The 55,345-nt window shown below is 63.0% G+C and carries 55 protein-coding genes, 4 tRNA genes and 2 pseudogenes (2 of these 61 running past the window's edge); 26 read left to right on the top strand and 35 right to left on the bottom strand.

Annotated elements, in window-relative coordinates:
* Nucleotides 1–483, bottom strand: partial view of a bacteriohopanetetrol glucosamine biosynthesis glycosyltransferase HpnI gene (gene hpnI / locus AC5LXK_RS05915; protein ID WP_493390732.1) — the 5' portion only. The gene continues 693 nt to the left of window position 1, outside the view; 483 of the gene's 1,176 nt are visible here — the first part of the coding sequence; the start codon lies at nt 481–483; its stop codon lies beyond the left edge, outside the window.
* 632 nt (nt 484–1,115) lie between these two features.
* On the opposite strand from hpnI, the gene AC5LXK_RS05910 reads away from it, so the two are divergent.
* Nucleotides 1,116–2,114, top strand: a complete 999-nt coding sequence (locus AC5LXK_RS05910; protein WP_493390731.1) for an LLM class flavin-dependent oxidoreductase — start codon at nt 1,116–1,118, stop codon at nt 2,112–2,114.
* A gap of 34 nt (nt 2,115–2,148) precedes the next feature.
* On the opposite strand, the gene AC5LXK_RS05905 is transcribed toward AC5LXK_RS05910, so the two are convergent.
* On the bottom strand, nt 2,149–3,210 hold the full coding sequence (locus tag AC5LXK_RS05905; protein ID WP_493390730.1) for an alpha/beta fold hydrolase: 1,062 nt from the start codon (nt 3,208–3,210) through the stop codon (nt 2,149–2,151).
* Between the two features lie 173 nt (nt 3,211–3,383).
* On the opposite strand from AC5LXK_RS05905, the gene pdxY reads away from it, so the two are divergent.
* The 3 genes from pdxY (at nt 3,384) to AC5LXK_RS05890 (ending at nt 8,178) form a co-directional block, all read left to right on the top strand.
* Nucleotides 3,384–4,244: a pyridoxal kinase PdxY gene (gene pdxY, locus AC5LXK_RS05900; RefSeq protein ID WP_493390729.1), complete on the top strand. Its 861-nt coding sequence runs from the start codon at nt 3,384–3,386 to the stop codon at nt 4,242–4,244.
* Between the two features lie 269 nt (nt 4,245–4,513).
* Nucleotides 4,514–6,658, top strand: a complete 2,145-nt coding sequence (locus AC5LXK_RS05895; RefSeq protein WP_493390728.1) for a phosphocholine-specific phospholipase C — start codon at nt 4,514–4,516, stop codon at nt 6,656–6,658.
* A gap of 371 nt (nt 6,659–7,029) precedes the next feature.
* Entirely contained in the window at nt 7,030–8,178 is a 1,149-nt protein-coding gene (locus AC5LXK_RS05890; RefSeq protein WP_493390727.1) for a branched-chain amino acid ABC transporter substrate-binding protein, read from the top strand.
* A gap of 137 nt (nt 8,179–8,315) precedes the next feature.
* Here the strand turns inward: AC5LXK_RS05890 and AC5LXK_RS05885 are convergent, their stop codons facing one another.
* On the bottom strand, nt 8,316–9,065 hold the full coding sequence (locus AC5LXK_RS05885; protein WP_493390726.1) for a FadR/GntR family transcriptional regulator: 750 nt from the start codon (nt 9,063–9,065) through the stop codon (nt 8,316–8,318).
* Nucleotides 9,066–9,423: 358 nt separating this feature from the next.
* On the opposite strand from AC5LXK_RS05885, the gene gudD reads away from it, so the two are divergent.
* Nucleotides 9,424–10,776: a glucarate dehydratase gene (gene gudD, locus AC5LXK_RS05880; RefSeq protein WP_493390725.1), complete on the top strand. Its 1,353-nt coding sequence runs from the start codon at nt 9,424–9,426 to the stop codon at nt 10,774–10,776.
* Between the two features lie 79 nt (nt 10,777–10,855).
* Here gudD and AC5LXK_RS05875 read toward each other — a convergent pair whose 3' ends face one another.
* The 3 genes from AC5LXK_RS05875 to AC5LXK_RS05865 form a co-directional block, all read right to left on the bottom strand.
* Nucleotides 10,856–11,320 carry a DUF2214 family protein gene (locus tag AC5LXK_RS05875; RefSeq protein WP_493390724.1) on the bottom strand — a complete coding sequence of 155 codons (465 nt, stop codon included), beginning with the start codon at nt 11,318–11,320 and terminating at the stop codon, nt 10,856–10,858.
* Nucleotides 11,321–11,359: 39 nt separating this feature from the next.
* The gene (locus AC5LXK_RS05870; protein ID WP_493390723.1) at nt 11,360–12,184 is read right to left on the bottom strand and encodes a hypothetical protein; all 825 of its coding nucleotides are present in this window, start codon (nt 12,182–12,184) and stop codon (nt 11,360–11,362) included.
* A gap of 237 nt (nt 12,185–12,421) precedes the next feature.
* Nucleotides 12,422–13,486 carry a glycosyltransferase family 4 protein gene (locus tag AC5LXK_RS05865; protein WP_493390722.1) on the bottom strand — a complete coding sequence of 355 codons (1,065 nt, stop codon included), beginning with the start codon at nt 13,484–13,486 and terminating at the stop codon, nt 12,422–12,424.
* Nucleotides 13,487–14,051: 565 nt separating this feature from the next.
* On the opposite strand from AC5LXK_RS05865, the gene AC5LXK_RS05860 reads away from it, so the two are divergent.
* Nucleotides 14,052–15,884: an ABC transporter ATP-binding protein gene (locus AC5LXK_RS05860; RefSeq protein WP_493390721.1), complete on the top strand. Its 1,833-nt coding sequence runs from the start codon at nt 14,052–14,054 to the stop codon at nt 15,882–15,884.
* 78 nt (nt 15,885–15,962) lie between these two features.
* Here the strand turns inward: AC5LXK_RS05860 and otsA are convergent, their stop codons facing one another.
* Both otsA and otsB read right to left on the bottom strand, forming a co-directional pair.
* Nucleotides 15,963–17,348 carry an alpha,alpha-trehalose-phosphate synthase (UDP-forming) gene (gene otsA, locus AC5LXK_RS05855; RefSeq protein ID WP_493390720.1) on the bottom strand — a complete coding sequence of 462 codons (1,386 nt, stop codon included), beginning with the start codon at nt 17,346–17,348 and terminating at the stop codon, nt 15,963–15,965.
* Nucleotides 17,345–18,097: a trehalose-phosphatase gene (gene otsB, locus AC5LXK_RS05850; protein WP_493390719.1), complete on the bottom strand. Its 753-nt coding sequence runs from the start codon at nt 18,095–18,097 to the stop codon at nt 17,345–17,347. The genes otsA and otsB overlap by 4 nt, the downstream gene beginning before the upstream one ends.
* A 281-nt stretch (nt 18,098–18,378) precedes the next feature.
* Here otsB and AC5LXK_RS05845 point away from each other — a divergent pair, with 281 nt between their 5' ends.
* The 3 genes from AC5LXK_RS05845 to AC5LXK_RS05835 are packed head-to-tail and all read left to right on the top strand — an operon-like array spanning nt 18,379 to nt 20,349.
* Nucleotides 18,379–19,014 carry an SCO family protein gene (locus AC5LXK_RS05845; RefSeq protein ID WP_493390718.1) on the top strand — a complete coding sequence of 212 codons (636 nt, stop codon included), beginning with the start codon at nt 18,379–18,381 and terminating at the stop codon, nt 19,012–19,014.
* Between the two features lie 8 nt (nt 19,015–19,022).
* Nucleotides 19,023–19,469: a copper chaperone PCu(A)C gene (locus AC5LXK_RS05840; protein WP_493390717.1), complete on the top strand. Its 447-nt coding sequence runs from the start codon at nt 19,023–19,025 to the stop codon at nt 19,467–19,469.
* A gap of 10 nt (nt 19,470–19,479) precedes the next feature.
* Complete coding sequence (locus tag AC5LXK_RS05835) at nt 19,480–20,349, top strand: cytochrome c oxidase assembly protein (protein ID WP_493390716.1); 870 nt, start codon at nt 19,480–19,482, stop codon at nt 20,347–20,349.
* A gap of 22 nt (nt 20,350–20,371) precedes the next feature.
* Here the strand turns inward: AC5LXK_RS05835 and AC5LXK_RS05830 are convergent, their stop codons facing one another.
* Nucleotides 20,372–20,863: a GNAT family N-acetyltransferase gene (locus AC5LXK_RS05830; protein ID WP_493390715.1), complete on the bottom strand. Its 492-nt coding sequence runs from the start codon at nt 20,861–20,863 to the stop codon at nt 20,372–20,374.
* A 150-nt stretch (nt 20,864–21,013) separates the two neighbouring features.
* The gene (locus AC5LXK_RS05825) at nt 21,014–21,880 is read right to left on the bottom strand and encodes a pirin family protein (protein ID WP_493390714.1); all 867 of its coding nucleotides are present in this window, start codon (nt 21,878–21,880) and stop codon (nt 21,014–21,016) included.
* 111 nt (nt 21,881–21,991) lie between these two features.
* Between AC5LXK_RS05825 and AC5LXK_RS05820 the strand changes: the two genes are divergently transcribed.
* Both AC5LXK_RS05820 and AC5LXK_RS05815 read left to right on the top strand, forming a co-directional pair.
* Nucleotides 21,992–22,909 (top strand): LysR family transcriptional regulator, encoded by a 918-nt coding sequence (locus AC5LXK_RS05820; protein ID WP_493390713.1) that lies wholly within the window; start codon nt 21,992–21,994, stop codon nt 22,907–22,909.
* Nucleotides 22,910–23,012: 103 nt separating this feature from the next.
* Nucleotides 23,013–23,516, top strand: coding sequence for a GAF domain-containing protein (locus AC5LXK_RS05815; protein WP_493390712.1), 504 nt, complete (start codon nt 23,013–23,015; stop codon nt 23,514–23,516).
* Nucleotides 23,517–23,618: 102 nt separating this feature from the next.
* Here AC5LXK_RS05815 and map read toward each other — a convergent pair whose 3' ends face one another.
* On the bottom strand, nt 23,619–24,425 hold the full coding sequence (map, locus tag AC5LXK_RS05810) for a type I methionyl aminopeptidase (RefSeq protein WP_493390711.1): 807 nt from the start codon (nt 24,423–24,425) through the stop codon (nt 23,619–23,621).
* Nucleotides 24,425–24,661, bottom strand: a complete 237-nt coding sequence (locus tag AC5LXK_RS05805; protein WP_493390710.1) for a ParD-like family protein — start codon at nt 24,659–24,661, stop codon at nt 24,425–24,427. The genes map and AC5LXK_RS05805 overlap by 1 nt, the downstream gene beginning before the upstream one ends.
* Nucleotides 24,662–24,808: 147 nt before the next feature.
* Between AC5LXK_RS05805 and AC5LXK_RS05800 the strand changes: the two genes are divergently transcribed.
* Both AC5LXK_RS05800 and AC5LXK_RS05795 read left to right on the top strand, forming a co-directional pair.
* Nucleotides 24,809–25,432 carry a helix-turn-helix domain-containing protein gene (locus AC5LXK_RS05800; RefSeq protein ID WP_493390709.1) on the top strand — a complete coding sequence of 208 codons (624 nt, stop codon included), beginning with the start codon at nt 24,809–24,811 and terminating at the stop codon, nt 25,430–25,432.
* A 50-nt stretch (nt 25,433–25,482) separates the two neighbouring features.
* A complete protein-coding gene (locus tag AC5LXK_RS05795) occupies nt 25,483–26,031 on the top strand; it encodes a GNAT family N-acetyltransferase (RefSeq protein WP_493390708.1) in 549 nt (182 codons plus the stop codon).
* Nucleotides 26,032–26,141: 110 nt separating this feature from the next.
* Here the strand turns inward: AC5LXK_RS05795 and AC5LXK_RS05790 are convergent, their stop codons facing one another.
* Nucleotides 26,142–26,585, bottom strand: coding sequence for a GNAT family N-acetyltransferase (locus AC5LXK_RS05790; RefSeq protein WP_493390707.1), 444 nt, complete (start codon nt 26,583–26,585; stop codon nt 26,142–26,144).
* 72 nt (nt 26,586–26,657) lie between these two features.
* Between AC5LXK_RS05790 and AC5LXK_RS05785 the strand changes: the two genes are divergently transcribed.
* The 3 genes from AC5LXK_RS05785 (at nt 26,658) to AC5LXK_RS05775 (ending at nt 28,682) form a co-directional block, all read left to right on the top strand.
* A complete protein-coding gene (locus tag AC5LXK_RS05785; RefSeq protein WP_493390706.1) occupies nt 26,658–26,882 on the top strand; it encodes a hypothetical protein in 225 nt (74 codons plus the stop codon).
* A gap of 229 nt (nt 26,883–27,111) precedes the next feature.
* The gene (locus tag AC5LXK_RS05780) at nt 27,112–27,864 is read left to right on the top strand and encodes a DUF4393 domain-containing protein (protein WP_493390705.1); all 753 of its coding nucleotides are present in this window, start codon (nt 27,112–27,114) and stop codon (nt 27,862–27,864) included.
* 170 nt (nt 27,865–28,034) lie between these two features.
* Nucleotides 28,035–28,682: a hypothetical protein gene (locus tag AC5LXK_RS05775; RefSeq protein ID WP_493390704.1), complete on the top strand. Its 648-nt coding sequence runs from the start codon at nt 28,035–28,037 to the stop codon at nt 28,680–28,682.
* Between the two features lie 129 nt (nt 28,683–28,811).
* On the opposite strand, the gene AC5LXK_RS05770 is transcribed toward AC5LXK_RS05775, so the two are convergent.
* From AC5LXK_RS05770 to AC5LXK_RS05715, 12 genes and pseudogenes are all read right to left on the bottom strand, one after another.
* Entirely contained in the window at nt 28,812–29,099 is a 288-nt protein-coding gene (locus AC5LXK_RS05770; protein WP_493390703.1) for a PAAR domain-containing protein, read from the bottom strand.
* A gap of 13 nt (nt 29,100–29,112) precedes the next feature.
* Nucleotides 29,113–30,159 carry a T6SS immunity protein Tli4 family protein gene (locus tag AC5LXK_RS05765; RefSeq protein WP_493390702.1) on the bottom strand — a complete coding sequence of 349 codons (1,047 nt, stop codon included), beginning with the start codon at nt 30,157–30,159 and terminating at the stop codon, nt 29,113–29,115.
* Entirely contained in the window at nt 30,153–32,084 is a 1,932-nt protein-coding gene (locus AC5LXK_RS05760; RefSeq protein ID WP_493390701.1) for an esterase/lipase family protein, read from the bottom strand. The genes AC5LXK_RS05765 and AC5LXK_RS05760 overlap by 7 nt, the downstream gene beginning before the upstream one ends.
* A gap of 37 nt (nt 32,085–32,121) precedes the next feature.
* Complete coding sequence (locus tag AC5LXK_RS05755) at nt 32,122–34,905, bottom strand: type VI secretion system Vgr family protein (protein ID WP_493390700.1); 2,784 nt, start codon at nt 34,903–34,905, stop codon at nt 32,122–32,124.
* Nucleotides 34,906–35,178: 273 nt separating this feature from the next.
* Entirely contained in the window at nt 35,179–35,970 is a 792-nt protein-coding gene (locus tag AC5LXK_RS05750; protein ID WP_493390699.1) for a DNA adenine methylase, read from the bottom strand.
* Nucleotides 35,971–36,137: 167 nt separating this feature from the next.
* Entirely contained in the window at nt 36,138–36,632 is a 495-nt protein-coding gene (locus AC5LXK_RS05745; protein WP_493390698.1) for a DUF2514 family protein, read from the bottom strand.
* A complete protein-coding gene (locus tag AC5LXK_RS05740; protein ID WP_493390697.1) occupies nt 36,629–37,123 on the bottom strand; it encodes a glycoside hydrolase family 24 protein in 495 nt (164 codons plus the stop codon). The genes AC5LXK_RS05745 and AC5LXK_RS05740 overlap by 4 nt, the downstream gene beginning before the upstream one ends.
* Before the next feature lie 2 nt (nt 37,124–37,125).
* A complete protein-coding gene (locus AC5LXK_RS05735) occupies nt 37,126–37,410 on the bottom strand; it encodes a phage holin family protein (RefSeq protein WP_493390696.1) in 285 nt (94 codons plus the stop codon).
* A 77-nt stretch (nt 37,411–37,487) separates the two neighbouring features.
* Nucleotides 37,488–38,048, bottom strand: a pseudogene (locus AC5LXK_RS05730) (phage late control D family protein); the annotation flags it as partial.
* Between the two features lie 799 nt (nt 38,049–38,847).
* Nucleotides 38,848–39,201 (bottom strand): annotated as a pseudogene (locus tag AC5LXK_RS05725) (phage tail tape measure protein); the annotation flags it as partial.
* 169 nt (nt 39,202–39,370) lie between these two features.
* Nucleotides 39,371–39,754, bottom strand: a complete 384-nt coding sequence (locus AC5LXK_RS05720; RefSeq protein ID WP_493390695.1) for a hypothetical protein — start codon at nt 39,752–39,754, stop codon at nt 39,371–39,373.
* Entirely contained in the window at nt 39,741–40,283 is a 543-nt protein-coding gene (locus AC5LXK_RS05715) for a phage regulatory CII family protein (RefSeq protein WP_493391187.1), read from the bottom strand. Before AC5LXK_RS05715 ends, AC5LXK_RS05720 begins: the two co-directional genes overlap by 14 nt.
* A gap of 388 nt (nt 40,284–40,671) precedes the next feature.
* Here AC5LXK_RS05715 and AC5LXK_RS05710 point away from each other — a divergent pair, with 388 nt between their 5' ends.
* The 7 genes from AC5LXK_RS05710 (at nt 40,672) to AC5LXK_RS05680 (ending at nt 44,623) form a co-directional block, all read left to right on the top strand.
* A complete protein-coding gene (locus AC5LXK_RS05710; RefSeq protein WP_493390694.1) occupies nt 40,672–41,100 on the top strand; it encodes a transcriptional regulator in 429 nt (142 codons plus the stop codon).
* Between the two features lie 455 nt (nt 41,101–41,555).
* The gene (locus AC5LXK_RS05705; protein ID WP_493390693.1) at nt 41,556–41,774 is read left to right on the top strand and encodes a hypothetical protein; all 219 of its coding nucleotides are present in this window, start codon (nt 41,556–41,558) and stop codon (nt 41,772–41,774) included.
* 37 nt (nt 41,775–41,811) lie between these two features.
* Complete coding sequence (locus tag AC5LXK_RS05700) at nt 41,812–42,186, top strand: beta-hexosaminidase (protein ID WP_493390692.1); 375 nt, start codon at nt 41,812–41,814, stop codon at nt 42,184–42,186.
* A complete protein-coding gene (locus tag AC5LXK_RS05695; protein ID WP_493390691.1) occupies nt 42,186–43,499 on the top strand; it encodes a pyridoxal phosphate biosynthetic protein PdxJ in 1,314 nt (437 codons plus the stop codon). Before AC5LXK_RS05700 ends, AC5LXK_RS05695 begins: the two co-directional genes overlap by 1 nt.
* Nucleotides 43,499–43,819 (top strand): hypothetical protein, encoded by a 321-nt coding sequence (locus AC5LXK_RS05690; protein WP_493390690.1) that lies wholly within the window; start codon nt 43,499–43,501, stop codon nt 43,817–43,819. The genes AC5LXK_RS05695 and AC5LXK_RS05690 overlap by 1 nt, the downstream gene beginning before the upstream one ends.
* Nucleotides 43,820–43,830: 11 nt before the next feature.
* Nucleotides 43,831–44,184 (top strand): hypothetical protein, encoded by a 354-nt coding sequence (locus AC5LXK_RS05685; protein ID WP_493390689.1) that lies wholly within the window; start codon nt 43,831–43,833, stop codon nt 44,182–44,184.
* Nucleotides 44,185–44,275: 91 nt separating this feature from the next.
* Nucleotides 44,276–44,623 (top strand): helix-turn-helix domain-containing protein, encoded by a 348-nt coding sequence (locus AC5LXK_RS05680; protein WP_493390688.1) that lies wholly within the window; start codon nt 44,276–44,278, stop codon nt 44,621–44,623.
* A gap of 92 nt (nt 44,624–44,715) precedes the next feature.
* Here AC5LXK_RS05680 and AC5LXK_RS05675 read toward each other — a convergent pair whose 3' ends face one another.
* The 9 genes from AC5LXK_RS05675 to uvrC all read right to left on the bottom strand — a co-directional run bounded on the left by AC5LXK_RS05675 (nt 44,716) and on the right by uvrC (nt 51,369).
* On the bottom strand, nt 44,716–45,168 hold the full coding sequence (locus tag AC5LXK_RS05675) for a hypothetical protein (RefSeq protein WP_493390687.1): 453 nt from the start codon (nt 45,166–45,168) through the stop codon (nt 44,716–44,718).
* 21 nt (nt 45,169–45,189) lie between these two features.
* Nucleotides 45,190–46,536 (bottom strand): AAA family ATPase, encoded by a 1,347-nt coding sequence (locus AC5LXK_RS05670; RefSeq protein WP_493390686.1) that lies wholly within the window; start codon nt 46,534–46,536, stop codon nt 45,190–45,192.
* A gap of 70 nt (nt 46,537–46,606) precedes the next feature.
* Complete coding sequence (locus AC5LXK_RS05665; RefSeq protein ID WP_493390685.1) at nt 46,607–47,803, bottom strand: site-specific integrase; 1,197 nt, start codon at nt 47,801–47,803, stop codon at nt 46,607–46,609.
* 174 nt (nt 47,804–47,977) lie between these two features.
* Nucleotides 47,978–48,051, bottom strand: a tRNA-Cys gene (locus AC5LXK_RS05660).
* 99 nt (nt 48,052–48,150) lie between these two features.
* Nucleotides 48,151–48,226: transfer RNA gene (locus AC5LXK_RS05655), tRNA-Gly, on the bottom strand.
* Between the two features lie 51 nt (nt 48,227–48,277).
* Nucleotides 48,278–48,353 (bottom strand) — tRNA-Gly (locus AC5LXK_RS05650).
* A 53-nt stretch (nt 48,354–48,406) separates the two neighbouring features.
* Nucleotides 48,407–48,482 (bottom strand) — tRNA-Gly (locus AC5LXK_RS05645).
* A 147-nt stretch (nt 48,483–48,629) separates the two neighbouring features.
* Nucleotides 48,630–49,217, bottom strand: a complete 588-nt coding sequence (gene pgsA, locus AC5LXK_RS05640) for a CDP-diacylglycerol--glycerol-3-phosphate 3-phosphatidyltransferase (protein ID WP_493390684.1) — start codon at nt 49,215–49,217, stop codon at nt 48,630–48,632.
* Between the two features lie 97 nt (nt 49,218–49,314).
* Nucleotides 49,315–51,369: an excinuclease ABC subunit UvrC gene (uvrC, locus tag AC5LXK_RS05635; protein WP_493390683.1), complete on the bottom strand. Its 2,055-nt coding sequence runs from the start codon at nt 51,367–51,369 to the stop codon at nt 49,315–49,317.
* Between the two features lie 76 nt (nt 51,370–51,445).
* On the opposite strand from uvrC, the gene earP reads away from it, so the two are divergent.
* From earP to AC5LXK_RS05620, 3 genes are all read left to right on the top strand, one after another.
* Complete coding sequence (gene earP / locus AC5LXK_RS05630) at nt 51,446–52,639, top strand: elongation factor P maturation arginine rhamnosyltransferase EarP (protein WP_493390682.1); 1,194 nt, start codon at nt 51,446–51,448, stop codon at nt 52,637–52,639.
* 127 nt (nt 52,640–52,766) lie between these two features.
* The gene (gene efp / locus AC5LXK_RS05625) at nt 52,767–53,324 is read left to right on the top strand and encodes an elongation factor P (protein ID WP_493390681.1); all 558 of its coding nucleotides are present in this window, start codon (nt 52,767–52,769) and stop codon (nt 53,322–53,324) included.
* A gap of 267 nt (nt 53,325–53,591) precedes the next feature.
* The gene (locus AC5LXK_RS05620; protein ID WP_493390680.1) at nt 53,592–54,977 is read left to right on the top strand and encodes a sigma-54-dependent transcriptional regulator; all 1,386 of its coding nucleotides are present in this window, start codon (nt 53,592–53,594) and stop codon (nt 54,975–54,977) included.
* A 170-nt stretch (nt 54,978–55,147) separates the two neighbouring features.
* Here AC5LXK_RS05620 and nagZ read toward each other — a convergent pair whose 3' ends face one another.
* A protein-coding gene (gene nagZ / locus AC5LXK_RS05615; RefSeq protein WP_493390679.1) for a beta-N-acetylhexosaminidase crosses the window boundary here: on the bottom strand, nt 55,148–55,345 show its end. 831 nt of this gene lie beyond the right edge of the window; only the last 198 of its 1,029 coding nucleotides appear in the window; the start codon falls outside the window, past its right edge; the stop codon is at nt 55,148–55,150.

Raw genomic sequence — 55,345 nt, 5'->3', positions numbered from 1 at the left:
GACCCCGACCGACGCGTCGGCAAGCGGCGCCGTCACGCGCTCCAGATAGTCGGGCTGCACCGCGATATCGCTGTCCGCGATCACGATGCGGCCGTACTTCGCGCGCTCGGCGAGATTGATCAGGTTGCTGACCTTCAGGTTCTTGCCGTGCACGCGCGCGTCGATCACCAGCGTGATGTCGCACTCCGGATAGTCGGCGCGCAGCCGCTCGACGACGGCGATGGCCGGATCGGCCGGCGACGCGACGCCGAACAGCACTTCATATCGCGGATGGCGCTGATCGCAGAAGGTCGCGAGGTTCTCGTACAGGTGCGGCTCCGCGCCGCACAGCGGCTTGAGCACGCTGACCGGATCGAAACCGTCGCGCACGGCCGTGCGCGGCGTGCGCGGCCGCGGCGCGAAGGCCGCGACGAGCGCATAGCCGGCCGCGGCCAGCGTGAACACGATCAGGAGCCAGTCGAGCAGCGTTGCAGTTGACGTCATGCGCAACGCCTCCCGGCGAACTGAACGCCATGGGGAACGCCTGAGCGTGATTGATGCGGTATTCCGACAACGACGAACGCGGGCACGACCCGACTCCTTGTTCCAGCAGCGTCTGTAATGGGGAGGCACGACCCGTTATTCGGGTTCGACCATGCCCGGCTTCGCGTGGCGTATCTCCACGCAATGCCCTGACGGGATGCGGGAAGACTCGAATGGCTACCATCGGCACAACATGGGCAGGCGCCGGATTTTAGCAGTCTGCGAACCCTCGCGCTTGGCACTACGAGAAACGGACTGGTGCAATTCCGGCAAAGCTGAGCGGTCGACAAACCTGATCGGCACGGCCACGTTCACATTAGCGTAAGCACTTTGCAGGCGTATTGCAGTCTTGAAAATCAAGCATTTCGTGCAAATTTGTATGTCGATGCGGTTTCACGTCCAATCGCCGTAAAGATTGGTAATTAATCGGCGATTGGATTGATTTTTGCAACGATCACACCAATCGACCCTGCATCCCTGTAAGGCGCATGGGTATCCGCGCGCCGCCAGCACGTTCCGGAACCCTTTGGCAAAATCCTTGGAATTTGTTGCGTAAGCGCATCACCACGCCACCTCGTTTCGAAGGCCACCCGATGACACCGTTTTCCGTACTCGATCTCGCCCCCATTCCGGCCGGCGCCGACGCCTCGCAGGCATTCCGTAACACCGTCGACCTCGCGCAGCATGCGGAACGCTGGGGTTACCGCCGCTACTGGCTGGCCGAGCACCACAACATGCCCGGCATCGCGAGTGCGGCCACCGCCGTCGTGATCGGCCACGTCGCGGGCGCCACGCAAACGATCCGGGTCGGCTCGGGCGGCATCATGCTGCCGAACCACGCGCCGCTCGTGATCGCCGAGCAGTTCGGCACGCTCGCGTCGTTGTATCCGGGGCGCATCGACCTCGGCCTCGGCCGTGCGCCCGGCACCGACCAGACCACGTCGCGCGCGCTGCGTCGCGACCTGATCGGCAGCGCCGACTCGTTTCCGGACGACGTCGCGGAGCTGCAGCGTTACTTCGCGGAACCGATGCCCGGCCAGCGCGTGCGCGCGGTGCCCGGCGCGGGGCTCGACGTGCCGGTATGGCTGCTCGGTTCGAGTCTGTTCAGTGCGCAGCTCGCCGCGATGCTCGGGCTGCCGTTCGCCTTCGCGTCGCACTTCGCACCCGATTACCTGATGCGGGCACTCGAGATCTATCGCGCGCAGTACCGGCCGTCGGCGGAATGGCCGAAGCCGCATGCAATGGTGGGCGTCAACGTGTTCGCGGCCGAGACCGACGACGAGGCACGGCGCCTGTTCACGTCGCTGCAGCAGCAGTTCATCAACTTGCGGCGCGGTACGCCGGGCAAGCTGCCGCCGCCCGTCGACGTGCTCGAGGCCAATGAACTCGAACTCGCGACCGTCGCGCATTCGCTGTCGTTCGCGGCGGTCGGTTCGCGCGACACGGTGCGCGACAAGCTGCGCGACCGCATCGCACAGACGGGTGCGGACGAGCTGATCGTCACCGCGCAGATCTACGATCACGACGCACGGCTGCGCTCGTTCGAGCTGACCGCGCAAATCCGCGACGAGCTCGCGAGCGAGGCGCGCTGACGGCTCGATCGCGCCGCCGCCGGCCTGCGCTGCGTCACTGCGGATGCACGGCCTCCAGCCCGTCGAGCAGCGCCTTGTGGAACGCGTCCGGATCCTGGATCTGCGGCGCGTGTCCGAGCGCCGGGAATTCGACGAGCTGCGCACCGGGAATCGCCGCCTGCGTGCGCTTCGCGAGCTCCGGATAGTGGCCAAGCTTCGCGTGCACGTCGGGCGGCGCAACGTCCTTGCCGATCGCGGTCGTGTCCTTGTCGCCGATCATCAGCAGCGTCGGCACGCGGATCGCACCGAGTTCGTAGACCACCGGCTGCGTGAGGATCATGTCGTAGATCAGCGCGGAGTTCCACGCGACCGCGTCGCGACCGGCGCCGCGATACATCCCGGCGAGCATCTGCACCCAGCGTTCGTACGACGGCGACCACTTGCCCGCGTAGTACGTGCCCTGCTCGTAGCGGCGGATGCCGTCGGCGGTGGTCTTCTGTTCGCGCGCATACCAGTAGTCGACCGACAGCGGCGGCACGCCGAGCGCCTTCCAGTCCTCGAGGCCGATCGGGTTCACGAGCACGAGCTGGTCGGTCGACTTCGGATACATCAGCGCATAGCGGATCGCGAGCATCCCGCCCGTCGAGTGGCCGACGATCGTCGCCGACCTCACGCCGATCGATTCGAGCAGCGCGTGCGTGTTGCGCGCGAGTTGCTGGAAGCTGTACTGGTAGCGATCGGGCTTCGACGACTTGCAGAAGCCGATCTGGTCCGGCGCGATCACGCGATAGCCGGCACGGCTCAGCACGCCGATCGTGGCCTCCCAGGTCGCCGCGCAGAAATTCTTCCCGTGCAGCAGCACGACGGTGCGGCCGTTCGGGTGCGCCGGCTGCACGTCGAGAAACGCCATCTCGAGGGTTTCGCGCTGCGACACGAACGCGTATTCGTGCACGGGCGCCGGATAAGCGAACCCTTCCAGGCGCGGGCCGTACACGGGCCCGTCGTTGCCTGCGGGCGGCGCGGCGACGGCCGCAACGGGCATGGCACACGCGGCGGCAATACCCGCGCCGAGCACGGCGGCGCGCGCGACGGACAACATTTTGCAAATCGAAAGCATGGCGATCACTGTGATTGGAGACGCACGCAGGCAGCCGGGCCGCCTCGCGCCCCGCGATTCTACGCGGTCGCGTGACGACGGCGCGCAACACTCCGGGGCCGCGCGACTTCCGCGCGTATGACGAACTCGGGTATCGTGTGACGTGACCCTGAAACGCGTGCAGGCGAATTCCCATGAAAAACGTCCTCAGCATTCAGTCGCACGTCATCTACGGCCATGCCGGCAACAGTGCGGCCGTGTTCCCGATGCAGCGCCTCGGCGTCAACGTCTGGCCGCTCAACACCGTCCAGTTGTCGAATCACATGCAGTATGGCCACTGGGCCGGCAGCGCGATCGATGCGGCGAAGATGGAACAGCTCGTCGACGGCATCGCCGCGATCGGCGCACTCAAGCGCTGCGACGCCGTGCTGTCCGGCTTCCTCGGCTCGCCGCCGCAGGCGCGCGCGGCCGTCGATATCGTCCGCTCGGTGAAGGCGATGAACCCGAACGCGTGGTACTTCTGCGATCCGGCGATGGGCCAGACGGGCGGCATCCGGCCCGAGCCCGGCGTCGAGGAGTTCATGGTCCAGGAGATGCCGGCGATCGCCGACGGCATGTCGCCGAACCACACCGAACTGCAGAAGCTCGCCGGGCGCCGCATCGAGACCGTCGCCGAAGCCGTCGATGCGTGCCGCGCACTGATCCGCCGCGGCCCGCAGATCATCCTCGTCAAGCACCTGCACGACCGCAACAGTCCGGCCGACCGCTTCAACATGCTCGCCGTCACCGAAACCGAAGCGTGGATCGGCCAGCGTCCGCTGTACGCGTTTCCGCGCCATCCGGTCGGCGTCGGCGACCTGACCAGCGCGATTTTCGTTGCGTGCCGGCTGCGCGGCGACTCCGTGCGCGCCGCGTTCGAGCACACGCTCGCGGCCGTGCATGCGGTCGTGAAAGCGACCTACGATGCACGCCGCTACGAACTCGAACTCGTCGCCGCGCAGGACGAGATCGCGCGTCCGAGCGAATGGTTCGGCGCGTGGGTGACCGACGCCTGACGCGCCGCTCGGCCCTCCGCTGCCCCCGGCGCACCCCGCTTGCGCCGCCCACGCTTCCCCGTCCTCCATTCCGCGCCACGACCGCTGGCGAGATGCGTCCGATACCCGTTCGCTGCGCATGCAAACGTTTCCGGACTTCACATGAATGACACCGATTCCTCGCTATGCTCGCGGCGGCACGAACCGGCGCAGCCGCATCCTGCGACCCGGCGCGCGCCCTTTCCGCAGGTCCCGCCAATCGGCTCCCCCTTTACCGCACGATAACGACCATGACCCGATCGAACCGTCGTGACTTCCTGCGCGTCGCCGCCGGCACTGCCGGCGCCGCCGCACTGAACCTGTTTCCGCCCGTGATCCGCGATGCGCTCGCGATTCCCGCGAACCGCCGCACCGGCACGATCCGCGACATCGAACACATCGTGATCCTGATGCAGGAGAACCGTTCGTTCGACCACTACTTCGGCACGATGCGCGGTGTCCGCGGCTTCGGTGACCCGCGCCCGCTGCGCCTCGCGAACGGCAAGTCGGTGTTTCACCAGCCGGTCGGCCCGGCCGAACTGCTGCCGTTCCACCCGGGCGCCGACAAGCTCGGCCTGCAGTTCCTGCAGGACCTGCCGCACGGCTGGCAGGACATGCATGCCGCGTGGAACAAGGGCCGCTATGACCAGTGGGTGCCGAACAAGGGCACCACGACGATGGCGCACCTGAAGCGCGACGACATCCCGTTCCACTACCAGCTCGCCGATGCGTTCACGATCTGCGACGCATACCACTGCGCGATCCCGAGCTCGACCGACCCGAACCGCTACTACATGTGGACGGGCTACGTCGGCAACGACGGCACGGGCGGCGGCCCGGTGCTCGGCAACGAGGAAGCGGGCTACGGCTGGACGACCTATCCGGAAGTGCTGGAGAACGCCGGCGTGTCGTGGAAAATCTACCAGGACGTCGGCACCGGCCTGAACGCCGCCGGCTCGTGGGGCTGGACGCAGAATCCGTACATCGGCAACTACGGCGACAACTCGCTGCTCTACTTCAACCAGTACCGCACCGCGCTGCCCGGCACGCCGCTGTACGACAAGGCGCGCACCGGCACCAACATCAGCGCGGGCGGCACGCTGTTCGACGTGCTGCAGCAGGACGTGAAGAACGGCACGCTGCCGCAGGTGTCGTGGATCTGCGCGCCGGAGGCGTATTCCGAGCACCCGAACTGGCCCGCGAACTACGGCGCGTGGTACATCGAGCAGGTGCTGCAGGCGCTCGTGTCGAATCCGGAAGTGTGGAGCAAGACCGCGCTCTTCATCACGTACGACGAAAACGACGGCTTCTTCGATCACGTGCCGCCGCCGTTCGCACCGCAATCGCGCGACAACGGGCTGTCGACGGTCGCGACGACCAACGAGGTGTTCCCGGGCGACGCGTCGCACATGGCCGGCCCGTACGGGCTCGGGCCGCGCGTACCGATGCTCGTCGTGTCGCCGTGGACGAAGGGCGGCTGGGTCTGCTCGCAGACCTTCGATCACACGTCGCTGCTTCAATTCATCGAAGCCCGCTTCGGCGCGCAGTACCCGGTCAAGGCCGGCAACATCTCGCCGTGGCGCCGCACGGTGTGCGGCGACCTGACCTCCGCGTTCAACTTCGCGACGGCGGACGCCGGCTGGCCGACACTGCCGGACACGAGCGGCTACGCGCCGCCCGACCGCCTGCGCCACCCCGACTACATCCCGGTGCCGCCGCTGCTGCAGAAGCTGCCGAAACAGGAGGCCGGGCTGCGGCCGGCGCGCGCGCTGCCGTACGAGCTGTTCGCGCACGGCCGCGTCGAATCGGTGAACGGCCTGTTCCGGCTGACCTTCGCGAACACCGGCCAGGCAGGCGCGTCGTTCCAGGTGCAGTCGCGCAACCGCCTCGACGGCCCGTGGACGTACACGGTCGAAGCCGGCAAGCGGATCGACGACACGTGGAGTGCCGCGGCGTCGCTCGGCCTGTACGACCTCGACGTGTACGGCCCGAACGGCTTCTACTGCCATTTCCGCGGCCCGTTCGCAACCGGTGTCGGCAGCGCGAACGTGAACCCCGAGGTGATCTACGGCTACGACGTCGCGAACGGCAACATCACGCTGCGCCTGATGAACCGCGGCCACAAGTCCGTGCGGCTCAAGGTCACGAACGCGTACGGCCACGGCCGCTCGCGCACGTTCGACCTCGCGCCGGGCGCGCACGTCGACGACTACTGGGACCTGCGCGGCAGCCACGGCTGGTACGACCTGACCGTCAGCGACGGTCGGCTGCTCGGCTTCCTGCGCCGCTTCGCGGGCCACGTCGAGACGGGCCGCCCGAGCACCAGCGATCCGCTGATCCGCACGCACGCGTCGCACGACGACGCCGAAGCCGCATCGGACGCACTGTCCGACTGACGGTATCGCTTGCGCGGCGTGGCCCCGGCGGGCCGCGCCGCGCTTTTGCCCCGCCCCCCTCCTTCCCCCTCTTCGCCCGTTCAGTCTGCGACGGGAAACTCCCGATACCGGCGGCCCGCCCACGCGCGGAAGCTATGCGCAAATCCTCACCGAATGCGCGGCAAATTGCCAAGACCCGGGCATATCGGCGACCTATATATCGAGGCGATCGGGGCTCCTCGCGGAGCCTGACGGGAGATCCTTCCGAGGATCATGACGCCGACCTCCCCGCCCGATTCCGAGAAGCGGTCGAACCGCCCGCCCGTCGCACGCGCCCGGCCCGCCCGGACGCGCGCGGTACCCACTCGCAGGTGTCGAACAAGAGGAACAACATGAAATTCCGTCATTCCCTGCTGTCGGTGTCGATTGCATCCGCGCTTGCCCTCCTCTCGCAACAGGCCGCCCTGGCGGCCGACACGACCGACGTGAAGGTCGGGTTCGCCGCGCCGCTCACCGGCGTGAACGCCGGCTACGGCAAGGACCTGCAGAACGGCGTACAGCTCGCGCTCGACGATGCTGCCGCGCAGAAGGTGCAGATCGCCGGCAAGCCCGCGCACTTCAATCTCGTCGTGCAGGACGACCAGGCCGACCCGCGCATCGGCGTGCAGGCCGCGCAGGCGCTGGTCGACCAGAACGTGTCGGTCGTGGTCGGTCACTTCAACTCGGGGACGACGATTCCGGCGTCGGTCGTCTACGACAAGGCCGGCATTCCGGTGATCGACCCGGCCGCGACCAACCCGACGCTCACGTCGCGCGGGCTCGCGAACATGTTCATGGTGATCGCGACCGACGGCCAGAACGCCGGCAACGCCGGCAAGTACGCGGTCGACGTGACGAAGGCGAAGCGCATCGCGATCATCGACGACCGCACCGCGTTCGGCCAGGGCGAGGCCGACGAATTCGAGAAGGCTGTGAAGGCGGCCGGCGGCAACCTCATCGGCCGCGAGTTCACCAGCAACCAGGCGGTCGATTTCCGCGCGCAGATCACGAGCCTGAAGGGCAAGAACCCCGACCTGATCTTCTTCGGCGGTCTCGATTCGCTCGCCGCGAACTTCATCAAGCAGATGCGCCAGCTCGGGCTGAACGCGCAGTTCGTCGGCGGCGGCGGCGTGAAGGACAACGAGTTCATCAAGATCGCGGGCCCGGCCGCCGAGGGCGCGATGGCGTGGGAATACGGCCGGCCGCTCGACGAGCTGCCGCAGGGGAAGGATTTCGAACAGCGCTTCAAGAAGCGCTTCGGCGTCGACGTGCTGTCTTATGCGCAGTTCGGCTACGACGCGGCGTGGGCGGCGATCAAGGCGATGCAGGCGGCCGGCTCGACCGACCCGAAGGTCTATCGCCCGGCGCTCAAGAAGATCGACTTCGAAGGCGTGACCGGCCGCATCTCGTTCGCGAACGACGGTTCGCTGAAGAGCGGGATGTCGACGCTGTACCAGGTGAAGAACGGCGTGTGGAAGACGATCGTGACGAAGGGAGGCTGATCGGCGAGACAAGCGGCCGGCGGCGGACACGCCGCCTGGCCGCGCAGATCGATCAAGTTACATCGATCTCATATGACGACTGATGTTGATGCAATCCGGCCGGGGCCCGCGGCAACGCGAGCCCGGCGACGCGACGATCAGCTGGCCTCGGCCTCGGCCGCCTCGTGTGCGCGACGCAGCCGCTCGCGGCTGTTGGTGAGGTGCGTGCGCATCGCGGCACGCGCGGCTTCCGGGTCGTGGCGCGCGATCGCCTCGTAGATATCCTCGTGCTCGTGGTTCAGCCGGCCGACGTAGCGCTCGAGATCGTCGCCGGCAAAGCGCGCCGAATTCACGCGCGTGCGCGGAATGATCGACGTGCCGAGCTGCGTCATGATGTCGACGAAATAGCGGTTGCCGGTCGATTGCGCGATCTGCAGATGGAACTGGAAATCGAGCTGCGCGGTGTCGCGGCCGCCGCCCGCGCCCGTCGCGATCGCGTCGAGCGCACGGCGCAGCGCGGCGAGGTCGGTATCGTTCGCGCGCTGCGCGGCCAGGCTCGCGCACTCGCTCTCGAGGCTGATGCGCAGCTCCAGCACCGCGAGCACGTCGCGCAGCGTCGTGATCGTCGCGGGATCAATGCCGAGCGTCTGGCGGCGCGACGGCTCCAGCACGAAACTGCCGATGCCGTGGCGCGTCTCGACGAGGCCGCTCGCCTGCATCCGCGAGATCGCCTCGCGCACGACCGTGCGGCTCACGCCCTGCGCCGCCATGACTTCGGTTTCGGTCGGCAGCTTGTCGCCGGGGCGCAGTGTGCCGTTTTCGATCTGCGCGGTCAGCGCGTCGACGACGTCTTGCGCGAGACTGCGGGCGCGACGGCGCGGCGCGACGGGAAGCGTAGGCACGGACATGAGGCCGGTTCCTTTTTGAATGATCGTAATGTGAGCCGAGGGTTTACGCGGGGTTTGAGCGAAAGCCGATGATTCATTATACTTCGTCACAAGTCATCCGACGACTGATGATATCCGCACGGATCTCCTGTCGACTCAGGTCGGCTTTCCAGCACCGCCCGGTCCCGTGCGTTACGATCAGCCAGCGTTAGCGTTCTACGCTTCGCTGGTCCGGTTGTCGCTCCCACCCCGTTTCGGGTTGCGTCGACATGCGGGGCTTGCGCGCCACGCACGTCGGTTGTCGAATGATCGCACCTCCCGCCGCGCGCGGCAAAGCTTTTGCCGCACGGCATCGCCCACTCTTTCGCCATCGCCGCCCATGAACGCCGTCACTGCCTCGCCCTCCCACGACACGCCGCGCATCGTCGACCTGCAAGCGATTCCGGTCGCCGGCCACGACAGCATGCTGCTCAACCTGAGCGGCGCGCACGGTCCGTTCTTCACCCGCAACCTCGTGATCCTGAAGGACAGCGCAGGCCGGACCGGCGTCGGCGAAGTGCCGGGCGGCGAAAGCATCCGCCGTACGCTCGACGACGCGCGCGCGCTCGTCGTCGGCCAGCCGGTCGGCAATTACCACGCGGTGCTCAACGACGTGCGGCGCACCTTCGCCGACCGCGACGCGAGCGGCCGCGGGCTGCAGACCTTCGACCTGCGCACGACGATCCACGCGGTCACTGCACTCGAAGCCGCGCTGCTCGACCTGCTCGGCCAGCATCTCGGCGTGCCGGTCGCCGCGCTGCTCGGCGAAGGCCAGCAGCGCGAGCGGGTCGAAATGCTCGGCTACCTGTTCTACATCGGCGATCGCACGAAAACCACGCTCGCCTATCGCGACGGCAGCGGCGCGACCGACGACTGGACGCGTGTCCGCGACGAAGCCGCGCTGACGCCCGAAGCCGTCGTGCGGCTCGCCGAAGCGGCGCATGCGCGCTACGGCTTCAACGACTTCAAGCTGAAGGGCGGCGTGTTCGCGGGCGCGAGCGAGATCGAAGCCGTGACGGCGCTCGCCGAGCGCTTCCCCGACGCGCGCGTGACGCTCGACCCGAACGGCGCATGGTCGCTCGACGAGGCCGTACGGCTGTGCCGCGATCAGCATCACGTGCTCGCGTATGCGGAAGACCCGTGCGGGGCGGAGAACGGTTACTCGGGCCGCGAGGTGATGGCCGAATTCCGCCGCTCGACCGGGCTGCCGACGGCAACCAACATGATCGCGACCGACTGGCGGCAAATGGGCCACGCGGTGCAGTTGCAGGCCGTCGACATCCCGCTCGCCGACCCGCACTTCTGGACGATGCAGGGCTCGGTGCGCGTTGCGCAGATGTGCCGCGACTGGGGGCTCACGTGGGGTTCTCACTCGAACAACCACTTCGACGTGTCGCTCGCGATGTTCACGCACGTCGCGGCTGCCGCGCCCGGTCAGGTCACTGCAATCGACACGCACTGGATCTGGCAGGACGGAGAGCGGCTGACGCGCGAGCCGCTGAAGATCGAGAACGGGCTGGTGGAAGTACCGAAGCGGCCGGGGCTCGGCATCGACATCGACATGGATGCCGTCGCGGTCGCACACGAGCTGTACAAGCAGCACGGCCTCGGTGCCCGCGACGATGCGGCGGCCATGCAGTATCTGATTCCGGGCTGGACCTTCAACAACAAGCGCCCCTGCCTCGTGCGCTGAGCACGGGCAAACCGGGCGGTGCAGCCGCCCGGTTATCGCCGGCTGGCCGCATCCGGCCGGCCATACCCGGCCGACCGCACTAGCCGGCCGCGCCGATCCCCCGCGCCATTCCCGACGCGGCGAACACGATGACGATCACGAGCACGGCCTGCCAATGGCCGATCCGCACATAGGTGCGCGCACGGCCGAGATCGGGCATCTGCTGCCGCCGCGCGGCGCCCCGCCAGCGGATCAACCCCAGCATCGGCACGACCTCGAGCAGCAGGATCAGCACGAGCGCGGTCATCTTCAGATGAAAGAGCGGCTCGTGCAGGTAATACGCCGAGCCCTTCTCGAAACCGCCGAACGCGCGCATGAGGCCCGTCACGATCAGCACGAGCGCAGACAGCCCCCAGACCGCATCGGCCTTGAACACACCGGGCAGGTCGGCTGCCTGCGCCGACGCGATCAGCCGGCGCAATGCACGGTTACGCCCTGCAATCGCGGCAAACGCGACGCCGAACGCGCTCAGGTGAATGGCAGCCAGCAACCAGCGGATGATCATCGCGCCTCCTTGTCGCCCGCACCGGGTGCGCGGGCCCTGTCAGACGATCTGCTTGAGCGCCGCGTCGAGCGCGAGCACCGCGACGCGGTCGCCCTCGGTCGCAAGCGGCGCGCGCATCACGATCTGCCGGTTATGGCCGACGGCCGCCGGCGAATCCCACAGCAACACCACCTTCGGACGATTGAACAGGCTGCCGCGGCGCGGCGCCACGACCGCCGGCTGCGCGTCCGGCGCGCCATCGCCCGGAGCCGTAGCAGCCGTAGCAGCCGCAGCTGCCCGGCCAGGCCAGCGCACCGACAGTTCGCGCGCGTCGTACTGGCCGACCTTGCGGCTTTCCATCCAGACGATCGCGGTGCGCGTCAGCACGTCGAGTGAAATCGCGTACCGGCCGACCGCGAAGCGGCGGGCGGCCACGTTGGTGCGCCACAGCGGCCGCGGGCGGCAGATCCAGACGATCGCCGCGTAGAGCGCCGGCGCGGCGACGAGCCAGCCGTTGGTCGCCGTCACCGCATGCAGCGCGTGGCGCCAGCCGGCTACCCACGCGAACATGCCGACCGACCAGACCGCGAACAGGAAACCGATCAGCGCGAAGACGCGCAGCGCCTGGCGCAGCCATTGCGGCAGCGGATGGAACGGCCGCTCGGCACGCGCGGCGGCGCCCGGCAGCGCGAGCAGCAGGAAGATCAGCACCAGGTAGACGAACGCCCAGGGTGACGACACCATCGCCGACAGCGACGAGCGATAGCCCATCTGGGACATCGAGAACAGCCAGCGCGCGAGCAGCACGAGACCGATCGCGCGCAACGCGAAGATCACACCGGCGCCGGGAGCCGGCGCTGCGCGCGTGGTTTTCGTTCTCGCCAAGACTGCTCTCCTCTGGATATTCGTACAGGGCCGGATTTCACGGCACGGCCATTATAGGGACATTACCGTCTGGACAGACGGCAGGATGGCGTGCCGGGCCGCTTCGGGGGCCGTTCACGGCGCCGGGCGCGGCGAGAATACAACAGATCCGCGCCGCAGATGTGACAACGCCCCGCCGGAAAACCCGGACGGGGCGTCGATGACGGCCGCGCGCCGCAGCGCGGCAGCGGCCGGCAATCAGCCTGCGTTGACTTCGCGGAGCACCGTGCGGCGCTTCTGGCGCAGCAGTTCCTCGTAGCCCTTCACGTAGTTCTGCGCCATCACCTTCGACGAGAAGCGTGCTTCGAACGCGGCGCGGACCTTCTCGCGCGGCAGCGTGTCGAGGCGCTTGAGCGCGGCGACGGCCGACAGTTCGTCTTCGACGACGAAGCCCGACACGCCGTTGTCGATCACTTCCGGCACCGAGCCGCGCTTGAACGCGATCACCGGCGTGCCGCATGCCATCGCCTCGATCATCACCAGACCGAAGGGCTCCGGCCAGTCGATCGGGAACAGCAGCGCGTGTGCGTTGCCGAGGAATTCGGTCTTTTCCGACTCGCTGATTTCGCCGATGTACTCGACGTGCGGCAGCGCGAACAGCGGCTTGATCTTCTCTTCGTAGTACGCGCGGTCAGCCTTGTCGAGCTTCGCGGCGATCTTGATCGGCAGGCCGGCCTGTTCGGCGATGCGGATCGCCGTGTCGACGCGCTTCTCCGGCGAGATGCGGCCGAGGAACGCGAGGTAGCCCGGCTTCACGTTCGGGATCGGCGTCAGCAGGTTTTCCGGCAGGCCGTGATACACGGTCTGCAGCCAGTTCGCCTGCGGCAGCGGGATGCGCTGGTTGTCGGAGATCGACACGACCGGCACGTCGCTGAATGCGTTGAAGATCGGCTGCAGTTCCGGCAGGTCGAGACGGCCGTGCATCGTCGTCAGATGCGGGACCGGCTGGCGCGAGAACAGCGAGAACGGGTAGTAGTCGATGTGGCAGTGCAGGACATCGAACTCTTCCGCGCGGCGGCGCACCTGCTCGAGGAGCAGCATGTGCGGGGCCATCACGTCGCGGATCGTCGGGTCGAGGCGCAGCGCCTGCGGCCAGCACGCTTCGAGCTTCGCGGAGGTTTGCGAATCGCCGCTCGCGAAGAGCGTGACGTCATGCCCCATCTCGACAAGTGCTTCGGTGAGGTAGGACACCACTCGCTCGGTACCGCCGTACAGTTTCGGGGGCACCGCTTCATGCAACGGAGCGATTTGGGCGATTCGCATGCGTAACTCCTAAAAAATCGGCTAAAAACCAGGTATGGGTCGGCAACCTGCCGGCGGTCCGGGCTGGAAGCATCTCGTCCGACAATCAGACGAATCAGCCTGCCGGGGGCGTCGAACCCGCGCTGCTCAAGGAGCGTCGGCGACGCGACAGGCATAGAACGTTTGAAACGAAGACCCGTTGACAGGGGTTCGTAAAAAAACCTGGAATCGAACCCGGAGCCGATTATCTAGGGTTAATCCTGATACGGCGCACAACATTTCAAACACTTTACTTTGTTACAAAGGTGCAACACTTTGCAACCCGCGGACTTGGGTGTCCGTTCTAGAGTGGAAGGCCCTTTTGGCGATCCAGGTCATCCGTGGCTGCCGGCAGCGTGATTCCGGCGCATGAGGCAGGACGGGATGCCGGATTTTATCTCAAAATCGATCGCGAGCCCCTGGCCAAGGCAAGATTCGCGCAGCGCGACGCACGGCCTTGTTTACAATGCCGGATTATTCAGTCCGGGCGAACGCCGACATGCGATCCGGCCGCAACGCTCAATCACCGAATCACCGCACGCATATTTTGGAATCTCTCACCCCTGCCCAGCGCAACGCCCACAACGCGAAGCTGTCGAGCTACGCGCACCGGCCGATCGCGTTCCTGTTCCGCTACATCCGCCTCCACCCCGTTGCCCACCTGGTCGTGCTCTGCAGCGTGCTGGCTGCCGTCGGCTGCGCGCTCGGCTCGCAATACGCGATCAAGCACCTGATCGACGTACTCGCGACCGGTCGCCATCACCCAGGCCCGCTGTGGAGCGCATTCGCGCTGCTCGTCGGGCTGATCGCGGCCGACAACCTGCTGTGGCGCGTCGGCGGCTGGGCCGCCGCGCACACGTTCGTCGCGGTCACCGGCGACCTGCGGCGCGACCTGTTCCAGTACCTGATCGGCCATTCGCCGACGTATTACTCGGAGAAGCAGCCGGGCACCCTCGCGAGCCGTATCACGGCCACGTCGAATGCGGTCTACACGTCGGAGAACACGATGGCGTGGAACGTGCTGCCACCGTGCATCGCGGTGATGGGCGCGATCCTGATGATCATCGTCGTCAATCCGCTGATGGCGGCCGGCCTGCTCGGCTGTTCGGCCGTGCTGTCCATCATCCTGTTCAAGCTCGCCGGACGCGGCTCGGCCCGCCACCATGCGTTCGCGACCAAGGCCGCGGCGGTCGACGGCGAGCTCGTCGACGTGATCGGCAACATGGGCCTCGTGCGTGCGTTCGGGATGACGCTGCGCGAGCAGAAGCGCTTCGGCGCAACGGTCAAGGCCGAGATGGACGCACGCCAGCAAAGCCTGTTCTATCTCGAAAAGCTGCGGCTGCTGCACGCGGTGATCACCGCGATGCTGTCCGCCGGCCTGCTCGGCTGGGCGCTGTGGCTGTGGGACCAGGGCCGCGCGACGTCGGGCGACATCGTGCTCGTCAGCTCGCTCGGCTTCACGATCCTGCACGGCACGCGCGACCTCGCGGTTGCGCTCGTCGACGTCACGCAGCACATCGCGCGCCTGTCCGAGGCCGTGAAGACGCTGCTCGAACCGCACGGGATGCCGGACCGCTCCGACGCGCAACCGCTGTCGGCCAAGGGCGGCCGCGTCGACTTCGAGCGCGTGACGTTCGCGTATCCGCACCGCCGCGCGATCCTCGATCACTTCGACCTCCATATCGAGCCGGGCCAGCGCGTCGGCCTGATCGGCAAGTCGGGCGCCGGCAAGTCGACCGTGCTCGCGCTGCTGCAGCGCTTCTACGACACGCAGGACGGCGTCGTGAAGGTCGACGGCCAGGACGTGAAGACGATCACGCAGGACAGCCTGCGCCACGCGATCGCGCTCGTGCCGCAGGACATCTCGCTGCTGCACCGGACGGTCTACGACAACATCGCGTACGGCCGCCCCGAAGCGACCCGCGACGAAGTGCTCGCCGCCGCGCGCGACGCACGCTGCGCGGAGTTCATCGAGGCGATGCCGGAAGGCTATGACACGATCGTCGGCGACCGCGGCGTCAAGCTGTCGGGCGGCCAGCGCCAGCGCATCGCGATCGCGCGCGCGATCCTGAAGGATGCGCCGATCCTGCTGCTCGACGAAGCGACGTCGGCGCTCGACAGCGCGTCCGAGGAAGCAATCCAGAGCGCGCTCGACCGCCTGATGGTCGGCCGCACGGTGATCGCGATCGCGCACCGCCTGTCGACGCTGCGCAACTTCGACCGGATCATCGTGATGAGCAACGGCAAGGTGATCGACGACGGCCCGCCCGACGTGCTGCGCAGCCGCCCCGGCCTGTACCGCGACCTGCTCGCGAAGCAGCACGGCCGCCACCACGCCGCGCCCGACGGCGGTGCACCGACCGGCGAACGCGTGGCCTGACGCGCCGGCCTCCGCCCGACAAAAAAGCCGCAGTGCTTCACGCACTGCGGCTTTTTTCATGGCACCGGAAGCAGCCGGTCAGACGTGCTGCAGATCGCGCAGGAAATTGTCGCGCCACACCGACACGTTGTTCTCGCGCAGCTGCGCGATCATGTCCGCGTAGCGCGTGCGCCGCTCGGCGAGCGGCATCGTCAGCGCCTGCGACAGCGCATCGGCCATCCCGTCGATATCGATCGGATTGACGATCAGCGCGCCCGTCAGCTCGCGCGCGGCACCCGCGAAACGCGACAGCACGAGCACGCCCGGATCGTCCGGATTCTGCGCGGACACATATTCCTTCGCGACGAGGTTCATCCCGTCGCGCAGCGGCGTCACGAAGCCCACGCGCGCGAGCCGGTACAGCGCGGCGAGCACCTGGCGGTCGTACTGGCGGTGAATGTAGAGGATCGGCGCCCAGTCGAGCTCCGCGTAGCGGCCGTTGATGCGCCCCGACTCCGCTTCGAGCTGCAGGCGGATGTCCTGGTACGCGCGCAGGTCCGCACGCGTCGACGGCGCGATCTGCAGGAACGACACGCGGTTGCGGATCGACGCTTGGTGCTCGAGCAGCTTCTCGAATGCGCGGAAGCGCTCGACGAGCCCCTTCGAATAATCGAGCCGGTCGACACTCATGATCAGTTGCCGGCCGCGCAGCGACGTCGCGAGCGTGCGCACCGCCTTGCCGTGCTCACCCGCCTGCGCGAGCGACGCGATCTCGTCCGGATACACGCCGATCGGATAGGCGGCCGCGCGCAGCGTCTGCCCGAACGCGCGCACGCTCACCGTCTGCCCGTCGCGCTCGACCTCGCCGCCCGCTTCGAACTCGACGTAGTCGCAGAACGCGCGCAGGTCGGGCTCGGTCTGGAAGCCCAGCAGATCGAACGCGCACAGCGACTCGACGAGTTCGCGGTGCGGCGGCACGTTGACGAGTACCTGCGCAGCCGGAAACGGGATGTGCAGGAAGAAGCCAATGCGGTTCTTCACGCCGGCGTCGCGCAGCGCGCGCGCGAACGGGATCAGGTGATAGTCGTGCACCCAGATCACGTCGTCGTCCTGCAGCAGCGGCACGAGCTGCTGCGCGAGCCAGACGTTCACGCGGCGGTAGCCGTCGAATTCGTGGCGGTCGTACTGGATCAGGTCCGCGCGGTAATGGAACGCCGGCCACAGCGTCGCATTCGAGAAACCGCGGTAGTACTGGTCGTAATCGCGGCGCGACAGCCCGACGGTCGCGAACGTCACGGGCCCGCGTTCCTCGATGCGGATCTGCGGTTGCGGCGCGCCGGACGCGACGACTTCGCCGCTCCAGCCGAACCACATGCCGCCCGTTTCCTTCAGTGCGTCGTAGACGCCGATCGCAAGGCCGCCCGCCGCCGGTTCGCCTTCCGAAATCGGCGCGACGCGGTTTGAAACGATGATGAGCCGGCTCATGCGTGCGGTTGCCCCGTACCGAGCCAGCACGCAATCTGCTCATGCAGCGCGTCGACCGAATCGAGCCGCATGCGGGCCGATGTCTCGCCCGCGCCGACCTTGATCGACAGGCCGCCGCGCGCATTGACCACCGCGAAGCCCTTCTCGTCGGTCAGGTCGTCGCCCGCGAACAGCGGCACGCGGCCCGCGAACGGCGGCTCGTCGAGGAACGCGGCCAGCGCGCGCCCCTTGTCGACGCCCTTCGGCTTGATTTCGAACACCATCTTGCCGGGCTGCAGCACGTACGCATCGGCATAGTCGGCGACGAGGCGCTCGGCCGCTTCGCGCGCCACCGCTTCGCGCTCGGGCGCATTGCGGAAGTGCAGCGCGACGGCCGCGCCCTTGATTTCGAGCAGCATGCCAGGATGGCGATCGACGACGCCCGCGAGTTCGCGCTCGATGCGCAGCAGGCGTTCGTCGTTGAAGCCGATGCGCTGCGTGTCGCCGTTCGCATCGCGGCGCTCCGCGCCGTGCAGGCCGGCAATCGGCAGGCCGGGCATCTTCAGGAACGTGTCGAGATTGTCGATACCGCGCCCCGACACGATCGCGACCGCGCCGTGCGAGCGGCGGCGCAGCTCGTCGAGCAGCGCCAGCAGCGACGGCGGAACGTGAATGCTGTCGGGGGTCGGCGCCAGTTCGACGAGCGTGCCGTCGAAGTCGAAGAAGAACGCGGTATCGGTCAGGGACAGGGAAGCCGGAACGGATTGCATCGATTCGATAGTCTGAGGGTCGGCCGGCAAACGCAGGCCGCCGCTGCGCGAATGGAATTGTGCGCATCTTACCGCGCCTGCGCACCGAGATGGGCGAAACCGGCATATCGCCAGCCGCACGCGGCTCGTCGCGTCAACTGCGACATATTGCCCCGCTCGCCCGCCCCGTACGGGTTTCGAAAGGACGCGAGCGCGCGAATTGCGCTACAGTCGCAACCGCCTGCCGCGCGACGCATGGCATCGCGCCGGCCGGTCACCCTTTCGTCCGATCGAGCCCCAGGATGTCGTCTGCCCGTCCCGCGCCGCACCGGCGCTTCTCCCGTCTCATCCGCACGGCCGCGGCCCTTGCCGCCGCCGTGGCGCTCGCCGCCTGCTCGCACGACGAGCCGCGCTGGAACCTGACCAACGTCACCGGCCACCTGCCCGACCTGTCGTTCACGCTGACGGGCGGCGACGGCCACCCCGTCGACGCTGATGCGTTCCATGGCCGCGTCGCGCTCGTCTATTTCGGTTACACGCATTGCCCCGACGTCTGCCCCGAAACGATGGCGCGGCTGATGGAGGTGCTTGGCAAGCTTGGCCCGAAGGCCAATGACGTGCGCATCCTGTTCGTTTCGGTCGATCCCGCGCGCGACACGCCGCAGGCGATGCAGTCGTACGTCGCCGCGTTCGACGCCGCGCATGCGCGCGGCCTGACCGGCACCGACGGCCAGATCGAATCGCTCGCGAAACGCTATCGCGTCGCGTACCAGATGGAAAAACGCGATCCGTCCGGCGGCTACGAAGTCACGCACAGCTCCGCCGTCTACATCTTCGACGCAACCGGCCGCGCGCGCCTGCTCGCGACCGATCGCGATTCGCCCGACGCCATCGCCGCCGATGTGCGCCGGATCATCGACACCGCTTCCACGACCTGAATTCCGACATGAACACGAAGACAACCCTCAAGACGCTTGCCCTCCTCGCCGCGCTGTGCGCCGGCGCTCACGCCTACGCCGCCAGCGCGATCACCGCGCAGAACGCGTGGGTGCGCTGGCTGCCGAACAAGCTGCCCGCGGGCGGCTACGTGACGCTCGTGAACACCGGCGACAAGCCGGTCGATCTCGTCGACGTCGACAGCCCCGACTACGGGATGGCGATGCTGCACCAGACCGTCTCGAACGGCTCGACGCAGAAGATGGAAATGGTCGACAAGCTGACGATCCCCGCACGCGGCAAGGTCGACATCGCACCGGGCGGCTATCACTTCATGCTCGAGGAGCCGAAACACGCGATCAAGCCGGGCGACACCGTGCACCTGCGCCTGAAATTCTCCGACGGTGAGACGGTCGACGCACCGTTCGCCGTGAAGTCGCCGGCCCAGACGAAGTGATCCGCGCGCGATGAACCTCCTGTACTGGCTCGATCCGTGGGAACCGTCGCCGACAGTCGTCATCGCGGTGCTGACCGCCGCCGTGCTGTTCGCGCGCGGCGTGAAGAAGGCGAAGGTGTCGCCGCTGCGGCAGTTCTCGTTCTGGTTCGGGCTGACGGCGCTCTACATCGCGCTACATACGCGGCTCGACTATTTCTTCGAGCACGAATTCTTCATGCACCGCGCGCAGCATCTCGTGCTGCACCACCTCGGGCCGTTCTTCATCGCGCTGTCGTATCCGGGCGCGGCGATCCGCGCGGGGATCCCGTTCAGCTGGCGGCAGCGCTTCGTGCGCCCGGCGCTCGCGTGGGCGCCCGTGCGCGCGACGCTCGACGTGGTATTCCATCCCGTCGTCGCGGTCGTGCTGTTCGTCGGGCTGATCTATTTCTGGCTGCTGTCGCCGATCCACTTCGTCGCGATGCTCGACTGGCGTCTGTATCGCGTGATGAACTGGAGCATGGTGATCGACGGGCTGCTGTTCTGGTGGCTCGTCGTCGATCCCCGTCCCGCGCCGCCCGCGCGGCTGTCGCCCGGCCGCCGGATCCTGATCGTCGTCGCGGCGATCCCGCCGCAGATCGCACTCGGTGCGCTGATCTTCTTCACGCCGCACGAGCTGTATCCGATCTACTCGATCTGCGGCCGTGCGTTCACGTGGCTGAGCCCGCTGCGCGATCAGCAGATCGGCGGCCTGCTGCTGTGGATTCCCGGCTCGATGATGAGCGTGATCGGCGCGCTGATCGCGCTGCGGCACTGGCTGCGGCTGTCCGCGCGCGGGCGCCTGATCAGCGAACGGGTCGCGCCGCGCGTGGACGACGCACCGGTCGCACGCACCGCGCACTGACTGCCGCGCGGCGCGGCGCGCGTCATGCGCGCGCGCTGCTCATCCACACGTGCGGGATGCCGTCCTCGTCGTGCACGTCCGAACTCGGCGTGAAGCCGAATGCCCCGTAGAAACGCTGCAAGTGAGCCTGCGCATGCAGGCTCACCGGCGTATCCGGCCACTGCGCACGGATATGTTCGAGCGCACGCGACAGCAGCCCGTTGCCGAGGCCCGCGCCGCGGAATGCAGCGGTCGTCAGCACCCGGCCGATACGCACGTCGGTGTGCTGCGCGTCGGGCAGCAACACGCGCAGATAGCCGGCCAGGCGGCCGGCCGGATCGAACGCGGCCAGGTGCCACGCGGTCTGGTCCACATCGTCGATGTCGCGATACACGCAGTTCTGCTCGACGACGAACACGGCGCTGCGTGCTTCGAGGATCGAATAGACTTCGCGCGCCGTCAGCGCGTCGAAGGATTTCCAGCGCCAGTCGAGATCGGCGGCGCTCGGGGATGCGGCGGATGCGGATGCGTTCATGTACGGTCCTGATTCGGGCGCGCCGGCCGGCGCGCGGCAACCGTCGATTATGCCTCGAAGCGCACTTCGCGCGCGACCGGCTGCCGGCGCGCGAAAAAAAGGCCCCGCATCGCGCGGGGCCTGTTGGTCATGCTTTCATGCCGTCATGCGTCATGCAGGCATCTGGCCGAAGCGGCCGCTGTTGAAGTCCTCGACTGCGGTACGGATCTCCGCTTGCGAGTTCATCACGAACGGGCCGTAACCGACAACCGGTTCGTCGATCGGCTCGCCGCTCAGGATCAGCAGCTTCGCGTCGCCGTTCGCTTCAATCTCGACGTCGCTGCCGTCGCGACCCAACTGCACGAACTGCGCTTCGCGGGCCACCGTCTCGCCGTTCACCTGCACGGTGCCGCTCAGCACGACCACCGCGAGCGTACGCCCTTCGGCAACCGGGAATCGCGCATGGCCGCCTGCCACGAGCCGCACGTCCCACACGTCGATCGGCGTGTGCGTGCGGGCCGGGCCGCGCCGCCCGTCGAGCTCACCGGCGATGATCCGCGCACGCCCCGCGCCGTCCGGCAGCTCGACCACCGGAATATCGGCGTTCAGCAGCGTCTGGTAGCCGGGCGCGCCCATCTTGTCCGCGGCGGGCAGGTTCACCCACAGCTGCACCATCTCGAGCGCTCCGCCCCGCTTCGTGAACCCTTCCGAGTGAAATTCCTCGTGCAGGATCCCGCTCGCGGCCGTCATCCACTGCACGTCGCCCGGGCCGATCACGCCGCCCGCGCCGGTCGAGTCGCGGTGCGCGACTTCGCCGTCATAGACGATCGTCACCGTTTCGAACCCGCGGTGCGGATGCTGGCCGACACCGCGCGGCGCGGTGGCCGGCTCGAACGTCGCGGGGCCTGCGTAATCGAGCAGCAGGAACGGGCTCAGGTGCGTGCCGTGAGACTGATAGCTGAACATCGAACGCACCGGGAAACCGTCGCCGACCCAATGGCCGCGCGGCGCACTGTACACACCCTGGATCTTCTTCATTGCCCTTCTCCATATTGCGGCGAAACACGTGTTTCGCATCCATGAGTAGCAATATAGAGATGGAACGATCGATCCGGTAGACTGCCAAAATCGCACTCAGCGTTCCATTTCATGAACGATAAAGAGCGGGATCTGAACGATCTCTACTACTTCGTGCAGGTCGTCGAACACGGCGGCTTCGCGCCGGCCGGGCGTGCGCTGGACATGCCGAAATCGAAGCTGAGCCGCCGCATCGCGCTGCTCGAGGCTCGACTCGGGATGCGGCTGATCCAGCGCTCGACGCGCCGCTTCACGGTCACCGACGTCGGCCAGACGTACTACGCGCATTGCCGCGCGATGCTCGTCGAGGCCGATGCGGCCGACGAGGCGATCGCGCTGCTGCACGAGGAGCCGCGCGGCATCGTGCGTGTCAGCTGCCCGATCGTGCTGCTCGATTCGCTGGTCGGCACGATGATCGCCGCGTTCATGGCCGCGTGCCCGCGGGTCGAGATCCACCTGGAAGCGACCAACCGGCGCGTCGACGTGGTCGGCGAAGGGATCGACGTCGCGATCCGCGTGCGCCCGCCGCCGCTCGAAGACAGCGATCTCGCGCTGCGCGTGCTCGCCGAGCGCGGCCAGTGCCTCGTCGCGAGCCCCGCGCTGCTGAACGAGCACGGCGCGCCGGCCGTTCCCGCCGATCTCGCGCGCCTGCCGAGCCTCGATCACGGCGTGCCGCAGTCCGCGCACGTGTGGCGGCTGCGCGGGCCCGACGGCGCCCAGGCGGAGATCCATCACCAGCCGCGCTTCGTGACGGGCGGCATGCTCGCGCTGCGCGCGGCGGCCGTCGCCGGTGTCGGCGTCGTGCAGTTGCCGACGATGATGGTGCGCGACGAAGTCGCCCGCGGTGAACTGGTCACGGTGTTGCCGGACTGGGCGCCGCGCCGCGAAATCGTGCACGCCGTATTTGCGTCGCGCCGCGGGCTGCTGCCTGCGGTGCGCGCGCTGCTCGATTTCCTGGCGGAGCGGTTTGCCGAACTCGAACCCGACTGAGCGCGCCGCGTCACGCGCAACCGGGCGCTGCAGACCGCGCGCGCGTGCCGTAGACTGCGGTACGCGCAGTGCGCTTTTTCACAACCCCTATCGCTTTCCCGCCATGTTCACGCTGTCCAACGACTCCTCCGCCTCCAAGGCCGATCAATACGCGACGCTCGTCGAGCAGGCACGCGCACTCGTCGAATCCGAACCCGACCTGACCGCGAATGCGGCAAATTTCTCCGCACTCGTCTATCACTCGCTCGATCGCCTGAACTGGGCCGGCTTCTACTTCTTCGACGGTACCGAGCTCGTGGTCGGGCCGTTCCAGGGCAAGCCCGCGTGCGTACGCATCGCGCTCGGCAAGGGCGTGTGCGGCACGGCCGCGCAGACGCGCGAGACGCAGGTCGTGCGCGACGTCCACGACTTCCCCGGCCACATCGCCTGCGACGCGGCGTCGGAATCGGAAATCGTCGTGCCGCTGGTGGCCGGCGACGGCACGCTGATCGGCGTGTGGGACGTCGACAGCCCGGTCGCCGCGCGTTTCGACGACGAAGACCGCAAGGGCATGGAAGCGCTGTGCCGCGTGTTCATCGAACACGCGTGGCAGAAGGCACGCGGTTAAGCGGCCATTGCGCGTCGCGCAGCCGCATGCTGCGCGCCCGCAAACGAAACGGGCCCCGCAAAGGGGCCCGTTCCATTGCAACGCTGTGGCGCACTGCCGGCGTCAGGCCGCGTGCGTGCCGGAAAGCGCGGCGAACGCCTGCGGCTTCGCATCCTCGGTCAGCACCTCGAAGCCCGTTTCCGTCACCACGACCATGTGCTCCCATTGCGCGGACAGCGAATGGTCCTTCGTGACGACCGTCCAGCCGTCGGCCAGCACGCGCGTGTCGCGTTTGCCCGCATTGAGCATCGGCTCGATCGTGAAGATCATCCCCGGTCGCAGCGGCACGCCGGTGCCCGGGCGGCCGTAGTGCAGCACCTGCGGCTCGTCGTGATAGACGTCGCCGATGCCGTGCCCGCAGTACTCGCGCACCACGCTGAACCCTTCGCGATGCGCGACCTGCTGGATCGCGTAGCCCACATCGCCCAGCGTCGCGCCCGGACGCACCGCGCGGATGCCCGCGTGCATCGCCTCGTAGGTCGCCGCGACGAGCCGCCGCGCGAGTTCGTTCGGCTCGCCGACGAAATACATGCGGCTCGTATCGCCGAACCAGCCGTCCTTGATCACCGCGATGTCGAGGTTCACGATATCGCCGTCGCGCATCGGCCGCGACGTCGGAATGCCGTGGCAAACCACGTGGTTGACCGACGTGCACAGCGTCTTCGGATAGCCGTGGTAACCGATGTTCGCCGGGATCGCACCGAGTACGTCGACGATGTATTCGCGGCAGAGTGCGTCCAGCTCGTCGGTGGTGACACCCGGCTTCACGTGCTCGGTGATCATCGTCAGCACCTGCGATGCAAGCTTCGCGGCCTCGCGCGACTTGGCGATTTCCGCGGCACCGCGGATCGGAATTTCTCGCTTCGCCATTACGCCACCTGCTCGATGTGCTGCACGACCGGTTCAGCCGGCCCCACGTCGCCGCCCCGCGCTTCGGCCTCGATCAACATCTTGCAGATCTCGCCGTAAGACAGCGCCGGGTTGAGTTCCGCCAGCATCCCGACACGCAGCCAGTGTTCGGCCTGCGCGTTGATCGAACGGCTCAGCGCCGTGCTCGTCGAGCGCAGCCGTTCATGCATGTGCTCGGAAATCTTGATGATACCCATATATCCCCAATTAAACGAAACGTAGCTGTTTCGTATATTACGCTGCGTACGCGTGCCGGGCAAGCCGTCCGATTCCGGCCTCCTCTTCGCCGGCCGCAGCAAATGCCGTTGACATCGAATTCCAATTTGCTGGAAAATAAATCCATCATGAAAGAAAGCACGATCACCACGGCCGACGACACCGGCATCAACGAGCGCATCGCCCGGCGCGTGCGCGACCTGCGCACCGTTCGAGGCTACACGCTCGACGCGCTGGCCGCGCGCTCCGGCGTCAGCCGTTCGATGATCTCGCTCATCGAACGCGCGTCGGCCAGCCCGACGGCCGTCGTGCTCGACAAGCTCGCGGCCGGGCTCGGCATATCGCTGGCCGGGCTGTTCGGCGGCGACCGAAACGATGCCCCCGCGCAGCCGCTCGCACGGCGCGCGCAGCAGGCCGAATGGCGCGACCCGGCGTCAGGCTACGTGCGGCGCAATCTCTCCCCGGCCGGCTGGCCGTCGCCGATCCAGCTCGTCGAGGTCGATTTCCCGCCCGGCGCGCGTGTCGCATACGACAGCGGCGGGCGCGAAAGCGCGCTGCACCAGCAGGTATGGGTCATCAGCGGCCGCGTCGACGTCACGTTCGGCGATGCGCTTCACGAACTTCACGAAGGCGACTGTCTGGCCATGCGGCTCGACCAGCCGCTGATCTTCAGCAACCCGTCGCCGCATCCCGCGCGCTATGTCGTCGTGATTTGCGATGCATCTGCCGCCACCGGCGTGCGAAAAGCGTGATGCGCACGGCGTGTGTGCAACCGGTTTAGATCCAACAGGAAGGAGCCCGTATGAATTCCCCGAAACAGCGCGACGACGTGCGCCTGATCGACTGCAGCGAGGCCGAGCATGCAGCGGCCATCCTCGAGATCCTGAACGACGCGATCGCGAACTCGACCGCGCTGTACGACTACCGGCCGCGCCCGCCGGAAGCGATGGTCGCGTGGTTCGCGACGAAGCGTGCGGGCGGCTTTCCGGTCATCGGCGCCGTCGACGAATCGGGCATGCTGCTCGGCTTCGCGAGCTGGGGCACGTTCCGTGCGTTCCCCGCGTTCAAGTACACGGTGGAACACAGCGTCTACGTGCGCGGTGACCAGCGCGGTCGCGGGCTCGGTGAACTGCTGCTGCGCGAAGTGGTCCGGCGCGCGCGCGAAGCGCAGGTGCACGTGCTGGTCGGCTGCATCGACGCGACCAATTCCGGGAGCATCGCGCTGCATGCGAAGCTGGGATTCGTGCACTCGGGCACGATCGCGGAGGCAGGATTCAAGTTCGGCCGCTGGCTCGATGCGGCGTTCTATCAGTTGAAGCTCGAGACGCCGATGCAGCCGGTGGATGGCTGATCAGGCGTCACCGCGAACCAGGCAGCACCACACGACCGACATGTCGTTCAAGCCTCGTTCGTCGAAAAGCAAGAAAGCCCGCTCGAAGCGGGCTTTTTTTATTCGGTACGCTACGACAGCATGCGCCTGGCAAGCCGCTGCCCGTCCCGCGAGAAGCCATGGCGCGCATAAAAGCGATGGGCATCCGGACGATGATCGCCACTCGTTACTTCCAGCTTCACGCATCCGCCATTCTCGAACCAGCGTTCCGCAGCCTCCATCAGTGCACCGCCGATCCCGCCTCCCCTGCAACGCTCGTCGACGACCATGCTCGTGATGCGCCCGAGATTCCCGCTCGCATGAAAGAGCGGGAGGATGTGCAGGCTGATACTGCCGACGACCTCGTCATCCGCAATCGCCACATAAATCCGGTCGTATGGACTGCCGGCCAACGCGTGCAGTTTTTCGTGAATCAGCGCGGGCGTCGTTTCATATCCCAACTGATGCAGCAGCGTCGCGATTGCAGCGCAGTCAGACAACCGCGCTTCCCTCATTTCGAGTTTCGGGGCATTCATTGAGATTCGCCTGGTAACGCTCGTCCGCTCTTTCGATTGCGGATCGCGGATAGACACGGCTTGAAGCCGCCGATGCAGCACAGCATCAGAAGTATGGGAAATGATGATGCGTCATCGATAACCTCGATGTGTCCGGCAGGCTTCGAAAGCACCGGCATCGCGCGATGCTACCGCATGCGCCCGCCGGCCGACCTGGCTGCCCTGCTCCGCAAAGCGGCGCAGAAAAAAGAAAAGCCCCGCCGAAGCGGGGCTTTTCTTTTCTTGCTGGAGGCGCGAGCCGGAGTCGAACCGGCCTAAACGGCTTTGCAGGCCGTCATTTTATTCACAAAATCAATATGTTGCTGCAATTGACCATCCACATTGACCGCTCTGCCGCTCGCCCTCCACTCCTTGGGCCAACCACGACAGCATGCTGTTGGGAGGGGTCGCCCTCGGCTTGAAGAGCGACCGTGAGCAAGCCATGCTGCTCGATGGCCCTTGATCGCTGTAGGATGCAAGTACGAACAACAGCAACCGGTATGTAGACATGGACGACTCGGACCTCTTGAAGGCTATCCCAGCAGAAGTTATCAAGGCAGGTTACGACGACGCGATATCACCTGCCTTAAAGCAAACGGGAAAGTTTGGCGAGGATGTAGTCAAAACGCTTCGTCTAGTGCTCTTCCCGCTCCAGTACCTTGCCGCGTGTCAGGATAGGCTGGCGCAGCACCTCCGCAGGTCGATTGAGCGCGTACCGGAAGATCGAAGAGTAGTCCCCGTCGAATCCCTCGCATTACCAATTGCAGAGCAACTGAGATTTCACGACGAGAAAAGTATCGTCGGAAACATGTTCGTTAACCTATTAGCTAGGGCAATGGACCGCGAGCGAGTCGGTGAGGCTCATCCCGCTTTTGTGCAAATTGTCAGCCAGCTTGCCCCAGACGAAGCAGTGTTGATTCAGCAAATTGCGGAGACCCGACCATCGGCATATCTACGCCCGCCTAAGCAGAGTACAGCCGTGCTGCTCAAAGACGAGCGCGCCGCATTGATTGAAGCGTCAGGTCTATCATCAGAACATAAGCAACGCCTGCAATCCATCGCGATTTGCCCCGAGGATCTGGCACAACCCGAATTGGTATATACGTACATCGAGCATCTAGTCTCGTTGGGTATCGTGTCATATACCAACGAGCCGTGGAGCGACGAATTTAAAGGTGCGAAAGAAGCTGGCTTTGACTTCTGGTTTATCACCCTCAACGGGCTCGGCGAATTGTTTCATCGAGCTTGCTTAAATGAATAGCAGGAGTATTTTCCTGCGCAGATATCTGAAAATGCCGGCTCGTCAACAGGCTTTCGTGCTTCTGGACATCGGCCCTGCAACTTGCAGAGCCGGATGCTGCAGCAGCACCTTGAAACAAGAGAAATCGACCAGATGACGCCGACAGACGAACGCTAACGATTGGAAAGCACATGACAACAGACGGAAAAAAGAAAAGTGCTCGCAGCAAAGACGACCTGTTGGCAGCCCTTTCCGAACAAATCGAATTGTTGAAACTCGGGTGCAAGAACTTCGACTTGGGCGACGAGATCGAAGCCAAAAACATAGCGGTTCGCCTCAGAGTCCTGCTACACAACACAAAGCAATCGCATGCCCTGCTCGAGCAGCTCGGGTTGAGGAATGGGTATTTCATCAATACGGCCCACCGCTTAAGGCCGGAAAATGGAGCTTCTGATTTCGCACTGACCTCGGTTCGCTTCGATTCAATGTCCGGAGCAAAATACATCCCGCTCCTAGCCTCACGAGTTGGTAGTATACGGCCATCCAAGAGAGTATTTTCTGATTGGTGGTCGATCTCTGTTATCAAGGATCAACGCGGAAACAAGTTCTGCCGCCGGGATCTGGTCCTTGCCGTGTCCAACCAAGATGGTGGCGCACACATCGACCCTACGATCGACGAGGCGTATAGGCGGCTTACGCGCGAGAACTCGCTGCTGATTTTCTTCAGTACAGGCCCTGGAACTGCGCACGCGATGGGCAACCCTGTGCTCGCGAGTATCAGGCAGATCGCCTATGAGGTAGAGGAAACGCTGCGCATGAAAGTCCCATCCACCGCATAGTTCAGGGGATGGAATGATAAGCGCAAGGCTTGTCCAGCAAGGCTACCGCCCGTTGCTGTAGCAAATCCGTAGCACGCAAAAAAGCCCGCTCGTAGCGGGCTTTGTGCTTTGTAACTCCGGCATTGCACTCTAGACGTCAACAAACGAGGTTGACTGCGACGCCACCAGTTTAGGTGGTGCAGGGCACAGACAAATACAAAGGTCATCGCTCAACGCCGCCTGCCGGCCGTCGGGTCCCGTAGTAGAAATTCGGGAGCCGTCGCACTGAATCTTGCCGATTGTCTTGCAGACTGGACACCATACCGGATCGTGTTCGTACGCCTGCTCACGCTCCCCGATCCGGTCAGTGCTATCCCCAGCCTGCACAACGCCCCCGACTGTCGTCGTATCGCCCTTCACGATGTCATACCGCCTCATCGCCCCACCCCCATTAGACCGCACCCGGCCGCAGCCTCAAGCTATTCAGCAGTGTGTCCCACGCCTGCAATGCCCCCGCCTCGTCAACGGGCGATGTTCTCTCTTCAGGCGGCACATCTTGACTGCTGATATCTCCAAGGATCATCTGAATCGACGTATGGGGCTTCGCTAGCGTAGCCGGATCACCCGGCGCCAGCAGGGAGAAACGGTATTCAGTAACGCTGCCGTCTTTAATTTCAAACAACACTTCCTCAGCGTCCATATCCGCAATTTTTCGGTGCCCTTGGCGCAAAATGCGGTAATGCCCACCAACCGCATCCATTTTCGCTCGCAAATCAGGCAGGGTCTTTAAAAGGGAAGCAGCAGGATCGCGGTCCTGGCTGACCGAATCGCGCATTTGAATCAACAGCAACGCAGGCCGACGCTCCGGCATCAATGCAAACGACTGGCTTACCTCTTCAGTGTAATTTGATGAACCGGTAACGATACCCCCATCGAAACAGAAGCCCGACTCGACTGGCACAGACCAATTATCCCTCGCCTTTATTCGACGAATCGTATCGTTATAAATTTCCTCAACCTGACCAATCGCTTCCGAGCCAATCCCACCCACCAAATGAAAAAGGGTATTTCCATCGTATACGTAACTCTCCTCCTTAAACGGGAGTTTTACATATTTCGCAACTCCACTCTGAAAAACAAAAACCCTTGAATTTTTCGTTGGAGAAAATTCTTTCTCAAGCCATGCGTGATCGACCTCCACTCCTGTCGAAGGATTTGTACGCTTCTTAGTGCGCAACATTTTCTCCAAGGCTTGAGTTTTACTTTGAAAATCAGAAATTGAGGCATGGTACTGAGTTTCCAGTTTTTCGCCTCTGAACTCATAACCTTGATTTGAAATTTCACTCGACACGGGACGGTCAAACACGAAGCGGCCAATGCACCATGGGCGTGACTTAGAAAGCAAGGGATTAGCCATTGCTGACTCTCCAGAAAATGCAATTGAGCAAGCACACAGGCCTGCGACGAATAATAAACTGGTTACGATACGCTTTAGCATGTCGGCTCCGGCACATCCCGCACGATCTGGACAACACTATAAAGGACTGCCCACCGCGTCCATGGATGGACGTAGCTAAGTTGATGCTTGTATCCGCCCTGCTCAAACGCCATTTGCACTCCGTTTGCCGGACCACCGGTTACACCTGGCTTCAATCCACGGGCCTGCGCACGAGCTGACCATACTGGCACCGTCCCATCACCCGGAATGATACCGTTTCGGCTCGCCTCCAAATTCTCCACAGATCCGGCCGGTAACGACGCAGTCTTCTGAACTTGAAAGTCGATGGTTAACTTGCGCGACTCCAAGTAGACACGCAACTCCCCCTTGCGTGAGTCAGACAAGGGCTTTGCGGCACGGAGTTCCTCGTCCGTAACTCCCGCCGGTATGTTGCCGGTCCACACGGCCGTGCCCCACGTTAGCAACTTCCCAAGCTCCTCACCCTTCTCTACTAGCGGCTTGCTCCCGCTCTTATCCGACGCACCGCTTTGCGCTTTCTTAGCAAGCGATCCGTCCGCATAAGCCGCGTAGGTTTTCGGATGATATATATTTTTTATTTGCCTCTGCTTATCCACTGTATTTTGCAGAGTATCGATAAAATTCTCAGAGACAGTTTTCTTGACCTTATCTCTATCGAGACGAGCCTTCACAATACCAGCAGGATCGACCATTGAAGAGTCCGGCAGCAAACCATACCACTTCGGATTTGCAAAAATATCGTTAAATGTATCGCCATCTTTTGGCAACTGAAGAACCGGATCACCATTAATTCTGGCAAATATCCACCATGGCTTTCCATCGTTGTAATCGGGCATTGGCAAAAGTTCTAGCGGCCCCGGTGCATTTATAGTCACTGCCACGAACTCATTTTCATCCCGACCCATCAACGCAGCATTCACATAGCCATCTTGGCCGGGAAATGTCGACGGCCCCTCGGATTCAGCTCCAGCCCGGAATCGCTTTGCCGCCAAGGGAGCCCCGGTCGCTGGCTGGACCCCATGAAACACCCCATGCATCAAATCCGCCGCGCCGTGCATCGCGATTGCCATGCGTGCCACGAGCCCGCCCATCGAATGCGTTACGATAATCGCCTTACCGCTATGATTCTCGGCGATGATTTCTTTAATCCCCATTAAATGTGTTTTTTTCTTGAACTTCGGATTAGTATAATCCGATCCCTCTATTACCTGCTTCGCAGAATCAGCATTGGATTGAAGCCAATTATATCCAATCGCATATACTCGATATCGGAATTTTATAAAATTCTTGAATTCCACCGAATTCGGAGTAATCGCACCCCCTGTGCCAAAACCACCATATAGTTTCGGATCGGTTCCGAGCAATGGGTGAAGCGCCCAAGTCTCACCGGTTGGATCAGGGTCAATCCACGGTCCTCGGATCTTTCCCAGAATCATCGCCGAATTCAACGTTTGTTCAAGCCATAACATGAAGGGGTGATAGCTTGATCGATGTACAGACCCCCAACCTCGTCGCCGTGCTTCATCTTCACTGATTGTCTTTCCATCACCAACGTCGATGGGTCCAAGCGTTGTGACTTTCGCCTCCAACGGATTGAATTTCGTTTGGCGCTCGGTTGCATTCTGGTGATAAGCACTGACCAGCCACGGTAACGCTGCTGCCTTTCCACTTGCGGTATCAGCATTCGGCGCGAAAAACATCTCATCGCCGGATTTCTCGTTAACCAATAGCGTACCCATCACACCGGGAATAAAAATCACCGGAATAATCGGCCTCACGTCACACAAAAGTTCCTTTTTCCGTGTGTCGCTAGCCGGCGTCAAGGTGAAACTTCCGAAAGACGAGCCGTCAGGGGCAGTGCGGCCCATGAGCTGCACCGTTTCCTGATCAAAATCTTCATTGAACGGAGAAACTACGTTTGGATTACCTGTCGGATTGGTGCCCATAGCATTCGCAAAGTAAGTTTGGATCGAGTAGACGAACTTATTCCGAAGCGCCGCCAGCGCCCGGTGTTCGCCGCAACGCATGCAGCATCAGCGACTCAACATCATCACTCTTCTGCTCGGCAACGTGTCCAAGCTCGTTTGTCATCCCTGTCAAACGCGTGCCATCGCCTCGCACCAACTCATACGGGTGGTTCTTCAACACCTCGCCAGTGATGCTATCTCGAAGCACATACGGGTCGTTAAACTTGGCCTGCGGCAGACTGTTCATATGCTGCGCAATCGAACTCGGTCCCTGACGACTCAACGAAGCCGACTTGATCGTCCGCGGTCCTTGCGTACCGTCCTCAATCCCCGCAGCTACCCACCTAGTGTATGAACCGCCTGCCTTGATGATAATCTCGTCGGCATCGAGCACGATGCGCTTGGCCTTCACATTCACATCTTTGCCCGCATTGACGTTCACGTCATCCGTATTGGCCGACAGTTTGATCGGACCTTTCGCCGTGACAAAGAACGCACCGAGCTTCTGAGCAAAGAAGCTGACCTTTTCCGCAGCCGCCACAACCAGCGACTTGCCGGTCGCAACGTTCGTGTTCTCGTTGCTGACGAAGTTCACTTCCCCCTCCGCAACAATGTGGGCCGAGCGATCTGCGACTAGCGCAACGTCTTTCGGCGTAGCGATCAGAATGTTCGGCTGCGCGAAGCCATTGGCACTGCCAGTGCCACCGCCAGCCGTCACCCCGCCTGACGTGTCACCTGAGATCGGGTGTTTGATATCTACGGCCAGTGCCTTAAGCGCGTCCTGCCCTGTTTGCAGCGAGTCAGCTTGCGCCGTTGTGCTCGCGCTCGACAGGGATTCGACCAACATCCCCGCTTTCTGCAGTTGCGTCCGGGCCTCTTCCGTGCTCATCTGCTCGTCGTCATACGCTTTCGAGTGCGTACTAATCGATAGCCCCTTGCTTGCTCGAACCGCACCGTAGTCGTCGGCATGAAGCGTGAAACCCGATCCGAGATATCGGCCACGCGTGTTTTGATTCTGTTGAACCAGATAGCCCTGTGTGAGCGCCGCGTAGCTCTTTCCGGTATAGCTAATCAGACGCGTGCCGCCTTGGTTCGTCGCGTCGTCATGCACGAACGCGTTGTATGCGCCTGTCGCGCTAAACCCATTGGACTTGAAGCCGGACAGGAGCGCGTTCGAGTGCCACTCCGAAGGAGTCGTTCCCCCGTTGATGCGCCCTAAGACGAACGGCTTATCGCAATCGCCATTCCAATAACCGATGACGACCCATTCTCCCGCCCTCGGCACATGCACGGCCCCGTAGCCATTACCCGTATCCGATTGAAGGGACGACAGCAACGGCGAAGAGTTGAATGAACCAGCCGGATTCTTCCGATCCCACGCAAAATGAACCTGCACCTGGTTGCGCTCGTTCGTCCACGCCTCCTCGCCCTGCGGAGTAACCACAAGAGCATGCTCAATCGACATGAGCGGCTTGTGGTGATCAAACGGGCTGCGATACTCAACCGCCACCGACTGCGCCTCGACCTCAAGCACGAAGAATCCTTCGGTGCCGTCGGCCGCATGCGCCGGCGTCGCGAACCGCTCATGATGAATTGCTTGTTGCTCGGCCAGTGTCGCACGAAGACTGTGCGGAAATTCAGTCATCTGTCGACCGATCGGCACATTGTTCTCAATGAACCAACGAGCACTGACAACCAAGAATTCGCGCTGTTGTTCGTCGCTCCCTTGATGTCGCGGATGGTTGTTCAGCACGAACCGCGATCCGACGTCAATCCAGCGGACCCCGCCGACGCCAAAATAGCGCCGTGCGCGTGCGTCCCATGCCTGTACTCGGCGGTTTGCTCGGGTGCCACCACTGTCGGAGTCCGGATATCCGTAGGCCAGCGATTCGTAAACGGTCATTGGCACACCCGGAATACTATGCTCGGCCCTCTGTCGCCGCTCTTCAGTCTCATAAGTCGTCGACTCTAGGGCACCAACTGCCTCGAAAGCGGACGACGGACGCTTGTAGTCGAAAGATCGTGAAACGTAGCGCAGGCTCTGCATAGTCTGCATCGCAGCCCAATGCACAAAACCGTCTGTTTCGCCGCTGCTGTTACCCCGGTAGTATTCAACCGACTTCGCGTCAGGCAACGACGACACCTGATCTATGATGACAAGAGTCGTCTTCGGTACTTCACCGTCGCTTGTCTTTTCGTGTACCCAGTAGAAATACCAGCCCTCGTCTTCAGCGAGCCGATTGACAAAATGCAGATCGGATTCGCTCTGGCGACACCATGAGCGCTTTTTTACATCGGACCGAGATAGCACGAACCGATACTGGCCCCGCAACTGAGGGTATCGATCGAATATGTCGGAAACGATTTCGCGCGCATCTTTGTCAATCCACCCTTCCTCGTTATGCGTTTTATCGAGATAGACGAGCACGGACGAAAATTCGAGCTGGTACGTCGACAGCCCCCCATCGCTTCCCAGAAAGCCAACCTTGTGGACGAAGCCGTGGACCGGGCGATAGATCGAGTCCGAAAATGGCGCAGTCGTCTGCTGCATCCATAGCGTCACCGGCTGATGCATCAACGAAAGCAACGCCGTATCGTCACGCAGTGACGCAACGTCCACCGTATAAGTGTAATTGCGGCCGATAGTGGCTGATCCACGCGCCCGTAACGGAGTCAGCGCGTTTTTACCGAGTGGCGTGTCCAACATCAGTAGTCGATTGCTCTGCATCAAACCTTGACGCATCGACTCATACAGCTCGCGAAATTTCAAATCCCCGAGTGCAGATGGTCCGAGTATCATTTTCGTTATCCTTGTCTCTCAGGTTCGACCGTCAAGAAAGGAATACGAAAGGACGGCCAGCCAGTGCGACGTATATCGCTCGCGCGATTTTAGCCAAATTCGGCGCGCCGAGTCGCATGCATTTAACCAAAGTTGACATGCTGGCGTAGGCACGTTGCCGTATCTTTCACGCTGGAGGGATTTATTACGTCTGATCCCTCCGGACGCAGTACACGGCCCAAGCAGTAATTCGGCCTGCCGCTCCTCTCGGCGGCAGGTCATTTTCTCATCGAATCAGAAAAGTCCAACGGGCTGCGCCGCGTCATCCCAACTGAAAACGATCAGTTCGTTCCGTTCAGCGGCCCGGCCACCGCCGCCCACCGTGTACAGGATCGGCACGGTCTCGATGTGAAACCCAGCGAATACCTTCCGAATGTCCGGATGGTCGTTCAGACTGACGATTGCGCGGCCCTTGAGCGAGCGCAGCCGATCGGCCATCTTCTCGTACTCCGCGAACGGAAACGGGACTCCGTAACCTTCGGTTTCGTAATACGGCGGGTCGAGGTAGAACAACGTATGCGGCCGATCGTACCTGTCGATGCACGCGGCCCAATCCAGACGCTCGATGTACGCATTCGCAAGCCGCAGATGCGCCGCAGATAACTCCTCCTCAAGCCGCAACAGATTCAGGCCGGGCGGATGCTCTGTCCGCGTCCCGAACGTCTGCCCCTCCAACTTCGCCCCAAAGCAACTTTTCTGCAGGTAGTAGAACCGGGCTGCACGCTGTATATCGGTGAGGGTTTCCGGGATCGTGTGCTTCAGCCACTCGAACACCTGCCGGCTGGTCAGCGCCCATTTGAACTGGCGCACGAACTCCTCCAGGTGATGCTGCACAACGCGATATAGGTTGATCAGCTCGCCGTTGACGTCGTTGATCACCTCGACCTTTGCCGGCGGCCGCATGAAGTACAGGGCAGCACCACCCGCGAACACTTCGACGTAGCAGTCGTGTGCCGGGAAACGCGGGATAAGGTGATCTGCGAGACGGCGCTTACCGCCGATCCAAGGAATGATGGGATTTGCCATTGTGAAAGCCGATTTTAAACTTGGTGTAGAATCCGGCCCGCCTACGTAGGTAAGCAGGGCCTTGGCTGATTCACTGGCTCAGACAGTGGAAAGGCGGTCGGCAAGATGCTCGAACATCCCGCCGGTCGCCCTGTTTCTTTCGAGACCGCTCGGCCTCGATTGCCGCGCTATCGCGGCAAGTTGGTTTGCGCGTCGCTCGTCAACGCGTCGTAACTGCGCTCACACTGCCGGCCGGCGATGCCGCGCTCGTCAGCGATCTTCGCCAGCTCTCCCGCGCGCTCGTCAGCCCGGCTGAACACGTCGGCAAGCAGATCGAGGGTGTCGCCGGCTGTCGCGCTTCCGGCGGTAGCGCCGGCATGCCGGACGTCGGCAACGAGCGCGGCGACCTGCTTGCGCAGCCCGTTAACAGCCCCATCAGCAGCAGCGGCATCAGCCACCGCTTGATCACGTTCTTTCGCAGCATCGGTTGCGATCTCCTGTTGTGCCGCCAGTCGGCGGCGAAACTCGTTACGCTCGTTCGCCAGGTCGTCGATCTGCCTCGCCTGATCCGCGACCTTCGCGGACTGGTCGGCGTCACGATGCCCCTTGAAGTACCCGCAGGCCGAGCCGGCAATGACGCCTGCGACGACGACCAGCCAGATACGCGGATCGATCCATGTCATGCGACCACCTCCCCACCGGCCGCGCGATACGCCGCCAGCAATTTCTCGATGTCGTTCTCATGCTGGCCGTACCCAGCCCCCGGCAGACTGGCCCACACGTTCGACACCTTCGCGATCGCTTCTCGAAACCGCCCGGCATCGATCAACGGCAACGCACCATGTTCGCGGAGCTGCTGCAGCGCATACCGATCCTGCGACACTGGCCCGAAGTCGGGCAGTTGCATCTGCGCCTGATAGATCCGCCACCACCGCGTGAGGATCTGGTAACGACCGGCCGCCGTCGACGGCACGCGGATCTGTCGGTTGAGGACGTTCGGATGCGCCGCATAGCTCGCGAACAGCAACGGCCGCGATGCCGTCGATCCCACCAGAACGTTGTATCCGTCGTCCGTCTTCGCCAGCAGCGGCGATCCAATCTCGCTGACCGCAATGGCATCGAGAAACGCCACACGGTTCTTTCCGCCCGCACCTGCAACACTCATTCGTGCCATCTTCACTTCTCCCCAAACAGTTGCTTCGCATGCCGCCGCAGCAGCACTTCGAGGTACTGCGACCCGACAATGCCGAGTGCGCTCCCAAGGCCGAGCAGTGCGATCGGCGGGAGATCCGGGATCTGCAACAGCGCAAGCCCGGCCACCATTGACGTGGCCGACCCCAACACGGCGCGGCCGGCAACGAGCCGAAACGTCAGTTGCTCCCCGCCTACCAATACCTTCGCGATGCCAATCAAACCGCCCATGATGATCAGCTCCAGAATCGTCTTTTCGTGGTCTTGCATCGGTTCCCCTTAGCCCGATAAAAAGAAAGGCCGCTCCGGTTGCCCGTGAGCGGCCTGCACATACAGCGCGCGACGCGTTACTGCGGCGCCGGCACTACCAAATTGATTTTCTTGCCCGGCTTCTTCCCGTGCCCGACCTTCGCCTTCCCCTTGTTCCCTCCGTTCAACGTGACGACCGTGATCCACCCGCGCGACGCGAAAGTGTGTTCGACCGACTCGATCAGAAACTCGCCGTCCACACCGGTCTTGAACCCCTTCAGCGCGATCGTCTTTTCGGCCGACAGATCTGCGCGGCCGCGCATCGTGAGCCGGCTCGTCGACGTGTGCCGATTGAGCGTCGCCAACCGCGACGTCGCCCCCGCTTTCGCCGCCTCCGGACTGGCGAACGCATGGCGTTCCGTGTGCACCGCGGACGCACCTGGCGGGGCGTCCGGATTCGGAATCGTGAGATCGATCTTCTTCCCTGTCTTGCGGTTGTGCACCTTCGTGCGGACGGCCGCGAAGCTCGCGCGGTCCGGAAAGTTGATGTCGTAGTCGAGCAGGTCGCCGGGCGTGAGCGTCACGACCGGCAGCGGCTTGCCGCTCGCGCTCTTGCCACCACCGCGCGGCAGAACAATCAGCTTGCCGGCCTTGACCGTCTCCGCCACCGCCGGGCATGTTCACGACGAACACGCGTTGCACGCCGGCAGCTGCACCGGCCGCACCGCCGAGCGCATCCAACGCACGCCCGACCGCCCCACCCGCAGCCCCCTTACGCCCTGCGGCCCCTCGACCACCACGCGCCAGCAGCGTGCCGCGCGCGATATCGAACAAGCCGCGCCCGATGCTCCAAAGTGCCCTTGCTCCACGCACCGCGAGAACCGTGCCGGCAATGCCGACGACCGCAGCCGTCGCCTTCGGAGCACTATCCGCTGCGGACCGGATACCGCTGCCGGCCCCCTTTGCCGCCTCGCCAACGCGATCCGTGATCGGACGCAGCGCGTCGCCGATGCTGCGCATCGCGTCGTCCCATTGCTGCCCGACCTCGCTCCAGATCTGTTTGGATGTCTCCCGACGCGCCTCCAGATCCTTCTGGATCTCGCCGCTCGCCCGCTGCGCGTTGCGCTTCAGGTTCGAATACAACTCGGCGTTCTGCATGTATGCCGTCAGCGCAGCCTTGACCTGCATGTCGTTGAACAGGTCGCCGGTCTTCATCGTCTCCGCGAACGCGTTCATCTGCGTCTGCCGCTTCGCCGGGTCCATCTCCGAATTGAACTGCTTCGCTGCCGCCGCGAGCTGCTTCGCCTTCGCCGGATCGACACGCTCGATGTACGCGCGTGCAAGCACGAACGACGCTTCGAGCGTCGACCAGCCCTTGCCGATCGCCTCGCGCATCTTTGCCTGATAGTCGACACCGGCCTTCGCATAGTTGCGTTCGGTCTCACCCGAGCCGATCTTCGAGAACCAATTCTTCAGGTTGTTCGCCGCCTCGTCGGCACCGCCGGCCGTCTTCATCTGTACCTGGAGCATCGCGCCGAGCTGCGTCACCGAGTCCTGCCCCGTGATGCCGAGCTTCTTCATCTCGGCGAGCAGCACCGGAAACCACCGCGCCATATCGACGGATTCGAACGACCCTTCCTTGCCGAGATACGCAATCGCTTCGAGCGCCTTCGACATCTGACGCGGATCAACGATCTCCGCGTTCTGCTGCAGCGCTTGGATCATCTTCGCGGTCTCGACCGTCGTCGCCCCTTGGCCGATCGAGAACTTCGCGACCAGCGGCGCGAAGTTGAGTGCCCGGTCCAGATCCATGCCGCCCGCAACCATCTGGTTGACGGCGTCGGCCAGCTCGTTGCGGCCGATGCCGTTCGCTCCAGCGTCGCGTCGAATACGACTGCCTTCCACTCGGCGAGCGGGTGTAGTGCGATGTGCCGCGTCGCAACGCGCTGCTGATTCCGTTCACGTTCACAGGGGTCTCCGGTTATTTGCCGCGCAGTCGACGCCACTCGGCCGACATGGAATCGTCGAACGCGGCGAGGTCCAGCGCGCAGAGACGATCGGTAAGCTGGTCGCGGAACGCGTGACGTTCCACCTTGGTTGCAAGCGCAGCGCATGCGCGCGCGGCTCGGTCGACGAAGGCACGCGCTTTCCCCGCTGCACTCGCCTCCGCAAGAATCGGAGCGAGGTGATCGGGGAACGTGGCGATCAGTTCGGATAGCAAGCGCCCCGCGTCGGCGGGGGCACATTCGAATCGGGATGCGAGTGTCGTGACAGCACACGTCAATTGCTGCTCGGGCGAGCAGCAGAGACCGATCCGTTCACGCTCGGGCCGGCAACAGCCCATGCCGGTCTTAAACCGTTCCATGACGACGACGGCGACGTGCGGCGAGATTGCGAGCAGCGTGAATCAAACGCTGGAACAGACGCTGGCCCTTGCGGCCGGTCGCGATGATCTCTTCAGCCTTGCGGTCGTCAATCCGCTGATCTTGAAGTGCACGCGTCACGTCGTCAGCAACTCGACCGACGTGCGCCTGCAGGTGCAGCGTGGTCGAGACAAGGTGCATCGTCCCCGGCTCGATCACGTCGTCAGCCCCTTGGTCGTCGACGTACTCGGCGACCAACCCGAAGCGCGCATTCAACGCGTGCAACGCATCGAGCGCGTGCGCGCTCCCTTCGGTCTTTTCCTGCATCCATTCGATCAGCAGCTCGAACATCTCCATCGACAGACGGCTGTCGCCGACGCCGCGCAGACGCAGGCGCAACGACTCAGTCGTGACGTTCTTGCCACGTCGAATAGTCAGGTAGTTCGCCGCGTCGGCAACGCCGCCGGGCGTGTCGCGAACTGACGTATAGAGCACGTCCAGCCATTCGGTACTGTCGTATCGGCAGGTCATAGTGGGAGATTGGTAGGCGGTGACTTTCATCCTGTTGCGGACGTAGGGCCGCAACTAAGATTCAGCTCATGAGGGGCGTAACTACTGCTGTCACGCAACTGCGGGGTGTCACGACAACTTGTCGTGTGAGTCCAGAGAGACAAACAGATCAGGACGCGCAAGCTTCAAGAACAGCAGACGCGCTCGCGGTATGCCATTGCGACGCCATTCCGATACGGACGGCATCCGGACTTCGCAAAGTTGCGCAGTTGCGGCCGTTCCGCCAAAAGCATCGATCACGGCGCACGCGTACGAGTCTCGATTCAGGAGCGTATTCATGCCGTCATATTAGGCGCTCCTTACACAAAATGCAAGGCATTCCTAATTCCCATTCAGTTAGGCTTTCCTAATGACGACACTAGCCGAACGCCTGGAACAGGCAATGAAGTTGCCGCCCGAAAAAAAGGCAGCAGATCTTGCGCGAGCGTGCCGAGTGCGAGCGCCCTCGGTCAGCGACTGGTTAAGCGGGAAAACTAAAAAGATGGAAGGCGCGAACTTGCTGCTCGCGGCCGAATTCCTGAACGTCGATCCGTGGTGGCTCGCCACTGGCGAAGGACAGATGGTGCGTCGTGCCAGTGCACCTGCACCACAGAGACAGGAAACCCTTGGCACGCATGCTCAAGCACTAGTTGATGCGCTTGCCAAAGCAGACAAGGTTGGATTGCCGTCGGCGGCATTTGTCGCGCTACTGGAAACCCTCAAGGTGTTTGAGGATCTGCGCGGACAGCAGTCAGGTGATCTTCTCGATCTGAATGCCCCTGACCCGCAAGAGGGGTAAGGTTCCAGTCAAACACGGCAGCCTTGCGGTGCGTTCCGACCCTTCCGGAACGTATCCCGCGCCCCCTGATCGGGCCGCCAAGAATCTCAACATCCCAATCGAAGTCCTCATTGCCGTGTGGGCCGATGACCCGCACCAGCACCCCGATATGCGACCGGTTCCGACATCGACTGACGATCGCCACATCGCCCGGTTTGCAGCGCAATTCCCCTGTTGACATAGCCCCGCAACAACCTCCCCTCGGCAATATTCTGGCTTAACTACTGTATAAACATACAGTATTTGATCGGAAGAATACAACACCTTTCAGGGAGATTCGGCGCATTTGTTCCGCGCCCACACGGGGCTAAACCACAACAACAATGAAAGAGTTAGGAATTCCTATTGCAATAGAACAAAGGAATGCCTAACATACGACTCCATTACTGCCGCTCGCGCAGTCTTCGGAGAAGCCCATGAAAATGTTCGACCATCAGTCCACCGATCGCCACGAATGGCTTCGTGACGAACACAAGCCCCGCATCACGCCTTCCGAACCGGCCCGCCAAAGCAACTTTGAGAAGTCGAAGATCTTCCGCTGGACGATCGTCGCCGCCCTGCTGTTCGTCGCCGTGAACGTCTTCCAAGACGACCCGGTCATCGCACCGACGACCGACTACCACGTCGCCGTCTAATCGCCCCGAATGTGCCGGGGCAAGCAGCCCCGGCGTCATGGAGACCACCATGCCGCGAATCAAAGTCAAAGCAGAACCGCTCTTCGACGTCGAGCGCCGAGACACCCTGTCCCTTCGCACGATCGTCCGTTATGACCCGGAGGCACGACGTCCCTCAACGCCGATACTCGTCGGCAAACATGTTGTTGGTCGACGCCCATTGGCGGACAGCGTACATATGGAGTATTTGATCCTCGATGGCACCGAGATCGCCGGCAAGCAGATCTCGATCCCGGATGAAGGCAACTGCGCCGACGCAATCAAACGTCTTCGTGACGCGAAACGTGCAGCGGGTATCGAGGCGTCGAAGGCGATCGGCAAGGCGAAGAAGCATGGCATGACTCGCACGGCAGCGACGCTGGAGATCGCGTAATGGACGACCATACGCAACAGCTTGATCTGACCGCTCCGATCCAGACGGGGAATACGAAAGCTGCAGCAGCCGCGGCCGGCGCGACGTCCGCCGACCTTTGGATGACGCCATACGAAGCGCTGCGCTACGACCCGCACGACAACGTCCGTCCGGTCGACCAGCAGTGGGTCAAGGAACTGACGGCGCTGATGATGCAGAACGGGTACGACAAGGGCTCCCCGCTCCATTGTTACGCACGTAAGGTCGACGGCAAGGACTACTTCTACGTCTACAAGGGCCAGCATCGCTACCTCGCGGCCGGCGCAGCGATCAAGGCGGGGAAAGACCTCGGCAAGATCCCGATCGTTGTCCGTGATTCGCGTGACGTCAAACGGTCGGAAATGGTGATCGACGGCTACGTGAGCAACGTATCGAAAGCGTCGTCGCCGCTCGACCTCGCGACGTCGATCGCCGAGTTGCGCGACGTCCACGCGCTCGACTCCAAAACCATCTGCGCCCGTCTCAATATTTCGGAGCAGTCGATCCGTGATGCCGCGCTGCTGGAGAGGGCCCCGGCCGATCTGCACGACCTCGTCCGCAGCGGCGCGATCGCCGGCACGCTCGCGATCGACGAGATCCGCACGCACGGCGGCGACAAGGCACTCGAGCGCATCGTGTCGGGCCTGTCGAAAGCGAAGGAAGCAGGCAAGACCAAGGTCACGAAGAAGCACCTGACCGGCGAAGCGCCGACCTCTGAATCGGCCGCTCCCAAGGCGACGAAGATTAACGATGCGCGTGCAAAGCAACTATTGCAGGCGTTACAGGCGGTCCTGCACGACCCCGGCTTCGGGAAGCTTTCGCCGGGGACCATCGAAGGCGTCCATCGATCCCTGACTGGCCTTGAAGATCTGCTCGCCCTGCCGGCCCGCCCGCAGAAGCATCCGATTCACACCGCGAACGAAAACGGGACGTTCGTGGACTGCGAAACGATCAAGGCACCGGCCTCCAATCGGACGAGGCTGGCACCCGCAGAAATCCACCTCGCCCATGCCGACGAAGGCGTTTGGATCTTCGCTACGACTGTACGGGCAGGGCGGGGAGTATCGGATGCCCTCCCGACGATGCGGACGTTTACCGCTACATATCCGACCCGCGTCCAAGCCATCCGGGCCGCTGTCAGCGACATCACCCGTGCTATGCAGCAGCACGATCGGGCAACCGACAAGAACGCAGCGTCGATTCACGCGTGGCTCGACAAGCTGTACGTCATGCCCGACCCCGACTGGACGCCCGAACTGGCAGCCAAGTATGCAGCCGCGAAGGAGGTTTCGTGATGCCTCGCCCGGCCCTTTCTACCCCACGTCCGCTGCCGCGAAAGCGGGAACACGCGAAGATGCGCCCGGCTATCGCACTGGCGATCGTCAACGGCACTTCGATGCAGTCGAACAGTGGCGGGCTGACGCCCGCAGAAGCAATCCAGAAGAACGAAGCGCCGCTCACGCGACGCAAACCTATCCAGACAAACAAAGCCTTGGCGGACACCCGCCAAGGCAGGCTCTCGCGCCTCGACGCCATTCGCGTCGAGATCCGCGCGCTGGTCATCGATATCTCGCACGCGGCCGACGTTGGCTTGTGCGTTACCCCGTGCTTCTAAAGAAAAACACAATGGCAAATAACATGCGCGACCCGAGCCCCACCGAACAAGCGCGGCTTATGCCCGCGCTGACATCAGCCGCGCTCGACGTCCTTGCAGAACGCCAACGACAAATTCAATCGGAAGGCTTGACGGTTGAGCAAGATGACGATTGTACGGAGGAAGAATTGCCTCGCGCTGCTGCGGCATATGTCCTCAGCGCTTGCGGGTACAGCAACGGTCTGACATTGGATATTTGGCCGTGGATCGCTGACTGGTGGAAACCAACGACCCCGCGCCGGAATCTCGTGAAGGCCGCCGCACTGATCCTCGCCGAGGTTGAGCGTATAGACCGATCAAGCAACTGCGCAGGAGCAAGAGCATGACGACTACGGGTATGCACATTCACTACTCGATACTAAACGTGCGCATACAAGTGAGTGTCTGTGGACACTTTTCGATCAGCGGGGATACGGCATGAGGACGTTTGACCTGCAAGAATGCGCCGACTTTCTGAAAGTCGATCGGACTACTGCGATGAAATTGGCTCAGCGGGGAGACATCGTCGGCGCCCGAATCGGTCGGGCATGGGTGTTTCTGGAAGACGACGTCGTCGCATTCCTACGCGAGCGGGCACAACAACAGACGCTTGAGCGCCTAGAGGGACGAACAACTCCCGATCACACCGAAACCGACCGACGCACACAGGCGGCAATCCAACGCCAACTGCAATCATCAACCGCCCGGCGGCCAGGCCGCACCGCTCGCGCACTACCTCGACTTCCAGACCTCCCAACCAGCGTAGCCACTGCGCCCGGCGCGTAACACCATCGCAGCCCACCCGACTGGTGGGCTGCTTGCGATGAAATGCCACTGACTCCAGTTCGCGTGCTTAAGACCACACAAATAGACCCTACTTATCTGGGCCCCTTGAAGTCAAGTACGCGCTCAAAGACAAATGTGTCATTTTTCGTTACCACATGCAGCGGCCCCTTAAATCGCTTTGCAAATTGCTCCTTTCCCTTTCTCACCGCAGAGTTAAAGCTTGGACATGATTTCGCCACTATCAGCGCGGCGATCTTCCCAGTTGTATGGAGCTTATTGTCAGCGTACAACTGAGCTGTAGCCGTCACCTGCTCAATTCCATGAGAGACATCCTTACCCTTTAATTCAACGACTATATCTCCAACTCCAATTTTAGAAACAACAAAATCGGCGCACAAAACGTTATTCATCATGCAGCCATCAACTCGAGTTCGATCATGATCAACACGATTCTCGTTCTCGAAAACAGCCTTCTTACCTTTCTCCTCGCACTTTATGAAAGAATCAGAAAGTCTCTCAGAGCACGCCAATCTCTTTGCCTTCATTATTGCCCCGATTTTATTATATTATTCGTCCTGCCATTCCACCGCAAGAAGTGCAGAATATTCCGACTCTATTTCACTCGAAATGCCATCCAAATATTCCGAGTCAACAAACCCATCCTCGTCAATGATATTCTTCACAGTCCCTTCCACGATTGCATACGCACCAACATTCCCGGGCAGCAACCATGTCTTCTCCGGTGTTATCTTACTGACCTTCTCATAATACTCTTTCGATTGCATACCCAAAACGCCTGCCTTAATCAACGTATTGATCTTGGAAAGCACATAAGGACTATGCGTCGTCAAGAACAATGACGAACGCGACTCCTCGCCATGCAGGATCTGCACCAAAAGTTCAACAATTGTACTTTGTGAGCGCGGAAACAAGTGTGCCTCCGGCTCTTCAATATAGAGCAGGTTGGAACCAGCCCGATCAATATTCCAAGGGGGAATATTTACCGCACTCTCCAACAGAGTAATCAAGGGAAGCAACTCTTGCTGCCCCGAAGACAATGCTGAAAAAGGCACATTCCGCCCATCGTCCAACTCAACATACTCGACCTCGCCCTTCCGCTTTGGAACCCCTCCGAGCAATTTATAGAGCGACTTCTCCCATGGACCGTGTTGACCAGAGCGATACAAAAAGCGAGGATCACGATACGATGTATACATACGCCCAAACCTAGTGGTTATAGGGTCAAGCATATTATTCCCATCAAACGCCGCAAAAACACGCCCCAGGCTTGTAAAAAATGCGCGCCCAGCTGGAATAAACGTTTGATTTGAAAAATACTCGTTCTTCCCTAAAATACCTTGAAGAACACCTCGACGCTCTTCACGGAATTTAAATTGAAGCTCATATTCATCATTTTTACTTTTCGCGATATTTCTTTGAACTAGAGCCGAAAACTCGCGAGCAGTGTCTTCGTAAAACTTCGTAAACGCCTTAGACATCGTAATACGCAGCGTATCGGATACCTTTTTCCCGTACGTGCTACGAATAAATTTTATTTGAAACTCACCAACCGTATACGTGATTGAGAACTTCTTTTTCCCCCAAGCACCCGGAGGAAACCACCGGGAAAACTCCTCAGCGATACTTTCTTTAAATTCAGGCAGCGTACTTCCCTCTTCGATAGCACGCAATTGGCGATCGAATACTTCGACAAAGAAGTAAATCAGTTTCGAAAGGACGCTCTTGCCGCTTGCTTGCGGTCCAATTAGCAACGTAAGCCGTGCAACCGAAATCTCTGCAGACTTGATGCAAGAGAAGTCCTGCACCTTGAGGCAATGCATGTTTTTTGTTCTCCCCGCCGCATGGCAGTTGTTGATCTCTGATGCTACTTGCCATTCTAAGCGGAAAGGCATGGCCCTTGTAGCATCAACGACCTTGAATCACCGCTTGTAATCAGACACCATCGGCAAACGCACCGCGCTACTACCAGAGGCGTTCGGCAAGATCACTTCCTCGCAGGTTCGCGTAACGCATGAGAACCTTTGGATCGGAATGACCTGTAATTTTCGCGATCTGGATGTCGCTCAGCATTGTGCGCTCGTACAACCTCGACGTAGCTTCATGTCGTAGGTCATGGAACACGAGATCTGGGCAACCAGCTGCATCGAAAATCCGACCGAACTGGCCCGACAGCCGCACGGTAACTCGTTCGAGAACCTTCCGCCGGAGCACCGGCATGTCCTTCGCGCGCATGCCAGCCTCGATCTCATCGACCCACGGGAAGAGCCGACCACCCTCGAACGTGAACCCGCACATTTCAGGGTCGCGACTGGTAACTGCCGCGACGTATTGCTCGAACCCAGCAATCGCTACCGTCGTAAGTGGCACCGAGCGCTTACTACCGTTCTTTGTCCGCTCCAACGCGGCCGTTCGTCGACCGACATCAAACTGCACAATGTCCAGCGTGTATATCTCGCGCATCCGCATCGCGGACTCGATCGCTAGCTCGAACAGAAAGACCAACGCCGGCCGATACGGGAGATCGAAAGCCCGCTCCCTACCCTTGGGTTTTCCGCCTGCCATAATGCGGCGGATATCGCTCTCCTCTTCTGCGCTCGGCCGCCGATCTCGATGCACATCTTCCTTCGGCGCCCGATCCTGCGCCTCCACTGCCACTCGATCATCATCTGTATAGGTTGCGTAGCGCTTCGGCAGCAGGCGTAGCGGATTGACGGCAAGCATTGGCGTGCCGGACTTGACCACCCAATCGAAACAACGAGCGAGCGCCCCTACATTGTGGCGAATCGTCGACGGCGACAAATGATGCTCGCGCTTCATACCCGTAACCCATCGCTCTGCCCAATCGTAGTCCACGGTGGAGAGCGCTTTCGATGGCAGCCGGCCGCCGAGCAACGTATTTAACACCTGGACATCGGAATCAGGCACCGACACGCGCCGCAGATACTCCCGAACAGCGTCCAGCGTCGTCGAGATCGCTTCGCGTTGCTCAACGACGTCCGCCGGCACAATGCCGGCATCGAGCAGTTGCTCAAGGCGAGCGACATACGCATCGCCCTCTTCTTCGGACTGGAACGTCAGAGAAAGTGGCTTTGGGAGAAGCTTCGAACGTCGGATGATGTATTCCCACGTTCCGGAGGGTCGTAGTCGCTTGGTCGCCATGCGCTGACGCGAACTCACCTATACGGCCAAAGAGCCGACTTAGGCGTGGTTACGCGTGTTTCTTGAGTGGTTAGAGGCGACTTTGTACCACTCTAGACGACTTTCTTACAAGGATGAAAGCGGGACCAGAAAAAGAAAAAGCCCTGATTTCTCAGGGCTTTTTCTCTTCTTACTTGGAGGCGCGAGCCGGAGTCGAACCGGCCTAAACGGCTTTGCAGGCCGCTGCATAACCGCTTTGCTATCGCGCCAAAAGCGGACTGTCCGGATGCCGTGAGGCAAGCGACAGATTTTTATTCGAGGACCGGAAGTCCATCAAATAAAAAGGGAAGCTTGGCTTCCCCATGACTTGGAGCGGGAGACGAGTCTCGAACTCGCGACCTCAACCTTGGCAAGGTTGCGCTCTACCAACTGAGCTACTCCCGCATTGTCCTGCACCTGCAGCGCCTTGCCGTACAACACGCTGCCAGAAAAATCTGGAGCGGGAGACGAGTCTCGAACTCGCGACCTCAACCTTGGCAAGGTTGCGCTCTACCAACTGAGCTACTCCCGCATGTGTCCTGCATCTGCAGCGCTTTGCCGTACAACACGCTGCCAGAAAAAATCTGGAGCGGGAGACGAGTCTCGAACTCGCGACCTCAACCTTGGCAAGGTTGCGCTCTACCAACTGAGCTACTCCCGCGTATTGCTGCGCTACTGCTTCCCCGTCACACACTCACTTCGTCGTGCAGCGGAGAAGCGAGATTATGTCGAAGGCACATTCGTGTGTCAAGGGCTTTTCCAGCCCTTTTTCCAAAAACCTGCTCGGCAAAACCGCGATGCGCAACGCTCACGCGCCGCCGCGCTCGCGAATCTGCGGCCATGCGAGCTTCATGTAGTACAGCATCGACCAGATCGTCAGCACCGCCGCGAGATACATCAGCCACTCGCCCCACACACGCGTGTCGATCGTCACGACACCGAGCGGCAGCGGCGCGTAGAACAGCAGCATCGGAATCGCGACCATCTGGCACGCGGTCTTGAACTTGCCGAGCTGGTTCACCGCGACGCTCTTCGATGCGCCGATCTGCGCCATCCACTCGCGCAGCGCCGAAATCGCGATCTCTCGGCCGACGATCACGAGTGCGATCGCCGCGTCAACCCGCGAAATCTGCACCAGGATCAGCAGCGCGGCCGTCACCATCAGCTTGTCCGCCACCGGGTCGAGAAATGCACCGAACGACGACGTCTGGTTCCACTTGCGTGCGAGGAAGCCGTCGAACCAGTCGGTCAGCGCCGCGAGGATGAAGATCGCCGCCGCCGCGAGATTGCGGTGCGCGCCGCCCATCACCGTGTCCGGCAGATAGAACACGCCGACGACGAGCGGAATCAGCACGATCCGTACCCACGTCAGGAAAATCGGGAAATTGAACGGCATGGCAGGCGGGACAGTAAAGGATTTGCAATTGTGCCGTGTCGACCGGCCCGCCACAAGAACGCTAAAAAGCGCGCCGTGCGGCCGGCCGCACGGCCCGTCAGTGAAGCTGCTTGTAGATCTGCTCGGCGAGCGCGTGCGAGATACCCTCGACGCTCGCCAGTTCCTCGACGCTCGCAGCCACCACGCCGCGCAGCCCGCCGAACCGCGCGAGCAGCCGCTGCCGGCGCTTTGCGCCGACGCCTTCGAGCTCCTCGAGCCGCGACGTCTGGCGCGCCTTCGCCCGCTTCGCGCGCATGCCCGTGATCGCGAAACGGTGCGCCTCGTCGCGAATCTGCGCGACGAGCATCAGCGCGGCGCTTTCCTTGCCGAGCTCGAGCGGCGTGCGGCCGTCCGCGAACACGAGCGTCTCGAGGCCGACCTTGCGCCCTTCGCCTTTCGCGACACCGACCAGCATCGACGTATCGAGGCCCAGTTCGGTAAACACCTGGCGCGCGATTTCGACCTGACCCTTGCCGCCGTCGATCAACACGATGTTCGGCAGCAGGCTCGATGCCTCGGCCTGACGCGTCGACTCGCCGTCGATGCCGGCCGCTTCGTCGACGGCCGCCGCCTGCGCGGCCTGCTCGACCATCTTCTCGTAACGGCGCGTCAACACCTGCCGCATCGCCGCGTAGTCGTCGCCCGGCGTGATGCCCGTGATGTTGTAGCGGCGGTACTCGCTCGACTGCATCTTGTGGTGGTGATAAACGACGCACGACGCCTGCGTCGCCTCGCCCATCGTGTGGCTGATGTCGAAGCATTCGATCCGCAGCGTCGCGAGATCGTCGCTGTCGTAGCTGAGCGTGTCCGCGAGCGAGCGCGTGCGCGCCTGCTGCGAGCCCTGCTCGGACAGGAGCCGCATGAGCGCGATCTGTGCGTTCTGTTCGGCCATCGACAGCCATGCGCGCCGCTGCCCCTGCGGCTGCCGCACCAGCGACACCTTGTGGCCGGCCTGTTCCGACAGCAGCTCGAGCAGGTCGCGACTCGCGGGTGCATGGCTGACGACGAGCACGGGCGGCACGCGATTGCCGAGATAGTGCTGCGCGATGAACGCGTCGAGCACCTCGGCCTCGACCGAGGCCGCCGCCGCACCGCTGCGTGCACTGCCGGGCCCTTCCGCGGGCTGGTCCGGCGCCGCGTCGGCGGTCGCACCGGCTGCAACGGCCGCATCGGCCGCCTCCGCCAGCTCGGATTCGTCGCCGAGACCGCCTTCGGCGAGCGTCAGCGCACTTTCGACATGCGTCGGGAAATACGCCTTGTCGCCGAGATGCCGGCCGCCGCGCACCATCGCGAGGTTCACGCACACGCGCCCGCCCTGCGCGACGACGGCCAGGATGTCGACGTCGCTGTCGCTGCCGACCTCGATCGCCTGCTGGTGCAGCACCGTCGCGAGCGAACTCATCTGGTTGCGCACGGCCGCCGCCTGCTCGAACTTCAGCTCGGACGCGAACCCGTGCATCTTCTGCTCGAGCTCCTTCATCACTTCGGACTGCCGGCCGAGCAGGAAGCGCGCGGCGTTCGACACGTCGACCGCGTAATCCTCGTCGGAGATCGCGCCGACGCACGGTGCCGTGCAACGCCCGATCTGGTGCAGCAGGCACGGCCGCGTGCGGTTGCTGAACACCGAATCCTCGCAGGTCCGCAACTGGAACACGCGCTGCAGGATCTGGATGCTCTCGCGCACGGCCCACGCGCTCGGGAATGGCCCGAAATACTGGTTCTGCTTGTCGACCGACCCGCGGTAGTAGGCCATCCGCGGAAAGCGGTGTGCGGTGAGCTTCAGGTACGGATACGACTTGTCGTCGCGAAACAGGATGTTGTAACGCGGCGCGAGCGCCTTGATCAGGTTGTTCTCGAGCAGCAGCGCTTCGGCTTCCGAGCGCGTGACGGTCGTTTCGATGCGCGCGATGCGCGTGACCATCATCGCGATGCGCGGCGACAGCTGCGTCTTCGTGAAATAGCTCGATACGCGCTTCTTCAGGTCGCGCGCCTTGCCGACGTAGAGCACGGCGCCCGCCGTGTCGTAATAGCGATAGACGCCCGGCATGTGCGGCAACTGCGCAAGGATCTTCTTCGGTTCGAACGGAGTGTCGGAGGCTTCTGGGGATGTCATGCGTGATCCGGGCGCCTTGTAACGCGGAACGGGTCTATTAGAATCGCCAGTTTAGAGCATTCACCGGCCCGCTTCGATGCCACGCACCACCGCTGCCCCACTCTCCGCCATGCCGCTCGCGCCGGGCGAACCGATCGCCTGCGACCTCTTCTGCACCGTGATCGACAATTTCGGCGACATCGGCGTGTGCTGGCGCGTCGCGCGCCAGCTCGCGCACGAGCACGGCTGGCAGGTCCGGCTGTTCGTCGACGACCTGCACACGTTCGCGCGCCTGCTGCCGGGAGTCGACCCCGACGCGGGACGGCAGACGGTCGATTCGATCGTGATCGAGCACTGGCATGCGGAGGTCGGCGACGCACTGGAGATCGCCGACGTCGTGATCGAGGCGTTCGCGTGCGAGCTGCCCAGCGCGTATCTCGCAGCGATGGCGCGCCGCGAGCGTCGCCCCGTGTGGATCAACCTCGAATACCTGAGCGCCGAGGATTGGGTCGCCGATTTCCATCTGCGGCCGTCGCCGCATCCGCGCTACCCGCTGCTGAAGACCTTCTTCTTCCCGGGCCTGTCGGCCGGCACGGGCGGCGTGCCGAAGGAGCACGACCTCGACGCGCGCCGCTCGGCCTTCGAAACCGACCCGGCAGCCCGCGCCGCCTGGTGGCAGCGCGCGACCGGCGGCGCGCCGCCGGCGCCCGGCACGACAGTCGTCAGCCTGTTCGCGTACGAGAATCCGGCCGTCGATGCGCTGCTCGCGCAGTGGCGCGACGGCCCGTCTCCAGTCGTCGCGCTCGTGCCGGCCGGCCGCCTGTCGCCCGCTGTCGCGCGCTTTTTCGGGGTCGAGTCGTTCGCGGCCGGCGCCCGTGCGAGTGCCGGCAACCTGGTCGCCCATGGCCTCGCCTTCGTTCCGCAGGCCGACTACGATCCACTGCTGTGGGCGGCCGACATCAATTTCGTGCGCGGCGAGGATTCGTTCGTCCGCGCGCAGTGGGCGCGCAAGCCATTCGTGTGGCACATCTACCCGCAGGCCGACGACGTGCACCTGCCGAAGCTCGACGCGGCGCTCGCGCACCTGTCGGCCGGCCTCGCCGACGCGCCGCGCGCGGCGCTCGAACGGTTCTGGCATGCGTGGAACGGCGTCGGTACGCCCGACTGGGCCGATTTGTGGCAGCACCGCGCAGCGCTCGATGCCAACGCCACCCGCTGGGCCGACACGCTCGCGGCCGTCGGCGATCTCGCCGGAAAGCTGGCGGAATACGCAAAATCTCAGTTAAAATAAGCGGTTATCCGACGGCTGACCAGGCAAGCGCTCGCTTTTGGCGTCCACCGGACCGGACCGCTTGCGCCGTCAGCCGTTGTGCAACGCTCAGGCACCTATTTATTTGAATTGATCAGGACAGTTTTTTATGAAAACCGCACAGGAACTCCGCGTAGGCAACGTCGTGCAGATCGGCAGCGACGCATGGGTCATCGCCAAGGCCGAATACAACAAGTCGGGCCGTAACTCCGCCGTCGTCAAGATGAAGATGAAGAACCTGCTGACGAACGCAGGCCAGGAATCGGTCTACAAGGCTGACGACAAGTTCGACGTCGTCGTGCTCGACCGCAAGGAAGTGACGTACTCGTACTTCGCTGATCCGATGTACGTGTTCATGGACGGCGACTACAACCAGTTCGAAGTCGAAGCCGAAATGATGGGCGAAGCGCTGAACTACCTCGAAGACGGCATGGCTTGCGAAGTCGTGTTCTACAACGAGAAGGCGATCTCGGTCGAACTGCCGACGGTCCTCGTGCGCGAAATCACCTACACGGAACCGGCCGTCAAGGGCGACACGTCGTCGGGCAAGGTGCTGAAGAACGCGAAGCTCGCAACCGGCTTCGAACTGCAAGTGCCGCTGTTCTGCAACACCGGCGACAAGATCGAAATCGATACGCGTACGAACGAATACCGCAGCCGCGCGTAATCGTCAGCGGTACCGCATCGAACAAAGCGCCCTTCGGGGCGCTTTTTGTTTGTCTGGCACCAACAGCTGGCGCGCGCCAGAGGCATAAGAAGCACAAAATCCACCGCTAAAGATATTCAATTTGTATCATCGGTAACTGTTTTATAGCGCCGGAGAAATAATGCGCGTGACGCGTTCGGTGGGGCATAAAATCAGTTTTTAATCTGACATGCGGCTGCGGCCCCGTTGGCCGACAGCCCGCCTCTCTTGACTCGACTCGCGTCCACCATGCCACACGCCCTGATTGTCGAAGACGATCCCAACAGCCTGTCCGGCCTCACCGCGCTGCTTGCCGCGGACGGCTTCTCGGTCGACACGGCCACGTCGCTCGCCGAAGCGCGCACGGCGCTCGGCCGGTCGATTCCCGATGTCGTCCTGGTCGACCTGAACCTGCCGGACGGCAGCGGGTTCGACCTGCTCCAGCACCTGCCGCAGCAACAGCCGAACGGCTCGCTGCCCGTCATCGTGCTGACAGGCAATGCGACGGTCGAGAGCGCCATCGAGGGCCTGCGCCACGGCATCTGGGACTACCTGCTGAAGCCGATCAACATTCCGCGCCTGCGCAGCCTGCTCGCGCGGATCCCGCGCCCGTACGAACTGATCGACGAAGTGCGGTCGCTGCGCGCATCGCTGCGCCACCTCGGCCGCTTCGGCTCGCTGGTCGGCTGCAGCGACGCGATGCAGCACGTGTACGACATGATCGAACACAACGCCGGCACCGAAACGGCCGTGCTGTTCTCAGGCGAAGCCGGTACCGGCAAGAAGCTGGCCGCGCGCACGCTGCACGAGCTGAGCCGGCGCCGCAAGGGGCCGTTCGTGTCGTTCGACTGCCGGATGATCGCGCAGGCGGGCCGGCACGGTGCATCGCTCGACAGCGTGCTGTTCGGCCATGAACGCGGTGCGTTCGACGGCGCCGAGCGTCGCGAATCGGGCTTGTTCGAACAGGCCGGCGGCGGCACGCTGTTCCTCGACGAGATCACCGCGCTGCCGCTCGTGCTGCAGGAAGCGCTGCTGCATGCGCTCGATTCGCAGAACTTCATGCGGATCGGCGGCACCAGCTCGATCACGAGCGACTTCCGGCTGATCGCGACCACGCGCCGCCCGGCGCGCGAAGCGGTCGCGAACGGTACGCTGCGCGAGGACTTGTGGCTGCGCCTCGATGCGGCGTCGATCACGATGCCGCCGCTGCGCGAGCGCGACGGCGATGCGCTCGCGATCGCGGACGCGCTGATCGAAGAACTGAATCGCGAAGCGCGCGCAACCGGCCGCAGCACGACCGACAAGCGCGCAGCGCCGGGCTTCGTGCGCGAATGCCTGTCCTACGAATGGCCCGGCAACGTGCGCGAGCTGCAGGAACGCGTGCGCTTCGCGTACGACGCGTCGGGCGATTTCATCGAGACGCTGCGCGCCGGCGAGCCGAGCTTCTCCTCCGGCGCTGCGCTGAACGGCAGCAGCGTCCAGATCAAGGTCGGCACGCCGCTGTCCGACGTCGAGGATCTGCTGATCCGCGCAACGCTCGACGCGGTCGGCGGCACGCGCCATCGCGCCGCGACGCTGCTCGGTATCAGCCCGAAGACGCTGTACAACAAGCTGCAGCGGATGAAGGTGAACTGAGCGGGCGACAGCGAATACGGACGCTGTCGGCCTCGACCGTTAGTTGCATTAGCGGCGCTCGACAGCCGTTCGATTCATTTGCCGCCCCCATGAAAAAGCCGCGCAATTGCGCGGCTTTTTGTTGCGGCGGCCGGACGGAATGACGCGGCTCGCGCCATCCCCTGCCCCGCTTACGCCAGTGCGCTTTTCAGCAACGCCTGCGCCTGCAGATATTCCGGCTGCGCGATCAGCTTGTCCCACTTGAGCGCCTTGCCGCGTGCACGCATCCGCTTGATACGCCGCACCGACTCGGCCGAGACTTGCGCCTTCAACCCGTTCAGCACGACTTCGGCCGCATCCGGCTGGTTGCAGACGAGCACCATGTCGCA

The sequence above is a fragment of the Burkholderia pulmonis genome (assembly GCF_984667975.1).
This window is presented reverse-complemented; position numbering and strand designations above follow the sequence as displayed.

Excerpts from the sequence above, each read along its gene's own strand:
- AC5LXK_RS05715 (WP_493391187.1), bottom strand. The coding sequence starts at position 40,283 with ATGACCTGCCGATACGACAGTACCGAATGGCTGGACGTGCTCTATACG.
- AC5LXK_RS05830 (WP_493390715.1), bottom strand. The coding sequence starts at position 20,863 with ATGAACGCATCCGCATCCGCCGCATCCCCGAGCGCCGCCGATCTCGAC.
- AC5LXK_RS05885 (WP_493390726.1), bottom strand. The coding sequence starts at position 9,065 with ATGTCCGTGCCTACGCTTCCCGTCGCGCCGCGCCGTCGCGCCCGCAGT.
- AC5LXK_RS05820 (WP_493390713.1), top strand. The coding sequence starts at position 21,992 with ATGAACGATAAAGAGCGGGATCTGAACGATCTCTACTACTTCGTGCAG.
- earP (WP_493390682.1), top strand. The coding sequence starts at position 51,446 with ATGCCACGCACCACCGCTGCCCCACTCTCCGCCATGCCGCTCGCGCCG.
- pdxY (WP_493390729.1), top strand. The coding sequence starts at position 3,384 with ATGAAAAACGTCCTCAGCATTCAGTCGCACGTCATCTACGGCCATGCC.
- AC5LXK_RS05710 (WP_493390694.1), top strand. The coding sequence starts at position 40,672 with ATGACGACACTAGCCGAACGCCTGGAACAGGCAATGAAGTTGCCGCCC.
- AC5LXK_RS05805 (WP_493390710.1), bottom strand. The coding sequence starts at position 24,661 with ATGGGTATCATCAAGATTTCCGAGCACATGCATGAACGGCTGCGCTCG.
- AC5LXK_RS05620 (WP_493390680.1), top strand. The coding sequence starts at position 53,592 with ATGCCACACGCCCTGATTGTCGAAGACGATCCCAACAGCCTGTCCGGC.
- AC5LXK_RS05845 (WP_493390718.1), top strand. The coding sequence starts at position 18,379 with ATGTCGTCTGCCCGTCCCGCGCCGCACCGGCGCTTCTCCCGTCTCATC.
- AC5LXK_RS05680 (WP_493390688.1), top strand. The coding sequence starts at position 44,276 with ATGAGGACGTTTGACCTGCAAGAATGCGCCGACTTTCTGAAAGTCGAT.
- AC5LXK_RS05875 (WP_493390724.1), bottom strand. The coding sequence starts at position 11,320 with ATGATCATCCGCTGGTTGCTGGCTGCCATTCACCTGAGCGCGTTCGGC.
- AC5LXK_RS05910 (WP_493390731.1), top strand. The coding sequence starts at position 1,116 with ATGACACCGTTTTCCGTACTCGATCTCGCCCCCATTCCGGCCGGCGCC.
- AC5LXK_RS05800 (WP_493390709.1), top strand. The coding sequence starts at position 24,809 with ATGAAAGAAAGCACGATCACCACGGCCGACGACACCGGCATCAACGAG.
- AC5LXK_RS05750 (WP_493390699.1), bottom strand. The coding sequence starts at position 35,970 with ATGGCAAATCCCATCATTCCTTGGATCGGCGGTAAGCGCCGTCTCGCA.
- AC5LXK_RS05795 (WP_493390708.1), top strand. The coding sequence starts at position 25,483 with ATGAATTCCCCGAAACAGCGCGACGACGTGCGCCTGATCGACTGCAGC.
- AC5LXK_RS05835 (WP_493390716.1), top strand. The coding sequence starts at position 19,480 with ATGAACCTCCTGTACTGGCTCGATCCGTGGGAACCGTCGCCGACAGTC.
- AC5LXK_RS05735 (WP_493390696.1), bottom strand. The coding sequence starts at position 37,410 with ATGCAAGACCACGAAAAGACGATTCTGGAGCTGATCATCATGGGCGGT.
- AC5LXK_RS05700 (WP_493390692.1), top strand. The coding sequence starts at position 41,812 with ATGGAGACCACCATGCCGCGAATCAAAGTCAAAGCAGAACCGCTCTTC.
- AC5LXK_RS05755 (WP_493390700.1), bottom strand. The coding sequence starts at position 34,905 with ATGATACTCGGACCATCTGCACTCGGGGATTTGAAATTTCGCGAGCTG.
- AC5LXK_RS05890 (WP_493390727.1), top strand. The coding sequence starts at position 7,030 with ATGAAATTCCGTCATTCCCTGCTGTCGGTGTCGATTGCATCCGCGCTT.
- AC5LXK_RS05815 (WP_493390712.1), top strand. The coding sequence starts at position 23,013 with ATGTTCACGCTGTCCAACGACTCCTCCGCCTCCAAGGCCGATCAATAC.
- AC5LXK_RS05695 (WP_493390691.1), top strand. The coding sequence starts at position 42,186 with ATGGACGACCATACGCAACAGCTTGATCTGACCGCTCCGATCCAGACG.
- AC5LXK_RS05840 (WP_493390717.1), top strand. The coding sequence starts at position 19,023 with ATGAACACGAAGACAACCCTCAAGACGCTTGCCCTCCTCGCCGCGCTG.
- AC5LXK_RS05775 (WP_493390704.1), top strand. The coding sequence starts at position 28,035 with ATGACAACAGACGGAAAAAAGAAAAGTGCTCGCAGCAAAGACGACCTG.
- map (WP_493390711.1), bottom strand. The coding sequence starts at position 24,425 with ATGGCGAAGCGAGAAATTCCGATCCGCGGTGCCGCGGAAATCGCCAAG.
- AC5LXK_RS05765 (WP_493390702.1), bottom strand. The coding sequence starts at position 30,159 with ATGCTAAAGCGTATCGTAACCAGTTTATTATTCGTCGCAGGCCTGTGT.
- otsB (WP_493390719.1), bottom strand. The coding sequence starts at position 18,097 with ATGCAATCCGTTCCGGCTTCCCTGTCCCTGACCGATACCGCGTTCTTC.
- AC5LXK_RS05705 (WP_493390693.1), top strand. The coding sequence starts at position 41,556 with ATGAAAATGTTCGACCATCAGTCCACCGATCGCCACGAATGGCTTCGT.
- AC5LXK_RS05895 (WP_493390728.1), top strand. The coding sequence starts at position 4,514 with ATGACCCGATCGAACCGTCGTGACTTCCTGCGCGTCGCCGCCGGCACT.
- AC5LXK_RS05825 (WP_493390714.1), bottom strand. The coding sequence starts at position 21,880 with ATGAAGAAGATCCAGGGTGTGTACAGTGCGCCGCGCGGCCATTGGGTC.
- otsA (WP_493390720.1), bottom strand. The coding sequence starts at position 17,348 with ATGAGCCGGCTCATCATCGTTTCAAACCGCGTCGCGCCGATTTCGGAA.
- AC5LXK_RS05785 (WP_493390706.1), top strand. The coding sequence starts at position 26,658 with ATGCAGCACAGCATCAGAAGTATGGGAAATGATGATGCGTCATCGATA.
- uvrC (WP_493390683.1), bottom strand. The coding sequence starts at position 51,369 with ATGACATCCCCAGAAGCCTCCGACACTCCGTTCGAACCGAAGAAGATC.
- AC5LXK_RS05740 (WP_493390697.1), bottom strand. The coding sequence starts at position 37,123 with ATGGCACGAATGAGTGTTGCAGGTGCGGGCGGAAAGAACCGTGTGGCG.
- AC5LXK_RS05690 (WP_493390690.1), top strand. The coding sequence starts at position 43,499 with ATGCCTCGCCCGGCCCTTTCTACCCCACGTCCGCTGCCGCGAAAGCGG.
- AC5LXK_RS05675 (WP_493390687.1), bottom strand. The coding sequence starts at position 45,168 with ATGAAGGCAAAGAGATTGGCGTGCTCTGAGAGACTTTCTGATTCTTTC.
- efp (WP_493390681.1), top strand. The coding sequence starts at position 52,767 with ATGAAAACCGCACAGGAACTCCGCGTAGGCAACGTCGTGCAGATCGGC.
- AC5LXK_RS05790 (WP_493390707.1), bottom strand. The coding sequence starts at position 26,585 with ATGAATGCCCCGAAACTCGAAATGAGGGAAGCGCGGTTGTCTGACTGC.
- AC5LXK_RS05745 (WP_493390698.1), bottom strand. The coding sequence starts at position 36,632 with ATGACATGGATCGATCCGCGTATCTGGCTGGTCGTCGTCGCAGGCGTC.
- AC5LXK_RS05780 (WP_493390705.1), top strand. The coding sequence starts at position 27,112 with ATGGACGACTCGGACCTCTTGAAGGCTATCCCAGCAGAAGTTATCAAG.
- pgsA (WP_493390684.1), bottom strand. The coding sequence starts at position 49,217 with ATGCCGTTCAATTTCCCGATTTTCCTGACGTGGGTACGGATCGTGCTG.
- gudD (WP_493390725.1), top strand. The coding sequence starts at position 9,424 with ATGAACGCCGTCACTGCCTCGCCCTCCCACGACACGCCGCGCATCGTC.
- AC5LXK_RS05685 (WP_493390689.1), top strand. The coding sequence starts at position 43,831 with ATGGCAAATAACATGCGCGACCCGAGCCCCACCGAACAAGCGCGGCTT.
- AC5LXK_RS05665 (WP_493390685.1), bottom strand. The coding sequence starts at position 47,803 with ATGGCGACCAAGCGACTACGACCCTCCGGAACGTGGGAATACATCATC.
- AC5LXK_RS05865 (WP_493390722.1), bottom strand. The coding sequence starts at position 13,486 with ATGCGAATCGCCCAAATCGCTCCGTTGCATGAAGCGGTGCCCCCGAAA.
- AC5LXK_RS05760 (WP_493390701.1), bottom strand. The coding sequence starts at position 32,084 with ATGGGCACCAATCCGACAGGTAATCCAAACGTAGTTTCTCCGTTCAAT.
- AC5LXK_RS05670 (WP_493390686.1), bottom strand. The coding sequence starts at position 46,536 with ATGCCTTTCCGCTTAGAATGGCAAGTAGCATCAGAGATCAACAACTGC.
- AC5LXK_RS05905 (WP_493390730.1), bottom strand. The coding sequence starts at position 3,210 with ATGCTTTCGATTTGCAAAATGTTGTCCGTCGCGCGCGCCGCCGTGCTC.
- AC5LXK_RS05770 (WP_493390703.1), bottom strand. The coding sequence starts at position 29,099 with ATGAGGCGGTATGACATCGTGAAGGGCGATACGACGACAGTCGGGGGC.
- AC5LXK_RS05720 (WP_493390695.1), bottom strand. The coding sequence starts at position 39,754 with ATGGAACGGTTTAAGACCGGCATGGGCTGTTGCCGGCCCGAGCGTGAA.